The organism is Phreatobacter sp., assembly GCF_030691135.1.
In the GTDB taxonomy this organism is placed as follows: Bacteria; Pseudomonadota; Alphaproteobacteria; order Rhizobiales; family Phreatobacteraceae; genus Phreatobacter.
In genome coordinates, this window is the sequence record NZ_JAUYFA010000051.1 from 1 (window position 1) to 41609 (window position 41609).

The 41609-nt window shown below is 66.2% G+C and carries 36 protein-coding genes, 1 tRNA gene and 3 pseudogenes; 6 read left to right on the forward strand and 34 right to left on the reverse strand.

Translation table 11 applies throughout. From position 1 onward, the window contains the following. Together Q8O26_RS08260 and Q8O26_RS08265 are read right to left on the reverse strand one after the other, a co-directional pair. Positions 1-1420: calcium-binding protein (locus tag Q8O26_RS08260; RefSeq protein ID WP_305575027.1), on the reverse strand; the 1420-nt coding region annotated here is incomplete at its 3' end. Between the two features lie 212 nt (positions 1421-1632). Next, positions 1633-4389 (reverse strand): hypothetical protein, encoded by a 2757-nt coding sequence (locus Q8O26_RS08265; protein ID WP_305575028.1) that lies wholly within the window; start codon positions 4387-4389, stop codon positions 1633-1635. A gap of 611 nt (positions 4390-5000) precedes the next feature. Here Q8O26_RS08265 and Q8O26_RS08270 point away from each other — a divergent pair. Next, on the forward strand, positions 5001-6590 hold the full coding sequence (locus Q8O26_RS08270; protein WP_305575029.1) for a hypothetical protein: 1590 nt from the start codon (positions 5001-5003) through the stop codon (positions 6588-6590). Between the two features lie 763 nt (positions 6591-7353). On the opposite strand, the gene Q8O26_RS08275 is transcribed toward Q8O26_RS08270, so the two are convergent. Continuing rightward, the gene (locus Q8O26_RS08275) at positions 7354-8202 is read right to left on the reverse strand and encodes a DNA adenine methylase (protein ID WP_305575030.1); all 849 of its coding nucleotides are present in this window, start codon (positions 8200-8202) and stop codon (positions 7354-7356) included. A 172-nt stretch (positions 8203-8374) separates the two neighbouring features. Here Q8O26_RS08275 and Q8O26_RS08280 point away from each other — a divergent pair, with 172 nt between their 5' ends. Further along, positions 8375-8800 carry a hypothetical protein gene (locus Q8O26_RS08280; RefSeq protein ID WP_305575031.1) on the forward strand — a complete coding sequence of 142 codons (426 nt, stop codon included), beginning with the start codon at positions 8375-8377 and terminating at the stop codon, positions 8798-8800. A 100-nt stretch (positions 8801-8900) separates the two neighbouring features. Here Q8O26_RS08280 and Q8O26_RS08285 read toward each other — a convergent pair whose 3' ends face one another. The 6 genes from Q8O26_RS08285 to Q8O26_RS08310 all read right to left on the reverse strand — a co-directional run bounded on the left by Q8O26_RS08285 (position 8901) and on the right by Q8O26_RS08310 (position 14288). Then, a complete protein-coding gene (locus Q8O26_RS08285) occupies positions 8901-9479 on the reverse strand; it encodes a hypothetical protein (protein ID WP_305575032.1) in 579 nt (192 codons plus the stop codon). A 2759-nt stretch (positions 9480-12238) separates the two neighbouring features. Beyond that, entirely contained in the window at positions 12239-12544 is a 306-nt protein-coding gene (locus tag Q8O26_RS08290; protein WP_305575033.1) for a hypothetical protein, read from the reverse strand. Positions 12545-12669: 125 nt separating this feature from the next. Further along, the gene (locus Q8O26_RS08295) at positions 12670-12924 is read right to left on the reverse strand and encodes a hypothetical protein (protein ID WP_305575034.1); all 255 of its coding nucleotides are present in this window, start codon (positions 12922-12924) and stop codon (positions 12670-12672) included. Continuing rightward, positions 12924-13784: an N-acetylmuramidase family protein gene (locus Q8O26_RS08300; RefSeq protein WP_305575035.1), complete on the reverse strand. Its 861-nt coding sequence runs from the start codon at positions 13782-13784 to the stop codon at positions 12924-12926. The genes Q8O26_RS08295 and Q8O26_RS08300 overlap by 1 nt, the downstream gene beginning before the upstream one ends. After that, positions 13781-13930 carry a hypothetical protein gene (locus Q8O26_RS08305; RefSeq protein WP_305575036.1) on the reverse strand — a complete coding sequence of 50 codons (150 nt, stop codon included), beginning with the start codon at positions 13928-13930 and terminating at the stop codon, positions 13781-13783. Before Q8O26_RS08305 ends, Q8O26_RS08300 begins: the two co-directional genes overlap by 4 nt. A 4-nt stretch (positions 13931-13934) precedes the next feature. Further along, a complete protein-coding gene (locus Q8O26_RS08310; protein WP_305575037.1) occupies positions 13935-14288 on the reverse strand; it encodes a hypothetical protein in 354 nt (117 codons plus the stop codon). Positions 14289-14363: 75 nt separating this feature from the next. On the opposite strand from Q8O26_RS08310, the gene Q8O26_RS08315 reads away from it, so the two are divergent. After that, entirely contained in the window at positions 14364-15224 is an 861-nt protein-coding gene (locus tag Q8O26_RS08315; protein ID WP_305575038.1) for a hypothetical protein, read from the forward strand. A gap of 72 nt (positions 15225-15296) precedes the next feature. Here the strand turns inward: Q8O26_RS08315 and Q8O26_RS08320 are convergent. The 7 genes from Q8O26_RS08320 to Q8O26_RS08350 form a co-directional block, all read right to left on the reverse strand. Next, positions 15297-15372, reverse strand: a tRNA-Phe gene (locus Q8O26_RS08320). A 214-nt stretch (positions 15373-15586) separates the two neighbouring features. Then, complete coding sequence (locus Q8O26_RS08325; RefSeq protein WP_371134496.1) at positions 15587-16174, reverse strand: L,D-transpeptidase; 588 nt, start codon at positions 16172-16174, stop codon at positions 15587-15589. 34 nt (positions 16175-16208) lie between these two features. Then, the gene (locus tag Q8O26_RS08330) at positions 16209-16562 is read right to left on the reverse strand and encodes a hypothetical protein (RefSeq protein ID WP_305575039.1); all 354 of its coding nucleotides are present in this window, start codon (positions 16560-16562) and stop codon (positions 16209-16211) included. A gap of 230 nt (positions 16563-16792) precedes the next feature. Further along, positions 16793-17515, reverse strand: coding sequence for a response regulator (locus Q8O26_RS08335; RefSeq protein ID WP_305575040.1), 723 nt, complete (start codon positions 17513-17515; stop codon positions 16793-16795). After that, the gene (locus Q8O26_RS08340) at positions 17512-19287 is read right to left on the reverse strand and encodes a DUF3369 domain-containing protein (RefSeq protein ID WP_305575041.1); all 1776 of its coding nucleotides are present in this window, start codon (positions 19285-19287) and stop codon (positions 17512-17514) included. Before Q8O26_RS08340 ends, Q8O26_RS08335 begins: the two co-directional genes overlap by 4 nt. Further along, a complete protein-coding gene (locus tag Q8O26_RS08345; protein ID WP_305575042.1) occupies positions 19287-21326 on the reverse strand; it encodes a sensor histidine kinase in 2040 nt (679 codons plus the stop codon). Before Q8O26_RS08345 ends, Q8O26_RS08340 begins: the two co-directional genes overlap by 1 nt. After that, positions 21326-22327 (reverse strand): TRAP transporter substrate-binding protein, encoded by a 1002-nt coding sequence (locus Q8O26_RS08350; RefSeq protein WP_305575043.1) that lies wholly within the window; start codon positions 22325-22327, stop codon positions 21326-21328. The genes Q8O26_RS08345 and Q8O26_RS08350 overlap by 1 nt, the downstream gene beginning before the upstream one ends. Positions 22328-22615: 288 nt before the next feature. Here Q8O26_RS08350 and Q8O26_RS08355 point away from each other — a divergent pair, with 288 nt between their 5' ends. Continuing rightward, the gene (locus tag Q8O26_RS08355; RefSeq protein ID WP_305575044.1) at positions 22616-22930 is read left to right on the forward strand and encodes a hypothetical protein; all 315 of its coding nucleotides are present in this window, start codon (positions 22616-22618) and stop codon (positions 22928-22930) included. Positions 22931-22960: 30 nt separating this feature from the next. Here Q8O26_RS08355 and Q8O26_RS08360 read toward each other — a convergent pair whose 3' ends face one another. Then, positions 22961-23566 carry a hypothetical protein gene (locus tag Q8O26_RS08360; protein WP_305575045.1) on the reverse strand — a complete coding sequence of 202 codons (606 nt, stop codon included), beginning with the start codon at positions 23564-23566 and terminating at the stop codon, positions 22961-22963. Positions 23567-23736: 170 nt separating this feature from the next. Between Q8O26_RS08360 and Q8O26_RS08365 the strand changes: the two genes are divergently transcribed. Further along, a complete protein-coding gene (locus tag Q8O26_RS08365) occupies positions 23737-23994 on the forward strand; it encodes a GNAT family N-acetyltransferase (protein ID WP_305575046.1) in 258 nt (85 codons plus the stop codon). A gap of 12 nt (positions 23995-24006) precedes the next feature. Here the strand turns inward: Q8O26_RS08365 and Q8O26_RS08370 are convergent, their stop codons facing one another. After that, a complete protein-coding gene (locus Q8O26_RS08370; protein ID WP_305575047.1) occupies positions 24007-25404 on the reverse strand; it encodes an FAD-binding oxidoreductase in 1398 nt (465 codons plus the stop codon). Positions 25405-25767: 363 nt separating this feature from the next. Between Q8O26_RS08370 and Q8O26_RS08375 the strand changes: the two genes are divergently transcribed. Beyond that, on the forward strand, positions 25768-26274 hold the full coding sequence (locus Q8O26_RS08375; protein ID WP_305575048.1) for a thioesterase family protein: 507 nt from the start codon (positions 25768-25770) through the stop codon (positions 26272-26274). Between the two features lie 16 nt (positions 26275-26290). Here the strand turns inward: Q8O26_RS08375 and Q8O26_RS08380 are convergent, their stop codons facing one another. The 16 genes and pseudogenes from Q8O26_RS08380 to Q8O26_RS08450 all read right to left on the reverse strand — a co-directional run. After that, a complete protein-coding gene (locus Q8O26_RS08380) occupies positions 26291-26452 on the reverse strand; it encodes a hypothetical protein (protein ID WP_305575049.1) in 162 nt (53 codons plus the stop codon). 91 nt (positions 26453-26543) lie between these two features. After that, positions 26544-26777 carry a hypothetical protein gene (locus Q8O26_RS08385; RefSeq protein ID WP_305575050.1) on the reverse strand — a complete coding sequence of 78 codons (234 nt, stop codon included), beginning with the start codon at positions 26775-26777 and terminating at the stop codon, positions 26544-26546. A gap of 165 nt (positions 26778-26942) precedes the next feature. After that, positions 26943-27164 (reverse strand): annotated as a pseudogene (locus tag Q8O26_RS08390) (BRCT domain-containing protein); the annotation flags it as partial. Between the two features lie 429 nt (positions 27165-27593). After that, a pseudogene (locus tag Q8O26_RS20740) lies at positions 27594-28052 on the reverse strand (3'-5' exonuclease); the annotation flags it as partial. A gap of 44 nt (positions 28053-28096) precedes the next feature. After that, entirely contained in the window at positions 28097-30577 is a 2481-nt protein-coding gene (gene ligA, locus Q8O26_RS08395) for an NAD-dependent DNA ligase LigA (RefSeq protein ID WP_305575051.1), read from the reverse strand. A 157-nt stretch (positions 30578-30734) separates the two neighbouring features. Further along, positions 30735-31466 (reverse strand): hypothetical protein, encoded by a 732-nt coding sequence (locus tag Q8O26_RS08400; protein WP_305575052.1) that lies wholly within the window; start codon positions 31464-31466, stop codon positions 30735-30737. Between the two features lie 41 nt (positions 31467-31507). Further along, complete coding sequence (gene recN / locus Q8O26_RS08405; protein ID WP_305575053.1) at positions 31508-33163, reverse strand: DNA repair protein RecN; 1656 nt, start codon at positions 33161-33163, stop codon at positions 31508-31510. A gap of 104 nt (positions 33164-33267) precedes the next feature. Then, positions 33268-34185 (reverse strand): outer membrane protein assembly factor BamD, encoded by a 918-nt coding sequence (locus Q8O26_RS08410; RefSeq protein ID WP_371134498.1) that lies wholly within the window; start codon positions 34183-34185, stop codon positions 33268-33270. Between the two features lie 129 nt (positions 34186-34314). Beyond that, entirely contained in the window at positions 34315-35247 is a 933-nt protein-coding gene (gene lpxC / locus Q8O26_RS08415) for a UDP-3-O-acyl-N-acetylglucosamine deacetylase (protein WP_305575062.1), read from the reverse strand. A 360-nt stretch (positions 35248-35607) separates the two neighbouring features. Then, positions 35608-37296, reverse strand: a complete 1689-nt coding sequence (gene ftsZ / locus Q8O26_RS08420; protein ID WP_305575054.1) for a cell division protein FtsZ — start codon at positions 37294-37296, stop codon at positions 35608-35610. Positions 37297-37419: 123 nt separating this feature from the next. Next, entirely contained in the window at positions 37420-38745 is a 1326-nt protein-coding gene (gene ftsA / locus Q8O26_RS08425; protein WP_305575055.1) for a cell division protein FtsA, read from the reverse strand. Further along, positions 38742-39731 carry a cell division protein FtsQ/DivIB gene (locus tag Q8O26_RS08430; protein WP_305575056.1) on the reverse strand — a complete coding sequence of 330 codons (990 nt, stop codon included), beginning with the start codon at positions 39729-39731 and terminating at the stop codon, positions 38742-38744. Before Q8O26_RS08430 ends, ftsA begins: the two co-directional genes overlap by 4 nt. Beyond that, complete coding sequence (locus tag Q8O26_RS08435; RefSeq protein ID WP_305575057.1) at positions 39728-40651, reverse strand: D-alanine--D-alanine ligase; 924 nt, start codon at positions 40649-40651, stop codon at positions 39728-39730. The genes Q8O26_RS08430 and Q8O26_RS08435 overlap by 4 nt, the downstream gene beginning before the upstream one ends. Beyond that, on the reverse strand, positions 40648-40998 hold the full coding sequence (locus tag Q8O26_RS08440; protein ID WP_305575058.1) for a type II toxin-antitoxin system PemK/MazF family toxin: 351 nt from the start codon (positions 40996-40998) through the stop codon (positions 40648-40650). The genes Q8O26_RS08435 and Q8O26_RS08440 overlap by 4 nt, the downstream gene beginning before the upstream one ends. Positions 40999-41020: 22 nt before the next feature. Next, positions 41021-41254, reverse strand: a complete 234-nt coding sequence (locus Q8O26_RS08445; RefSeq protein ID WP_305575059.1) for an AbrB/MazE/SpoVT family DNA-binding domain-containing protein — start codon at positions 41252-41254, stop codon at positions 41021-41023. Between the two features lie 64 nt (positions 41255-41318). Then, positions 41319-41609, reverse strand: a pseudogene (locus tag Q8O26_RS08450) (UDP-N-acetylenolpyruvoylglucosamine reductase); the annotation flags it as partial.

Here is a 41609-nt window from a genome sequence, read left to right on the forward strand (position 1 = left end):
CGGAGACCTGGGTGAAGACCTGGCCGTTCGAGACGAAGGACCGGACGAAGTAGTTCGACCGAGCCCCCTCCCACAGCGCGGTGTCGTAGCCCGCACCGCCATCCATGTTGTCGTTGCCGGCCGCGCCCGACATCGTGTCGCCGCCGATCTCGCCGAACAGCATGTCATGGCCGGCCCCACCCGCCATGGTATCGTTGCCGTCGCCGCCGAACATGACGTCATCGCCGCCGAGGCCGAACATCGTGTCGTTGCCGCCGAAGCCGGAGATCTGGTCGCCGCGGAAATCGTTGCCATAGAGCGTGTTGGCGTTGACGTCGCCCGAGACCACGCCGTCGCGCGGGTCGAGAATGCGCGTGAAGACGCCCGTGCCGGAGCCATCGGCCGCGGCCGTGCCGGCCCAGGTCACTGCGATGCGGCCATCCGGGAGCGTCGACACGTCGACCACGTTAGAGTTCACAACGGAGTCGGCGATGCGGATGCGGACACCCTCCGTGACTCCGAGGCTGTTGAAGGCCTGCGCCACCACGGACCCCGCCGTGGTGCGGTAGACCACGACGAAGCCGCCCTCCTGCGTCGCCGCGACGGCAGCCACATCACCGCTGGTGGCGTCCAGCGCCACCAGGAACTCCGACCCGATCCTGTTGCCCGCGGAGTCGACGATCTGTCCGCGTAGCGCCGCACCGTCCGACCAGATAACGACGTGGTCCTGCGTGGTGAGCAGCGCAACTGGCGAGAACACTTGAAATCCCGTCGTCGTGGTATTGACCGTGACCTCCGCCGTCGGCGAGCCGCCGGTGAGCGAGAAGCGCCGTGCCTGGATGTCGCCACTGTTGGCAGAGCCATCAAACCAGGTCACGAGGATGTTGCTGGCCGTGGCGGAGAGATAAGGCGTGCTTTGGCTCGACCCCGCCAGGTTGTCCACCACGATCTCGCCGCCGACGACCCCCGCGCCCGAGATGACGCGCAGCGCGACGTCACGTTCACCCACGGTCTGCGACGCATAGACCAGGGCATAGGTGTTGTTGGCGAGCCCGATGACGTCGAACGGAACGGAGGTGAAGGCAAAGGCATTGCTGGTGACGACCATCGGCCCCCCATCCAGCGCGCCGTTCGCCTGGAAACGCTGAAGCGAGATCTCCGGGCCCGACGACATCCAGGCAACGGCGTAACGCCCATCGGGCAGGACGGCGATCTGAGGGCTGCCGCTGCTGCCGGTAGCCGTGCCGATGGTCGTCTCGCTACCGACCGGGGTCCCGAAGGCGTCGAAGCGCTGGATGCGGACAACTTCGGGATTGGGGCCGATGTCGGTCCAGGCCACCACCGTTCCGCCATCGGGCAGCACCGCGATGGTGGGCTCGAACTGAGAGCCTGATGTCGTCGTGTTGGCGAGGCGCTCCTGGTTCCAGAAGGTGATCGGCATCGGCGTTCCCTTTCGGTAGCGGCCAGGAGCGGCCGGAGGCGCATGGGCCGTCGCGGTCCAGCATCAGCCTTGGTTCCCTTACGGCAGACTCAGTGGCGAATGTTTCCGGGCGATGTCATGACCGCGTTTGCGCGCATGTCGCCACGCGCTGTCGCCGCGCCAAATGGGCGCCACCATGGCCGTTCATCCAGCGGGAAAATGGCCAGGCGTCCTCACGCCACCGCCAGCCACTGCGTGCCGAGCGCGCCTGAGACCGTGCCCCACCCGCCGAAGGCGCCGGCGTTCATGTCGGCGAAGTAGGTGGTGCCGTTGGACTGGTTCTGGACGATGACGTCGCGCCAGCCGTCATTGTCGACATCCGCCGAGCCGCGCACGTCCCAGCCGGCGAGACCGTTGGCCACCACGCCCCAGCCTGAATTGGAGCCGCCGAGCATGTTGACCCACCAGATGTCGGACGTGCTGGTGTTGCGGAAGACCACGTCGGCAAAGCCATCACCGTTGATATCGGCGGATTCCCGTGCCACCCACGGGGATCCCACGGCGCCGGAGACGAAGCCCCACTGGCTGTTGGCGACATCACGATAGTAGGTGGTGCCGTCGGCGATGTTCTGGACGAGGACATCCGAGGCGCCGTCGCGGTTGAAGTCGCCGAGCCCGACGGTGCGCCAGCCCGTGCCGAGATTGGGCCCGAGCACCCAGCCGCCGAAGGTGCCGCCGGCATTCATGTCGGCGATATAGTTGATGCCGGTGGCGGTATCACGCACCAGCACGTCGGCGGTGCCGTCGCGGGTGACGTCGCCGGAGGCGATCGCCTGGAAGGCGCTGGTGAGCCCCGTGCTGACCACGCCCCAGACCGGAGCGCCGGAGGCGATGTTCACCGTGTAGATCGACCCCGTGTTGGTGTCCTGCACCAGCGTGTCGGCCCGCCCGTCGCCGGTGAAGTCGTCGCTGCCGACGAGCCGCCAGCCGGCGGGCAGCGATCCCAGCACGTTGGCGAAGCCGGATCCGGTGCCAGCGGTCATGTTCTGGAAGATGATCTGGCCGGTGGCGCTGTTCTGGAACAGCACGTCGTCGAAATAGGACCCGTCCATGTTCGACGAAAGGTTTTGCTGAACGCCGGCGAGCCCAAAGGCACCGCCGCCAAAGCCAAGAGCCTCGACACCGGCAAGCGTGTCGATCCCATCGGTTCCCGCGATTGCCGTCACCTGCGTGGAGAATTGGCCATTCGAAAAGACGGTCCGCACGTAGTAGCTCGCTCGATCGAGCGAAAAGAGCGCGGCGTCGCTGCCCGCGCCCCCGTCGATAATGTCGTTGCCGCCCCCCCCCGTGAAGAGGTCGGCATCGTCACCTCCAGTTAGTCTATCGTTTCCAAGGCCGCCGCTGAGCATGTCAGCTCCGGCGCTGCCAGAAATGATGTCGTCGCGCGACCCACCAATAACGTGCATCGACCCGAACTGTCCGGAATTCTGCCCAAGTTGCAGGACCGCAGCAGCTGTAGAGGTCGGCCTCAATATCACGGAGGAACTGGTAGCCGTCACAAACATAGCCGAGGCGGAGAAATCCGCTTCAAGACGCTCGAAGCTAAAGAACGTTGCAAATCCTCGCGACGGGCTGTCCACAAGGAGGCGATCCGTGCCGGCACCGCCAAGGATGGTGGAACCATTGCCGGAAACGGACACGTTCCCGCCACTACCACGAAGGTCGAATACATCATCCCCCGCAGTCAAGCGCAGATCACTAAACGCCTCGAAACCAGACACCGAGGTCAACCCGTTCGCATTGCTCCCAACGAGCTGCTGTCCGGCCGCCACAGTGAAAGTCACCGGCCCTGCCAATGCCGTAAGGTCGAGCGTGAGTACATCTCTCCCTTCGCCACCGATCAGTGTGTCACCGATCCCTCCCGACATGGTGTCATTGCCACCGCCACCGTTGAGCACATCCGCACCGGCGCTACCCGAAATGAAGTCGTCGCTCGACCCGCCGATGACATTCATTGAGCCGATCGTGCCCGAATACTGCCCCAGTTGCAGGACCGCAGCTGCTACGGAGGTCGGCCTTAAGCTCACGGAGGAACTGGTAGCCGTCACAAACAACGCCGAGTTCGAAAAATCTGCTTCAAGACGCTCGAAGTCAAAGAACGTCGCAAAGCCTCGCGACGAGCTGTCCACCATCAGCAGATCCGTGCCTGCACCGCCCGTGATGTTAGAGCTATTGCCGGAGACGGACACGTTCCCACCGCTACCGCGCAAGTCGAATACATCGTTTCCGGCCGTCAAGCGCAGGTCGCTGAAAATTTCGAACCCAGACACTGAGGTCAGGCCGCTTCCGGTGTTCGCTATTAGTTGCTGTGCACCCGCCACGGTGAACGTCACTGGGCCTGCCAGCGTCGTCAGGTCCAGGCTCAGGGTATCCCTACCCTCGCCACCAATCAGCGTATGGCCGATGCGGCCTGTCATGAAGTCGTTGCCGCCGCCTCCATCAGCCGTACCGCCAGATAAAAAGTATAGAACCCCGCCCGAGGACCTTGGCGTCAAATCCACATAGTCTGTTTCGCCTGTTCCCGTATAATAATAGGACATCCCATTGATGTATGATGCCATATTTACAACCGGAGATAGATTTGGAAGCGACCCCGGATTTGACTCCAGAACGTAACTTCCACTATCGCTGAAAACTACATCATCAAAATCCAATGTGAATTCGGGCGATAGACGTATGTACTCGACGGTGTATGCCCAGCTCCAGTTTACTCGATAATCTGTATCGATAATTGCGCCAGATGTATTACGTTCATAAATTTCAGTTACAGTTTGACTTTCTACAAAAGACCCAACCGCCACCGGCGTTCCCGAAGCCAAAAGACCGGCTAGATTAGCCCCATAGCCGTTCCAAATGCTGTTGTTGAACATGCTCCAGTACGTCTGTCCGTCGTTGTTTGCGTCGATGGCGGTGATGCGTAGCTGGGTCATTCATGAGGCTCCGGAGAGTTATACGCAGCGGTATAGCGCGCTTGGTGAAACCAAAAGGGGCGACATTTAGTCGCTCGCTCATGAAGCGCAGCGTTTCATTCAGCGGGACAAATTCCCAGAGATGCCGACGGCGGAGGAGCTGACAGCTCCCTTTACAACCACCGGCAGCGATAGTGTCACGGAGATCTCGAACACCATATGCGGCTCACTAGGGGACTCATAGAAGTCAGTAGTTTCAAAGGGGTAGACTGTCGGCCGCAGTACCAGTTTTCCTGATGTGTTCGCGGCCCTTGTCTACTGACAGGTCGCGACCAGCCCGCGCGCTCGCGTATCTCAGGTGAAAACTTGTTCGCGGTCTCGTTCGATATGGCTCCATCCCACTTGGAAGTTGGAGCCTACGGCAGACCCGGCGCGGTCAACCATGGCCCGGGCGAGATCGAGGATGGCCTTCTCACCCCTGGTAAGGCTGTAGAGATTGCACACGCTGCCGTCGACCGTCTGAACCAGTAAGGAAGAAGACTGATAAGCGCACGTAACCGTTGCGACGACAAGAAATTCGGCGCCAACTCGCTGCTGATGAACGGTCAACGTTCACTTCGGGGAGCGACGCAATGTTCATTCGCAGTCTTTTGGTCGGCCTTCTTGCTACCTTGGCCACGCCGACCTTGGCGCAGACCTCCTATCCCGCGCCTTGCGACAACACCTATTGCGTCGGGGACCTCACCAGACCCGATTCAGTCAGGAACAGCGAAGCGGTCAGCCGAGGCTTCAACGTCTCGCGCGTGACAGGCGCGCCGCTAGACCCGACCAAACTGTATGTCATCTCGGTCACTTCGACGGCCTCCCGAGACGCGACGCCGTTGGTGCGGCAGGGGCTCTTCACGAATCAAACGACATACCTTTCGCTGAACATCTTCTTTGACACGGATGCGCCTGGGGTGGTTGTGCCAGCCAACCCGGCAAGGATCGCGGTCTCCCCCTACACGATGAGCAAAGATGCCAGCGGGGCAACTATCCGCATTGAGGAAATGAGCGCCGTCCGCTTCGTAACCCGAGGCGACCTGCGCCGCCTTCGGGTGGAAGTGGCCTCAGTCGAGGACACCGCACCCAACGACACCACCAAGGCGCTCAAGCTGTTCCTCTCGCTGCTATCGCCCATCAACGCGCTCTTGAACGTCGGCTCCGGAACCTTCTTCGGCAAGCTCGCCGCACAGGGCTCCAGCATCACGTCGGTGGTGAACGATCTCTCCGCCGCCCAATCAGCCAAGGTGACAAGGACGGGATCGACCGCCCTCAATATCCGTCCGCGCGGCGTCACCACCTACACGATTAGTTCCCCGATCTCCCAAACCACGATCTCGATTCAAGCGGTGGCCTCATTGGGCGAGGTCCTGAACAACGACGCTCTCTACCCCCAGATCCGCAGCGTCATGGACCTCCTCGCTGACACCAAAGTCGGGAATGACCTGGCCGCGTGTTCGCGCATCGCAGGGGATCTGGGGCTGGAGTATGCGGGCCTTGCACTGACCGACAAGGCTCTGATCCTCGGCTATGTCGGCACAAGGCGCGCCGGCGACAATGTGTTCGCCAAACTGGATTGTGTCGGCGAGGACCTGGTTCAGCGCAGTGAAGTTCAGACCGCTCTGATTGGCGCGCGCTACAATGCGGGCCTCGTGCGAGCGAGGATCGATCGCGCTGGCATAGACGACTATCTCAGGCAGCGCGAAGTTGGAGATTTTTTCGAAACACTCGCGGCGGACTACATGGCTGCTGCAGGGGCCACTGATGGAGATCGTGCGGCAAGGACCGCGACGGTCCTGCAGCATTTCGATCCGTCCATCGCGCTGTCAGACCCTCCCCGAACTCTGGGCCTCCCCGCAGCCCAAGTGAGCTCTCAAGAGTTAGTCCAGGCGATGATCGGATCCGGAATTTATTGGCTTGGCTGCAGGTCGTCCGTTCCTCTACGGCCGGGATATGCACACTTCATTGCAGGATTGCCGAGAGAACCGCGGCCGGAGGCCAATGGGGCCGCTGGTGCCAACTTCCCTCTTGCAGACGTAAGAGGGATTCAGCTGGCGTTGGCTAAGCGAGACAACCGGCACGTGATCTCCTCGCTCTTCATAACGCGTTCACCTTCTGCGACCGGCAGCTTTCACAGCCAGCGGTGCCACCCAGATGCGAAGGCCATCGGCCCCAGCTGATGGAGGCTAAACGCAGAGAACGTCGCCTCCAGCGGCGGCACCCGCCGGGAGGGACCAGGATTGGGCAGCGGACGTAACGCCCCTTCGGGATAGCGAGCCGGCGTGACAGGCCCCACAATTCACCTGCAGTCGCCGGCAGGGGTAAAAGACCCGTCGCGCCGACGCGGGCCATAAAAGCTATCGATTACCAACCGCCTAGACGGGCCTCGCCGTTACCAATAACCTTTAACAAGCGCTTACTAGGTGAGGGGTTCAGATGCCGGTCACATGCCCACACTGCAAGTCTGAAAAAGTCAAACTGGACAAGAGTGCCAGTGGCCTTGGAATAATGGTGGGAGGATCATTGGGCGTGGGAGCAAGCATGGCAAAAGGTGCTACGGTTGGCATGGTAGCTGGCGGACCTGCTGGAGCATTAATCGGGGGAGCTGTCGGCTGGCTTGCAGGAGCCGTTGCAGGCCAGCAAATAGGAAAATACATAGACGAAGAGCGCAGCATGTACGCTTGCAGTGATTGCGGAAAAAACTTCAAGGAATAGTTAGTCTAAGACACTATCCCCTAGGCCAAGGTCGTCGCCGAGGCGCGGAGGAAGGCACCGCTGCGAATGCCCATACGCGCGCGAATGAATTGGCAGTCGCCGCCTCAAACCTACGCGCTGAGCCTCGGGGCCCACAACCAAAAGTTATGCTAAACGAAATCTCGATCTCGGCTGCTTGGCTGACGGAAACGATCTTCGCGATAGTCGACGCGATGGCGGAAGAGGCAATCAGTCAAACAGCCCCAACGTCGCCGCCTCTCGCGGAAGACCCTTCGACGCCACGATGATCTCCTTCGCCGACGTCCCCTGCCCGCCGGCGATGGTGTACGTCAGGTCCACACCCTCGATATCGAAGGCAGCGAAGGCCTCGCGGGTACCGGGCACGTCGTTGACGGATAGGATGAAGCGGCCGGCGATGCCGGCGAGCTGGGCCGCCAGGCGCGCGAAGTCCTCGCGGCCGAAGACGCCGGCGCCATAGTCGGTCTCGTTGCCCCAATAGGGTGGGTCGAGATAGAAGAGTGTGTCAGGCGTGTCATAGCGCGCGATGAGATCGGCATAGGGCAGCCGCTCGACGATCACGCCGGCGAGGCGCTCGTGCAGCTCGTCGAGGATGGGCGCCAGGCGGCCGACGTCGAAGCGGCCGGGCGTGCCGGGCGAGACGCCGAAGCTGCGGCCGGCGACCTTGCCGCCATAGGCCGTGCGCTGGAGATAGAGGAACCGGGCGGCGCGTTCGAGGTCCGTCAGGGTCGACGGATCGGTGGCCATCAGCCGCTCGAACTCGGCGCGGCCCGTGACGCGCCAGCGCAGCATGTCCATGAACGGCTCATAGTGGCGCTGGAGGATCCTGTAGAAGGTCGCGACGTCGCCGGAGATGTCGTTGATGACCTCGCATTTCGGCGCGCGCTCCCGGCGCAGGAAGACGCCGCCCATGCCGATGAAGGGCTCGGCATAGGTCTCATGTGGCACGGCCGCGATCATGGCGACGAGGCGCCGCGCCAGCTGCTTCTTGCCGCCGATATAGGCCGCGGCGGGGTGGACCGGGCGCACCCGGCGGGTCGAGTCATTCACAGGGATCATTGAGAACATTCCGGGAACGATATAGCGTCCGCCTGCGCACCGGTGCGTACGGCGGGTCGCTTTCACGGAACGTGGTCAGGCGACGCGGGGATGGCTTGCCGGCTTGTCCCGCGGTGGGTGGCGCTCGCGCGCCGCCGCCCCGCCTGCCCGGTCACGATGTCAGGGCAGAGCGATGGGCGGAAAGGTCGACCACCCGTTCAAGGTGGAGGTCTGGGAGGGCGACAAGGTCGCCGAGACGCTGGCGGTGGCCGGCAGCGTCATCGTCGCCGGCGCGGCCTATGAGGCGGCCGTCGGCGAGCGGCCCGGCCGGGTAGTGACCCTGCGCCACGGCGCGCGCGTCATCCGGACGAACGAACCTGCGAAGCCGCCGCCGGCAACGCCGCCCACCATCGGACAGCTGCGGGCCCTCGGCGTTACGGGCGTCCGGCTCTGGTGCGTCGGCTGCGGCCGGCACGCCGTCCTGACCTGGGAGGCCCTGAAGGCGCGTGACGAGGAGCCCTTCCCCACTGCGGGTCACCGCCCGGCCTGCACAGCCTGCGGCGGGCGGCAGGTGCAGCGGATGCCAGATTGGCCGCGACAAGGAAACAACGCGAAATGAAGACCGATCGTCTGACCGTTCGGGTTCCGCTCGTCGGCTTCGTGCCATCGCGGGCGCCTGTCCTCGGCCAGGAAAGTCGCTGCGTCTCCTCCGCTCAGCCCTATTGAAGCCGGCCGGCCAGAGCCAAAAGGTACGTCTGTATTTCAGCGGCCGGCTGAGACCCGACTAGGAAGCCACAGCGCAGCGATTCTGCTCTGTATTCTGCGAGGAAATGATCCGTGAGGACGCCCAGGCCCAAGCGCCGGGCGATCTCCTGCTCTAGTGCCAACAATCGCGGCAGGTAATTTCTCTGAAAATCAGCTGTCTCGCGATCTCTCTTGTGTTTCTCATCGCTCATGTACTGCTGGAGTTGCTCACTATATTTCTCGGGGTTTGTTCCCATTAATGCTGGCAACGGAGACCGTCCAGCATCCCTGCGCAGATCGAACTGGAACACCTCGGTGCAGACTTCGATGATCTTCTCGCGGAGTTCGGAGGGCGATAGGCGAGGAATGGAAGCCACAAAATCGGGAACGTCGGCCAGTCGTTCAGCCAGCTTCTCCCTGATATCCTTGAAGTGGGGCTCGTAGGAATCAAGTCTGCTTTGCAAGGCCGCCAGCGCGAACTGGTTTTCCTCCGACTTTCTTGCAGTGCGAGCACCGATGAACCATGTGATGAGGCACGCGGCAAGAGCACCCATGACAGCGCCTCGCATCGCTCCTGAAGTGACGCCCCTGTCGTACATTGCCCATATGGCCCAGATTGAGCCGAGGGACGCAGTTATCGCCGCCCCAATGGCCGAGACATTGAACCAATGACTGAGTTTCATCGCCAGCACCCCGTGGACGCAAAATCCTGCGACGGTAGCGTGAAAATGAACAGGCCCCGCGCTGCTCTCTCGCGCCTGGCCAACTAGACAAGCAGGAGGGAGGTCCCCGCCCTCCGGCGGATACGCCAAAGCCAGGACGGGCGGAGCAGGCGCAGGATCTATTCGGAGCCTGCGGTGGGGGCGGGTCGGAAAGCCGGCCCAGGGCCTCGGCCAGGAAGGCGGCAAACTGCGCCGCCATGCGCGGCGCGAAGACCCGCTCGATCTCGATGGCATCGGCGGGGATGCTGACGCCGACCACGCCGCCCCCCCCGCGGGCCGTGGCGAGCTGCACCTTGAGCGGCGGGGCTGTCACCGCGTCGGCACCCCGGTCTTGGCCGTGAAGGCGATCTGAAAGCTGATCCAGAGGATGCCCCGAAGCCCGGCCATCACAGCCAGGATGGCAACACCACCAACCTTGGCGGCACCGCCATCGAAGGCCTTGCGCCAGCGTCGGATGAACCCGCACCCGAATATCCCCCGACAGAGCCCTCGCCAAGCCTGCCGGCCTCTCAACCGGCGGACAGTCTGCATCAGCCCTATGGCGAACTGGGAGTTTCTGACGATTCAGTCCGCTAGAAATCTGCCTTCAGCAACGAGGCAGATCGCGAACTTGCACACGACGTCCCAGTGCGTAGATTAGAAGTCGCGACCGGGGCTCCTCAATCCTAAACCCCGGCCTCAAACCCGAGGGATCACCCCGCCTTAAACGAAGTTCGAAAGGCAAAATGATGTTTTCCCGGAGACTGAATGCTAATAAATGGCTGAGAGGGTCTCTGTTATTTATTGTATTCGCTTCTTGTATATCAATTTCACTATTTCCTGCATTTGCACAGAGTACGGATTTCGCACGAAAGACATTGCTAACGCCAATTTCTTCATTTGGGGGAATCAGGACCTACGTTCACTGGAATGAGCAAACGTGTGCGAGATCTATTGATATATATGCATATGTTTACTCCAAGAAAATCGCAGAAACAATAATCTCTGATGAAACCCTGCGAACAGCATTCGCTCCAATCTTTATTTATGGACCACGCGTAGGCCGCGATGGGGCTTTCGGATGTGAGTTTAAGTGGCGTGACTTTGATGAGAGAAGAAATATTTCTTCTTTAAACATGCTAGAAATAAATCTTCATTTATACTACAGTACGACAAGTCTTATCAGAGCGAAATTATCTCGTCGCATGGGCGCCAATAGAAACGTCCTAAGTGTTGTAGATAGCAGCACTGTTCGAGAAGGGCAGCGTCCGTTCCGGTCCCTTTTGAGTGAAAGTCCATTGAAAGATGCGGCGCTTCCAGCTTTGGAGCTGCTTTGGAGCCAAGGATCAATAAACAATGGGAATCGAGAACGTGGCTTGCAAATGATCAGAGACCTTGGGCCTTCCTTCGTGCATTTTCTAACGCAAATTGAAAATCCACTTGTTCACATGGAAGACATAGAGGCCGCACGGCAGTTTCCGTTTCTCCTAAACTTGGCGTATTTAGATTGAAGAAAGATGCTCGGGAGAAAGAAAATGCAAAGGGGCGGCTTTTTTTCAGTCTTTATCATCTGGTCCTTTCTAAGCCTTCACGGGTTGGTGGGTGAAACAAAAGCCCAAACCGGAATCGTGACGTCGCCGTCGAGTCAGGCTGCAAGAGAGCAGTTCGTCGAGAAATTCAGGCCTGAAATTCCATTGGATCGTCAAGGCGAGTTGCTTGCGGACTTACGGAGATGGGCTCGTGCGGGAGATAGTGAATCTCAGTTTATGCTTGGGGTTGTGCTGAAGAAGCACGGGGCGGATGCTCAGAGCCGACAAGAATCAACGAGCTGGCTTGCTCGTGCGGGCGAACAAGAGCATCCTGAGGCTCGCGTCGAGTTGGCCTTGTCGATTATCGCGGGTCTTGTTCAAGCACCCACGAGCTCGTTCGCGCGGTCTCTCCTAGAGAATTCCCGTAGCCATACGGGCCGAGCTCAGCTCGCCCTTGGGATCATGGCATTGGAGCGCGCACGCACAGTAACGGGGTCAGCGCTCCTTCGCGATTCTGCTTACACTTATGCTGTTCGCTTGTTTGACCAGGCTGGGAATGGGTCTGACCAGACACTGAAGCCGATATCAGTGGACTTCATCCGTCGGGCACAACAAGAGAAGGCTGCTGCCGAACGGGCCGATAGGGATATGATGATCGCAATTATTGCGGGCGTCGCCGCTGCGGTGATTTTAGCACCTCGCAGTCGAGGCGCTTCCAGTTCACAATCGGGCTATCGAGGACCGGACCCGTGCGCTCAAGCACGAATGTGGGTTCAAGCTGACCGTAGTTATGCACCTGTGGTAGGCCTTTTTGGCTGTAATCCATACTGGTGATATTGCCCTGCCGCAGCGTTTGGTAGAGGCCACCCAGATGATCCCATTTTCAGATGGCGGCCTTTTGTTTTGCGCTCGTAAATGCAGGACTATCGAAGACATCCCCCGTCCCGGGCCATGTGTTAGACCCGCCCGAGAGGGCCATCACAATCGAGGGAACGAACTCAAGGCAAGATAACAACCTGGACAACGTCTCCAGCCACAAGGGTTAGCGGGCCGCGGCGAACTGCACCTTGTGGGGCCCGGCCTTCACCGCGTCGGCACGCCGGTCTTGGCCGTGACGGCAAGCTGGAAGCCGAGCCACAGGATGCCGAGCGCGCCGGCCACGATGGCGAGGATGATGGCCCCGCCCACCTTCGCCGCCGCGCCCTCGACGGCCCGCCGCCACTTGCGGATGAACATGAAATCCGCCCGCGCCTCGTCGACCAGTTGCGGCTCGTCATTGCGAAGCCCGAGGTCATGGAAAGCCCGCTGCACGGCCTTTTCGCAGGCCTTCTCGATCAGCTTTTCGAGCTCGTCGCAGCACAGGGTGACGACACGATCCTTGCCCGTCATGTCAGCCTCCCTGCGGGGCCTGCCAGCCGCAGGCGGCTTGGCCGGAGCGGTTATGGGCCGTCACCTCGCGGCGGGTCTGCGGCGTGTCCTGGACGCTGGAGGTGATGGGCCGGAAGATCCGGCACTCACCTGTCACCGTCGCGGGTCCAGCCGTCGCGCAGGCACTGAGGCTCATGGCGAGCACAGGCAAGATCATGAGCCTCACGGGCTTTGCGAGCGGCATCGGACGCCTCCTGATTGGTCCGGTTGACATCGGAGAGCACTTCACGCCTGCCCTCATTTTTCACGCCCTCGCGGACCTGCCAGACGGCAAGGCCAGCAAGGAGGACGAGACCGCCGATCCCGGCAGCCTTCCATGGGAAAGGGATCAGGGACCACATCACGCGGCCTCCTCATCCATCCGGCGCTTGCGCCAGAACCAGATGGCCGCGGCGATCGCCACCAGCGCCACCAGCGCCAGCGTGACCGGGTTCATCAGCGCCTCGGCAAGGCCCGTCGCGGTGTCGGAGGCTTCCTTCACCTGCTTGCCGATTTCGGCAGCGGCGGTGACGGAGGCGATGGCCCCGCCGGCCACCGCCGCATTGCCTTCCTTCGAGGTCGCCATGGTCCGCGCCGGCGCCTCGGCCTGCGCCTCGCGGGCGACGGGCGGCGCCGGCCGCGCCTCCCATTTGCGCCAGGCGGCGCGGATCTTGGTGTGGTAGCCGTCGCGGGCGAAGCCGGCGCCATTGTATCGGCGCGCAAAGGTCTCGGCCTCGCCGCGCTTGAGCGCGCCGATCAGGCCCCATTTGCGAATGAGCGCCCCCATCGCGCGCAGCTGCTCGGTCTCCGAGCGCATGGCCGCCTCGACCATGGCCTGCGCCGACCGGTAGCCGGCATCGGCGAAGTTGAAGCCCATGATCTGCCCGCGCCCCCAGGAGGCGGATTCCAGCGCCGCGACCGGGTCGATCTCATAGGCGATGGCGAGGCGCGGATAGCTGTCGGCGGGATATTCGCCGCGCCCGGGCCGGTTCTTCTGCGCCACGCCGCGGCGAACGGCCTCGTCGCGCCTGTTGGCCCGCACGCGCTTGTAGAAATGGTGCGGCTCGAACAGCATGGCCGGCCGGCCCTGGCGGTCATAGGGGCCGCGGGGCGCCTCGATCTCGACCACGCCGCGCAGCCGGGCATAGGGCACACCCAGCTCGGCCGCGATGACGGCGATCGAGGCCTCGGTGGCGCGGATGGCTTCACCCTGGAAGTTCATGCCCGGTCCTTTCCCGTTATGGTTAGGCGGAGGAAATCGACGGCGAACACCGCCAGCCCGGCGCCCATGGCGAGGCCGGCGAAGACGACAAGCGCCATCAGCGGCGGCTCGGTGACGAGCGCCTGGGTGATGTCGAGGGGCGGCATCGGGTCACGCCGGCCAGGCGATCGCCGGCAGCTCGGCGACGAAGGCGGCGACCGTCGGCAGCGGCCGTTCGCCGGCCTGCACCTTGGCCAGCTCGGCATAGGCGTAGGTCCAGACAGCGGTGCGCCAGGCCTTGGCAGCGGCGCCCTCGGCGCCGAAAACCGGGTCGCCGTCATAGCTGGCGGCCGACAGGATGCTGGAATAGCCGCGCCCGGAGACGACGACGACGAGGCGCGGCTTGACGCCTGCCGCCGCTACAATGCCGAGGCGCTGGAATGGCTCTGCGGTGATACCGAGCGCTCGTCGAAGCCCGTCTTCGACGGCACGATCGGCTCGGTAGCGCGCCTGTTCCAGACCCACCCGCAGAGCCCCTACGCAACGAAGCGGCGGGCCACCCAGATCTTCTACGACCGCTACATCCGGAAGCTCGCCTATGTGGCGAAGCGCCGGATCGACAGCATCGACGGCCTGGATGTCCAGCGCTGGTATGAGAAGTGGTCAGAGCCCAAGACGCCTGGCGCGCCAAAGCGCCTGCGCGAGGGAAAGGGCTGCATCCAGACCCTGCGTCGCGTCGTCTCCTTCGCCGTGACCCTCCGGTTGAAGGGGGCCACGGATCTCGCCGCGGTCCTCGCCGAAATGCGCTTTGAGACGCCGCCGGCTCGGACCTCGGCCTTTAGCGCCGAGCACCTCGCGGCGCTTGTGCCTGCCGCCCTTGCCGCTGGCCGGCCCTCGCTGGCCCTTGCCGTCGCGCTGCAGTTCGAGACCATGCTGCGGCAGAAGGACGTGATCGGCGAATGGGTGCCGGCGACGGAAGAGGGTGGCATCACCCGACCAGGTCTTCGCGGCCTCACCTGGCGCTCACAATGGGCATTGGACTGGACCCAGATCGATCGCGAACTGGTCATGCGCAAGCCGACGTCGAAGTCGAACGGCAAGCGCGTCGCCGTCCATGACCTGAAGCTGATGCCGACAACGTTTGCCCTGATCGCCGCCATCCCACGCGAGCAGAGAATTGGGCCGGTCGTGGCCGACGAAGAGACCGGCCAGCCCTACTTAAGAGAGCGCTTCGTCAGGCAGTTCCGCGCGATTGCCGACGCCGCGGGCATTCCGGCGGGCGTCTGGAATATGGACTCCCGCGCCGGCGCCCTCACCGAGGCACGCGAGGCTGGTGTCGTGGTCGATGACCTCATGCCTGCAGCGACGCATAACGAACGACGGACAACGCTGGGCTATGTGCGGAACGACCTCCCGGCGACGCAGCGCGTAGCCAGAGCCCGATTTGGCGACCAGAACTAGGCGTGATCAAGTGTTTCCAACGCTATTTCCAACGCCGTCCAACACACGATGCGCTAAGTGTTTGAAAAAAAATGGTGCCCGGGGACGGAGTCGAACCGCCGACACTGCGATTTTCAGTCGCATGCTCTACCAGCTGAGCTACCCGGGCGACCGCAGCATGTGACCGTCTCACGACGATCAGCAGCAGTGCGGGCCGGCTTATAGAGGCTCCCGCGGGGGCTGTCCACCCTCTCCCTGCCGGGTGATCCACAGGCCCGGCGCGGCGGCAGCGGGAGGCTGTTGCGGGCCGCAAGAAAAAGCCCCGACGGCGAGGCCATCGGGGCGAGGTGGAGGTCATGCGGGATGCACGGCAGGAGAGGAGTTCAGCGCAGGACGACGACCCGCGTGCCGACGCGGACGCGGTCGTAGAGGTCGACGACATCCTCGTTGAGCATGCGGATGCAGCCGGAGGAGACGGCCTGGCCGATCGTGTGCGGCTCGTTGGAGCCGTGGATGCGATAGAGCGAGGAGCCCAGATAGAGGGCGCGGGCGCCGAGCGGGTTGTCCGGACCACCGGCCATGAAGCGCGGAAGGTCGGGGCGACGCTGCAGCATCTGCACGGGCGGGCGCCAGTCCGGCCATTCCTGCTTGCGGGTGATGGTGGGGCTGCCGGCCCATTCGAAACCGGGGCGGCCGACGCCGATGCCGTAGCGCATGGCGCGGCCGTCGGCGAGGACGAGATAGAGGCGGCGCTCGGCGGTGTTGACCACCACGGTACCGGGCGCATAGGCGCCCTGGAAGGCGACGATCTCGCGCGGGATTGCGGGGGCGCGGGCCGTCGCGGCATGGGGCCGGGCGATCAGCGGCTCGCGGGTGTCGGGATCGAACATGATCGTCTGGGCGAAGGGATTGGCGGAGGCGGCCGAGGCGGCGAGCGACAGGGCGGCGGCGAGGACGAGGCGGCGGTTCATGGCGGGCTCCGGACGGGCGGGAGAGTTGAGTGGATCAGCGGCTGGTCTGGTCGAGGGCGACCAGGCGAACGGGGCGCCGGTGCTCGCCCTGCGGCGAGGTCTGGCAGCTCTGCGGGATGTGCGGCCAGGCGAAGCGGGCGCAGTCGCCGTCGAGGGTGGCGGCGCGGCGCGGCGCGGCGTCGAGGCGGTTGCGGAACCGGTCGAAAGCCCTGTGGGCGTGATCGATGTCATCGGCCGTGTGGGACACGGCGAGGGCGGCGCTCGACACCGCGGCGCGGCCGTCGGGAGCGATCACCACGGCCAGGGCGAGGCCGAGAGCCGCCACACCGCCGAGAGCCAGAAACTGCGATATCCGGTTCATCTGCCATCCCCCATCACGGCCCTCCATGGGCCGGTCTCCCCTCTGTGTCGTGGCGGCGGCCGAAAAGGTTCATCGGCTCGGTGCGCCCGGCGTCATCGGGTTGAAGAGAACCTAGGGGCGAGGATTTTCATGGTGGTGTCTCGCGGGGCGGGCCCGCGTTTCAATGTTGCACGGCCTGTTTCAAGCCTTTCCCGCCGGTGTCGGCATCCCGCGGCGATTGTTGCGGGAAGGTGGCCATTGTTTCCGGCGACCGGGATTCAGCCCTTCTCGCCCTCGGGCATGAACATGTAGCCGGCGCCGCGCACGGTGCGGATATAGACGGGGGCGTCGGCGTCGGGCTCGATCTTGCGGCGGATGCGGGTGATGCGCACGTCGATGGCGCGATCGAAGGCCTCGGGGTCGCGGGCGCCGGCGAGATCGAGCAGGCGGTCACGCGACAGGACCCGGCGCGGATTATCGGCGAAGGCCTTCAAAAGGTTGAACTCGGAGCCGGTCAGGGGATGCTCGGCCCCGGCATCGTCGCGCAGCACCTGGGCGCCGAGGTCGAGGATCCTGGTGCCGAAGCGCACGAGATCGCGGGTTCCGCCCGCCCCGGCCGGCCGGGCCGGCGCCACGGCGCGGCGCAGCAGAGAGCGGATCCGCGCCAGCAATTCGCGCAGCTCGCACGGCTTGGCGAGATAGTCGTCGGCGCCGAAGTCGAGGCCGGCGATGCGGTCGTCGGGGCTGGCGGTGGCGGTCAGCATGATCACCGGCACGGGCAGCCGCTGCTTCAGGTCGCGCAGGATGGTGAGCCCGTCCTCCCCGGGCATGTTGAGGTCCAGCACGACGATGGCCGGCCGCTCCGCCTCCAGCGCCCGGCGCAGCGCCGCGCCGCCGTCGCAGAGCGTCACCCGGAAGCCGTGCATCTTGAGATAGTCGCCGACCATGTCGCGGGCGGCGGCCTCGTCGTCGACGACGATGACGAGCTGGCCGGCGATCATGACGGGCCGCGCTGCACGAGGGGCGGCAGCGTGAAGGCGAAGGTCGCGCCGCTGCCGGGACCGTTGTCCGTGGCGGTGATGCGGCCGCCGTGCAGTTCGACGATGCGCCGGCAGATGAACAGGCCGAGGCCGGTCGAGCTCTCGCCCCCGGTCGGCTTGGCGGAGAGGCGCTGGAAGCGCCCGAACAGGCGCTGCTCGTCCTCCAGCGTCAGGCCGGGGCCGGAATCGCTGACCGCGATCCGCAGACCCGCCTCGCTGGCGGCGAGCGATACGCTGATGCGGCCGCCGGGCGGCGAGTATTTCACGGCATTGGAGACGAGGTTGTCGATCGCCTCGCGCAGCCGGTCGGGATCGGCGCGGCCGGGCAGCGCGTCCGGCCCGCTGTAGACGAGCATCTGGCCCTTGCGTTCGGCCAGCGGCGCATTGGCGTCGATCACCGCGCCGACGATGGCGGCGGCGTCGATGTCGGCGAGGCGCAGCACGATGTCCTCGGCGTCGAGCATGGCGTCGTTGATCAGTTCGTCGACCATCGAGGTCATGCGCGCGACGGAGGCGCGGATCTGCTCGATCTGGCTGCGGGCGCGGTCGATGTTCGGCGGATCGAGGCAGAGCCATTCGTTCATCATCTCGGAGCGGCCGAGAATGACGCCGAGCGGGTTCTTCAGGTCATGGGCGACGGTGCCGAGCACATCGGCCTTGTGGTCGTTGGTGCGCTTCAGGCGCTGCCACTGGGCCGTCAGCCGCTCGTTGGCGAGGGTGAGCTGGCGGGTGCGGTCGGCGACGCGCCGCTCGAGGGTGGCGTTGGCGGCCTGCAGCTGCTCGTAGAGGATGACATTGTCGAAGGCGGTGGAGAGGCGGCCGCAGAAGACCGCGACCAGGGTCTGGTCGGTGTCAGAGAGCGGCCGGTCGGAGGTCAGCGCGACGACGACCTCGCGGCCGCTGGAGGTCTTGATGTAGAGGGCGGTCTCGGTCGCCTCGAAGGCATGGCGGCGGCGCTCGAAGGCGCGCTGGACGAGCTGGTCCATCGCGGCGTCGAGGAGGGCGGCGCCACCGGCCGCAACCGGGGCGTAGACGCCCGAGCCGGCCAGCACGGCGAAATGGTCGCGGCCATCCTCGCGCAGCACCAGGATGCCCTCGCAGGAGGCCTGGACCAGCCCGGCGATCTGGGTGAGCACGCCGGCGGCGAGCTTCTTGATGGATTTCAGGTCGAAGAGCTCGGAGGCCGCCTCGACGATCAGTTCGAGGCCGCGCCGGGTCTCCACCAGGCGCATCAGCTGCTGGTAGGAGCGGATGGCGGCGGTGAGCGACGTGAAGAGCTTGTCGCCGGTCAGCTCGGTCTTCGCCTTGTAGTCATTGATGTCGTAGTCGACGATCACCTGCCGCTCGGGCGCCTGGCCAGGCTGGCCGGTGCGCAGGATGATGCGCACCGTGTCGTTCTTCAGCTCCTTGCGGATATACTCGACCAGGTCGAGGCCGGCCCCGTCGCTCTCCATGACGACGTCGAGCAGCACCACCGCCATGTCGGGATGGCGGGCCAGCAGCGTGCGGCCCTCGGCGGCGGAGAAGGCGGAATAGAGGTCGAGCCTGTGGCCGGCCAGCTGGTAGTCGGACAGCGCATATTTGGTGCCGGAATGGATCGCGGCATCGTCGTCGATGATGGCGACCTTCCAGCGGCCTGCTTCGGTTACGGCGTCGCCGGGGCCATCGTCGAGGATCGCGACGAGATCGTCGTCGTCCTCGGGTCGCGGCGCATCCTGGTTCGGGTCGGACATCATGCAGGTTCCTGCCGGTCGCCGGGCTCCTGCGGCGCGGTCAGCGGCAGGACGATGCGGAAGCTGGTGCCGACGCCCGGCGTCGACGCCAGCGAGATACGCCCGCCGAGGCGGCGTGTCACGATGTTGAAGACGATATTGAGACCGAGCCCGGTACCGCCCTGCCCGCGCCGCGTGGTGAAGAAGGGATCATAGGCCTGACGCTGCACCTCGGCGTTCATGCCCATGCCGTCGTCGCGGAAGGTCATGACGACGTGGTCGCCCTCCGGCACCGCCTCGATGACGAAGGTCCCCGGACGGCCGTCCGGGAATGCATGGGTCAGCGCATTGATGAAGAGGTTGGTGACCACCTGCCCGTAGGGGCCGGGATAGCTGTCGAGGACGATGTCGGGCGGGACATGGACCTCCAGCTTGACCGGCGCCCGCCTGAGCGTCGGCCGCAGGCTGGCGACGATCTGGTCGGTGGCCTCGGCCAGGTTGAAATGGCGCCGGTCGGCATGGCTGCGGTCGACAGCCACCTGCTTGAAGGCCTGCACCATCTCGCCGGCGCGCTGGAGATTGAGCGAGAGCTGGCTCGCGGCCTCGCGGCTGCCCCGGACGAATTCGTTGAGGCGCGAGCGGCGCAGCTCGCCGCGCTCCACCTCGCCGGCGAATTCGTCGATGCGGCGCGACAGCGTCGAGGCGACCGTCAGGGAAATGCCGATGGGATTGTTGACCTCGTGGGCGACGCCGGCGACGAGGCCGCCGAGGGCGGCGAGCTTCTCCGCCTCGACCAGGCTCTGCTGCGTCTCGCGCAGGTGATCGAGCGCGGTCTCGGCGCGGTCCTTGGCGGCGACGAGATCCTGCTCGGCCCGCTGCTTCTCGATGGCGTTCTGGCGGAACACCTCCACCGCCCGCGCCATGCGACCGATATCGTCGGTGGTGGTGAGGCCGGAGGGCGGGCGTTCGAGATCGCCGGCGACGATGGCGTTCATGCTGCCGGCGAGGTCGTCCAGCGGCACGCGGATGGACCTGGCGATGAGGGTCCAGACGATCGCCGCGATGACGAGGAAGATGCCGGCGATCCCGGCCGCCTGGACGAAGACGATGCGCAGCGTCTGGTCGAGCCGCTGCTGGGCCGCGTCCTCCTTGGCGCGCACCCGATCGGCCACCTCCTGGATCACGGTGGCCATCACCGCCTGGTTGCCGTCGATCTCGACCTGCAGCAGGCGGTTCTGCATGCCGAGAACCTGGATCATCCGGCCGAACCCGGCCCGCAGCGCATTGGTGCGCTGGGCGAGCGTCGTCAGCGCGGCACGCTGGAAATCGGTCTCCGCGAGATCGACCATGACGGGCGCCGTCTGCCGGATCACCTCGATCGACCGCGAGGCCTCCTGCTGCGCCTGCACCGACTGGGTCAGGTAATAGTCGTTGATGGCGACCAGGAAGACGGAAAAGGCCTCGCGCGACTTGGCGAGCGAGGGCCCGACGAGGGCGGCGCGGTCGGCCATGGCGGTCTCGACCACGGCATAGAGCTGGGACAGTTCGCTCGCCGGCTTGCGGATCTCGTTCTCGTAGATGGAGGAAATGGTCTCTCGCACGCTGCGCAGCTCGTCGAAACCCAGCATGAAGCGCTCGGTGACATTGGTGACCGAGCGCGCCGGGTTCTTCAGCGCGAGGTCGATCTCCTGCTCGATGGCGAGCTTGGCCAGCAGGGCCTTCCGCCGCTGCTCGATCTCGTTCAGCACCGCTTCGTTGGGCAGGGCGAAATAGCGGTGGATGAGGGTCTGCAGGCGGCCCGCATCATTCTCGATCGCGGCGAGCAGCCGGTCGATGCGGCGTGCCTCCTGCAGGTCGCCCCAGGCCGAGCGGATGGCGCCGGCGCCGGAGGCGATCAGCAGCATGAGAAGGGAGATGAAGGCGAGGTTGAGGATCACGACGGTGACGATGCGCCAGCGCACCGGGATGCGCCGCAGCTGCTCGGAGGCCCTGTCGAGCCGGCCGCGGATCGTCCGCAACGTCGGCCGGACCGTCACCCGTCGTGCCGTGGTCGCATCCATCAGCGGGCCTGGCGGATGCGCGCCACCAGCGCGGCGAGAGGAGGATCGGCGGAGAACCGTTCGACGATGGGCCCGACCGCCCGCTCGAAGCCGTCGCGGTCCTCGAGGGTGACGACGGTGACCCCGGCGGCCTCGGCCTGGCGCCGCGAGGTCTGCTCGAGCTTCAGCCATTGCTCGCGCATGGCGCGGGCGGAATCGCGCGCCGCGCCGCGAAAAATCTCCCGGTCGGCGGCGGAGAGTTCGTCCCAGGCCTTGCGCGAGACCACCAGCACCTCGGGGCTCATCGTGTGCTCGGTCAGCGTGATGTGGCGCGCCGCCCGGTAGTGGTCGGTGGTGACATAGGACGGCCAGTTGTTCTCCGCCCCGTGGATGAGCCCGGTCGCGAGACTGACACTGACCTGGCCATAGGGCAGCGCGATGGGGTCGGCGCCGAGCGCGCGCATCATCTCGACCATCATGTCGGACTGCTGCACCCGGATGCGCAGGCCCTTGAGGTCCTCGACCCTGCGGATCGGCCTGACGGAATTGTAGATCGAGCGGGCGCCGGAATCGTAGAAGGCGAGCCCCACCAGGCCATAGCGCGCGAAACCCGCGAGGATGTCCTCGCCGACGGGGCCGTCCAGCACCCGGTGCAGGTGGTCGACCGAGCGGAACAGGAACGGCAGGGCGAGGATGTTGGCCTCGGGGATGAAGCTGGCCAGCGGCGCGACATTGGTGCGGTTGATGTCGATGGCGCCGATGCGCGTCTGCTCGATGGTTTCCTTCTCCTCGCCGAGCTGGCGGGAATGGAAGATGCGCAGCCGGTGACGGCCGCCGGTGCGCTCGGCGATGAGCGCGCCCATGAGCTCAACCGCCTTGACCGTGGGATAGTCGGCAGGCTGGGTGTCGGCGACGCGGAACTCGCGCGCCGCGAGGTCGCCCCCGCACGGCAGCAGCGCCAGAACGAAAGCCAGCGCGAGCGCCGACGCCCTGCCTGAAGCGATGCGAACCAACCCGCTCATGTCGAGCCCTTGCGCGTTCCGGGCGCCGCCGGAGGCTCCCCCCGAAATCATGCCACAGATTGCGCGCCCTTCGCCATCGCCGCTCCGGGCAGGGTGCGCGACCGTGCGTGCATGGTGAAGAGGACCGCTCTGTTTCATTTCCATGTCGTAGCGACCGCAGGTTGTCCGCGCCGGCGGCAGGCGGGCGACATCACGCCGAAACCGCCACGCCCGATCCTGCCGGCGATCGAGGGTGTGGCCGGCGACGGCTGCGCCGGCTCCGCCGTGAGCGGCAGCGGGAGATTGCGCATGAACCCCATTCGGACGATCGCCGTCACCATGGTCCTGGCCGCCGGACTGCTGGGCGGCGCCGGTGTGGCGCTGGCCCAGGAGGATATCGGGATCCCGGAATGCGACCGTTTCATCACCAGCTATGAGATCTGCGTCACCACCAGGGTTCCGGCGACGCACCGCGTCACCTTCGCCCAGCAGGTGGCGCAGCTGCGCACGACCTGGCGGTCGCTCGCGCAGGACCCGCAGACACGCCAGCAGCTGGAACTCATCTGCCGCACCCAGGGCGAGCAGATGCGACGCGGCCTCGAGCCCTTCGGCTGCGCCTTCTAGGAGACCGGCGCGCCGGGCAGGCGGCCCAGCCTAGCGCGAACAGGCCGACAGCATGCGCTGACGGACCTCGGCGATGCCGTCGAGCTGATAGGTGCCCTCGAAGCGCCAGCGTCGCGAACCTTCGAGGCGGATCGCCAGCGTGCCGGTCGTCGGGAGACGGTCGATAAACTCGCGGACATCGCCGGGAAAGAGCGCCTCGTGCAGGTTGCGTGTGCCCTGCCAGATGTCGCTGGGCGCCAGCCGGTCGTTGATGCGCACCGTGGCGAAGATGTTGGCGGTCGCCATGACGGGCCTGTCGCGGCCGACGGACAGGGCGACGCGATCGTTGCTGCAGGTGATCTGCAGGATGATGCTTTCCTCGCCCCATGGCTCCATCGGCCGCTGGTCGGCGACGATGACTCGGCCCGACGGCCCGGTGCTGGTGGTCACCTGCCAGCGTCCGAACGTGACCGTTCCCTGCTCGCCCGGGGCTGTGAGGGAGGAGGCGAGCCGGTCGAAACAGGCGAGCCGTTCCGCCTCGACGGCGATGGAGCCGCATCGCCTGATGGCGTCCGGCAGCGCGGATTCGGTGGCACTGGCGGCGGGAGACAGGACGAGGCCGGCGAGAAGGGCCGTAAGGACCACGATGGCTTTCATGGGCGTGAACGTAGTGTCGCAGGGTCAGGAGACAACCCGCCAGGTGGTCGCAGGGCGACTTTCCGCCGCGGCGCGGCGGTTGCTGCAGGCCAGAATTGCAGGATCGCGGGGGCGGGCGGCCGCGGGCGAACCCATATCGGGGCGCTGACACCGCCAGGGAGACGCAGACGATGGCCGACGCATTCCGTGACGACACCGCAGCCGGGCGGTTCGAACTCGACGTCGACGGCCGCAGGGCCTTCGCCGTCTACCGCCGTGACGGCGGCAACCTCGTCATCGACCATGTTGAGGCCGAACCGGCGCTGCGCGGCACCGGGGCCGCCGGCCGGCTGATGGAGAAGGTCGTCGCCGTCGCGAAGGCCGAGGCTTTGCCCATCGTGCCGCGCTGCGGCTACGCGGCGAGCTGGCTCCGGCGCCACCAGGGCTGAGTCCACCCCGACCTAGCCCGCCATCTTGCCCGGGTTCATGATGCCTTTGGGATCGACGGCGTGTTTCAGCGACACCATCAGCGCCAGGGCGGCGTCGCCATGCTCGGCGGCGAGATAGTGCATCTTGCCCTGGCCGACGCCGTGCTCGCCGGTGCAGGTGCCCTCCATGGCGAGGGCCCTTTCGACGATGCGGCCCATGAAGGCCTTGCAGGCGGCGACGCTGGCCGGATCGCTCTCGTCCATCAGCGGCAGCACATGGAAATTGCCGTCACCGACATGGCCGACGATCGGAGCGAGAAGGCCGGTCTCCTCGATGTCCTTCTTGGTGGCGTCGATACACTCGGCGAGGCGCGAGATCGGCACGCAGACGTCGGAGGACTGGCCCTTCCAGCCCGGGCGCAGCGCCATCGCCGCCCAATAGGCGTCGTGGCGGGCCTGCCACAGCCGCGTGCGGTCCTCGGCCCGCGCCGCCCACTGGAAGTCGCCGGCGCCATAGTCGTCGGCGATGGCGCGGAAGCGTTCGACCTGTTCGGCGACGCCGGCCTCGGTGCCGTGGAACTCCAGCAGCAGCAGCGGCTTTTCCGGCAGGGTCAGCTTCGAATAGGCGTTGACCGCGCGGACCTGCACCTCGTCGAGAAGCTCGATCCGGGCCATGGGAATGCCGGTCTGGATGGCGACGATGGTGGCGTCCGCCGCATCCTTCACCGTCGGGAAGGAGCAGGTGGCCGCCGAGATCGCCTCGGGGATGCCATGAAGTTTCAGCGTGACCTTGGTGATCACCCCGAGCGTGCCCTCGGAGCCGACGAAGAGGCGGGTGAGGTCATAGCCGGCGGAGGTCTTGCGGGCTCGGCGGGCGGTGTCGATCACCTCGCCGCTCGGCAGCACCACTTCGAGGGCGATGACATTGTCCTTCATCGTGCCGTAACGCACCGCATTGGTGCCGGAGGCGCGGGTCGCCGCCATGCCGCCGATGGAGGCGTCGGCGCCGGGGTCAATGGGGAAGAACAGCCCCATGTCGCGCAGATATTCGTTGAGCTGCTTGCGGGTGACGCCGGGCTCGACCACCACGTCGAGGTCCTCGGCATGGACGGCGATGATCCGCTTCATCAGCGAGGTGTCGAGGGAGATGCCGCCGAAGGGCGCGTTGACATGGCCTTCCAGCGAGGACCCGGTGCCGAAGGGGATGACCGGCACGTCGTGCGCGGCGGCGATCTTCATCACCGCGACGCAGTCCTCGGTCGTCTCGGCGAAGACGACCACGTCGGGCGGCTGGTTCTCGATCCAGGTGAGGGTGTGGGCATGCTGCTGGCACACCGCCTGGGAGGTGACGGCCCGGTTGCCGAAACGGGCCTGCAGTTCGGCGACCACGGTGGCGACGACGGCCGGGCTCGGGCGGGTACGGGTGGGCATGGCGCGGATCCTCGGTCGCTCCGGCCGGACGGGCGGCGGAGGGTGGGACGCGGACATTAGGGATTGTGGCGCGGAAGGCCAAGGGCAGGGCGAGGTTCCTGTACGACGGAGCTCCCTCCCCCTCACCCGACGCGCTCTCGCGCGCCGACCTCTCCCCGCCGGGGAGAGGTGAGGCGGCTCGGCCGTCGCACCCTTCTCCCCGAAAATGGAAGAGGCTCCCCTTGACCTCTCCCCGGCGGGGAGAGGTCGGCCGCAGGCCGGGTGAGGGGGCGTGACCGCAAGGCAACGGCGTGATCGGCGGCTTGCCCCCTCCCCCGGCCGGCGGCATTGCCGGGCCGGCGGGCCATAGGCTAATCGGGAGGCATGACCTCATTCGACCTCTGCCCCGATACGGGCCTGCCGATCTCGTCCCGGATGGCGATCCGCCCGGAGATGATCGACTACAATGGCCACGTGAACGTCGCCTTCTACGTCAAGCTCTTCGACGAGGGGCTGGACATGCTGTTCGAGCGTATCGGCCTGTCGGAAAGCTACGTGCGCACGCGCAACATGAGCTTCTTCGCTATGGAACTGCATGTGCGCTACCTGCGCGAGGTGCACCTGACGGACCCGGTACAGGCGCGCATCCGCATCCTCGACGTCGATGCCAAGCGCATCCACTACTGGATGGAACTGATCCATGCCGAGGAACGCTGGCTGTCGGCGACGATGGAATCGATCTCGATCCATATCGACATGGCGACGCGCAAGCCAGCGCCCTTCCCCGACGACATCATGGCGCGGCTCGCGGCCTGGCATCAGGACAGCCAGGGCCGGGAGCGGCCGGAAGGGGTCGGTCAGGTGATCGGCATCCGGCGCAAGGCGACTTGATGCCGGCGCGCGGCGCTCAGCGGGCGAAAGGCAGCGTGTAGGAGCCGCCGAGGGTCGACATGATGCCGGCGCGGCGCAGTTCGTCCGCCGAGACGACGGTCAGGGCCTCACGCGCCATGCGCTCGGCGCGGCGGCGGCGGAGATCGTTCAGGTAGCGGGCGACAGTGGCGAAGAACATGGTGCCCTCCGGGGGGCGTGCGGGGTGACGCCGACGGCCGGTCCTGCGGGGTGCAGGACCGGCCCTGTCATGCGGCGCGTGATGTGAGCTGTCAGATGCTCGACATCATGCTGCGGGTACGGCGGACCATCTGGTCGCGGGTCAGGCCGTGGCGAGCGAGTTCCTCGTCCGACAGATGGGCCAGGTAGCCGTTGACATAGGTGGCGGCGCGCAGTTCCTGGGCCTCGACGATGGCGTCGTAGATGGAACCCCAGAAGCCGCGCTTGCCCGTGGCCTTCTCGGCCGGGGCGGCAGAAGCGATCTTGTCGAGTGCAATGGTAGCCATGGTGGTCTCTCCTCTGAAAGAGCGGACGACCTCGAGGCTTCCTCCCTTTACACTCCCCTATTTTGTTGCAGTGCAGCGATTTTACAAGATTGTGCGATGCACAATCGTCTTGCATTCCGCGCATGGCTTGTGGAAACGATCTGTTAACGATCTGGATTCGCAAGATTATTTCACGAGCTCGAACCATTCGTCCTCGGTCATGACAGCGACCCCGAACTCGCGCGCCTTGTCGAGCTTGGACCCCGCCCCGGGGCCGGCGACGACATAGTCCGTCTTCTTCGAGACCGAGCCCGCGACCTTCGCCCCGAGCCTTTCGGCCATGGCCTTGGCCTCGTCGCGGGTCATCTTCTCCAGGGCGCCGGTGAAGACAACGGTCTTGCCGGCGATGCCCGGCTCGGTAGGTCGCGGGTTCGCCGGCACCGCTGGCGAGGGCCTGCGAGAGGACACGGTACGGCGCACATGGGCCTGAAACCCGCCGAACTCCAGAACCCAGTTTCCTAGCATCGTGAGGTCAGCGGCGTTCGGATCGACAACGTGCTCCGTCTCCCCGTTACCGAGATCTGTCCGATGCCAGCAGTCTTGGCCATTGCGTCCTCCTTTGCAGGAACATTGGGCCTTGAGGCCATCGACTGCCTGAGTGACAACGATGTCATAGATGCCAGTGTTGCCCTGGACCTTGAAACGCAAGGACAGTGCCTTCCGAGGCGTCTGCCTGGGGGCAGAAGCAAGCGAGCGACCCACAGAACGCACCCAGCTTCGCAAGGCGTTGGCTGGAACGACCGCTGAGGCGGCTATGACGATCCGACCACATGCGACTGCATCCTCGCGAGCGTGGTGATGAGTGAAGGTGTGGCCTACGTGCCGTGCCAAAGCGGAGAGGCCATGGGACGGCAGGTCGGGCCAGACTGCCCGCGCAACCTGAAGGGTGCACAGCGCCTCCATCGCAGGGGGCGCAATCCCATAAAGACGACAGGTCTCCGCTAGCACGGATAAATCAAAAGCAGCGTTGTGAGCTGCGATCACAGTTTGGCGAATGTCATCCGCAAATTCGGCTATCACGTCGGGAAACTCAGGCGCCTCGGCGACATCGCGGGCCGTTAGCCCGTGGACACGGCTGTTCCAAGGCGCGAACCGAAGTTCACGCGGCCGGATCAGGCGATATTCGGAGCGGACGATTTCTCCATCCTTAACCCAGGCGAACCCGACTGCGCAGGGACTACTTCTTGCCTCGTTCGCTGTCTCGAAATCGATTGCCAGAAACAAAGCGCAGACCATGCCTCTCTGATTGCATCAGACGATGATGCACTCAAAGATCGCAGTCATGCAAGCCCGGCCAAGGTGAGCCACTCCTCCTCGGAAACAACCTTCACGCCCAGCGCCTCGGCGTCCTTGAGCTTAGAACCGGCGCCGGGCCCGGATACGACAAGGTCGGTCTTCTTCGAAACAGAGCCGGACACCTTGGCGCCAAGAGCATGGGCTTTTTCCTTGGCTTCGTCTCGGGTCATGCGCTCGAGGGTTCCAGTGAAGACGATGGTTTTGCCCGCGAAGGGGGCGTCTTCGGCCGCGACCTTCGGGAGTGGCGTCGGCTGCACCTCCCCAAGGAGGTTGGCAAAGGCGGTGCGGTGTCGCTCGTCCCCGAAAAACAAAATCAACGACCCAACTGTCACATCGCCAATGAGATTTATCTTTTGTATTTTTTCGTAGTACTCCCCAGGAACGCCCCGCGAGGCTGCGGAAACTGTCTCGACAAAATCAAATCCGTTAGCAAAAAAATCTTTGACCTCCTTCTTTTGATCATCCCTCATGACAGCCATGAGGTAGGCAGGAAAATCTTTCTGCCGATCGAACTGAGCCGTCCCATGAAGCTGATAGGCTGTCACAAGCTTCCGAGCCGCAGCGGGGCCAATCTCCTTCACTTGACAAAGCCGCTTCCACCCGGGCCCCGGGGCATCCGTGGCCGCCAAGTCAATAGCCTTCAGCAGCTCCGCTGGCTCGCGGAACTCCCGCGCCAGATTCTTCGCCTGGACCTCGCCGATATGCCGGATGCCGAGCGCGAAAATGAATCTGTCGAAGGGGATGGTACGACGGCTCTCGATGGATGCGAAAAGCGATCTGATGAGCTTGTCCTCCGAATGGGCCTTTTTGGTCGCTTTCGCAGGTTCCTTACCCTCCGCCTCCCTCCTGAGAGCAGCCACTTCCCGCCGCCGCTGCTCGATAACCCGCCTCACGTCCTCGAACGACATCCTGAAGATGTCGGCCGGCTCCTTGAGTATGCCGGCCTCGGCAAGAGCCTCGATGTAGACGTCACCGAAGCCTTCGATATTGAACGCGTGGCGAGAGACGAAATGCCGGAGGCCTTCCACCAATTGGGCCGAACAGGCGAAGCCGCCGGTGCAGCGCCGGACAGCCTCGCCCTCCTCGCGGATGGCTGGACTGCCGCAAGCCGGACAGATGGTCGGGAAGGCGTAGGGCTTCGCATCCCCGGGTCGCTTCTCCGCCACCACGTCCAGTACCTGCGGGATGACGTCGCCGGCGCGCTGGACAATCACCGTGTCGCCGACACAGATGTCGTGCTCACGGAAGCGCGCGCCGTCCGTATCGACGCCCTTGATATAATCCTCGTTGTGCAGTGTGGCGTTCGAAACAACTACGCCGCCGACGTTGACCGGGCGGAGCTTCGCGACCGGCGTTAGGGCGCCGGTACGGCCGACCTGAATCTCGATGGCGTCGAGGACGGTGGTTGCTTGCTGCGCGGGAAACTTGTGCGCAATGGCCCACCGAGGAGAGCGGGAGGCCTGCCCCAGCTTCTCCTGCAAGACGAGACTGTTCACCTTGTAGACAACACCATCAATGTCATAGCCAAGCGTGGCGCGCTTCTCGCCAATTAGGCGGTAGTGATTGAGCAATTCCTCGGAGCTATCGCAGACCACAGTCAGCGGGTTAGTCGGAAGTCCGAGCTCGCGGAACCACTCGATCCGGCCGAACTGAGTGGCCGGGAGCGTTGGTGGCGGTTCTCTTGAAAAAAGATCCCAAGGATCATCCGTGGAACGCGGGACCGAGCCGGAAATCTCCCCCCAGGCATAGGCGAAGAAGCGCAGCGGCCGCTGGCGTGTGATCTCGGGGTCGAGCTGACGCAGGGACCCGGCGGCGGCATTGCGCGGATTGGCGAAGGGCGGCAGCCCCCGCTCCTCCTGGCGGGCATTGATGGCGCGGAAGTCCGCGTGGCTGAGATAGACCTCACCGCGAACCTCCAGCACCTCCGGCGCCCCTTCCAGCACCTGCGGAATCTCGCCGATGGTGCGGATATTGGCGGTGACGTCCTCGCCGACGGCACCGTCGCCGCGCGTCGCCGCCACGGCGAGCCTGCCCGCGACATAGCGCAGCGAGCAGGACAGGCCGTCGATCTTCGGCTCGGCGGTCATGGCCACCGGCGCATCGGCCTCCAGGCCAAGGAAACGCCGCACCCGGCCGACGAAGTCCGTCACCTCCTCGTCGGCGAAGGCGTTGGACAGCGACAGCATGGGAACGGCATGGGTGACCTTGCCGAATTTGCCGGCCGGCGCGGCGCCGACCTTCTCGGACAGGCTGTCAGCGGTCCTGAGCGCCGGAAAGGCCTGTTCGAGCGCCTCGTAGCGACGGCGCAGGGCGTCGTAATCGGCATCGGTGAGGGTTGGCGCGTCGTCCTGGTAATAGTTCCGGTCGGCCTCGGCGATGGCCTCGGCGAGCCGCTCGTGTTCGCGGCGGGCCTCGTCGGCAGTCATGGCATCGACGGGAGCTTGGGGAACGGGGGCTTTCGACATCGACTCACTCGACCGGTTGCGGCACGCGGCACCGCTCCTCATGCCGGATGCGGGGCCCGACATCCACGGCCTTGTGCGACGACGCGCGCGGGAGAGACGATAGAGCCCTTCGGCCAAGGGACAAGGGCTCCTGCTGCCAGGTGGCGGCCGCAGCGTCCTATTCGACGATGCCGAGCACCATGCGCCTCGACGCCGCTTCCCGGATGATGGCCTCGTGCGAGGGCCACCACATGGAGACGATGCCGGTCATGCCGTGGCGGCGCAGGGCGGCCGGCGTCGCGGTCCATTCCTCGGCCAGGGAGCGCACGCCGGAGCGCGGATCGCGCCGGTAGGGCGGGTCGTAGCTGATCGAGCCATCGACGCCGATCTCGCGGAAGAAGGCACGGGTCTGGGCCAGGAGCTCGCGCTCCTCGCCATGGCCGAAGAGCCCGCCGAAGGCGCCCGGCGCGATGCCGCCGTGGAAGATGAGCAGGCTCTCCGGCGCCACCGCCTTGGTGCGGGCGGCGGGGAAGAGGAAATTGGCGCAGGAGGAGATGCAGTGCCCCTTCACCACCAGCAACAGGCCGCGCGAACGGACTGCGCGGGCGAGGCGCAGCGCCGCCCTGACCTCGCCGCCGTCTGAGGTCACGACCATGGCGGTGAGGCCGCGATCGGCCAGGAGGGTTTCGGCGCGGCCGGCGGTGGCGGCGTCGATATCGCCGGTGAAGCAGAGCGTGGAGCCGGCGACACGGATGTCGGGGACGGCAGCGCAGGCGGCGAGGGCCTCGGTCATGGCGGCGGGCTGGGACCCGGCGGGGCTGGCCCCGAGGAAGGCCAGCAGCGCCAGCCCGAACGCAGGGATCAGGGAGAGCGGCAAGGCAAGCGCGCGGGCAGCAGCGAAACTGGTCATGCGGCGACCTCACGCGCCAAAGCCGGCAATCCGATGACGGCTCATCCGACCGTGAGCAGCTTCTCGGCGGCGGCGCGCGCCTCGTCGGTGATCGTCTCGCCGGCCAGCATGCGGGCGAGTTCCTCGCGGCGCAGCTCGAAGCCGAGCGGCTTGACGCGGGTGGCGACACGCTGGCCCGTCGTCTCCTTGGCGATGAGATAGTGCCGGGTCGCCCTGGCCGCGACCTGCGGCGCGTGGGTGACCGAGAGCACCTGGACCTTGCCGCCGAGGCGGGCGAGGCGCTGGCCGATGGCATCCGCCACCGCGCCGCCGACACCGGTGTCGATTTCGTCGAAGACGAGTGTCGGCGCCGAGCCCTGATCGGCCAGCACCACCTTGAGCGCCAGCATGAAACGGGAGAGTTCGCCGCCCGAGGCGACCTTCATCATCGGGCCGGGCCGTGTACCGGGATTGGTCTGGACCCAGAATTCCAGCCGGTCGATGCCCTCGGCGCCGGATCCGTCGGCGGCATGTTCGGTCATGAAGCGGGCGCGGTCGAGCTTCAGCGGCCCGAGTTCGGCATTGACGGCGGCATCGAGTTTCTTCGCCGCCGCCTTGCGCCTGACCGACAGGCCGGCCGCGGCCTTGCCATAAGCGGCCTCGGCGGCGCCGGCGGCCTTCTCCAGCGCCACCAGCCGGTCCTCGCCGGCATCGAGCGCCGAGACGTCGGCGAGGTAGCGGGCGGCGAGGTCGGCGAGACCTTCCACCGGCACGGCGAATTTCCGCGAGGCGGCGCGCAGCGTGAACAGTCGCTCCTCGATGCGTTCGAGCTCGCGCGGGTCGAACTCGGCCGAACGCTGGGCGGCCTCGACCGCGGCCCTGGCGTCCTCGATCCGGTCGAGGGCCTCGCCGAAGGCCCGGACGATCGGCTCGACGAGGTCGGGCGCCTGGCCGGCGCGGCGCTCCAGCCGGCGCCAGGCGGCGGCGAGCGAGGGGACGGCGGAAGCCGGTCCCGCCAGCACGTCCATCGCCTCGGCGAGGTCGCTGGCGATCTTCTCGGAGGCCATCATCGCCTGCCGGCGGGCCGCGAGATCGGCCTCCTCGCCGGGCTCGGGCTTCAGTTTCGTCAGTTCCTCCACCGCATGGCGCAGGAAGTCGCCGTCGGCGCGGGCCTTGGCGAGGCGGGTCTGCGCCTCCTCGACCGCCTTGCGGGCCTCGCGCCAGCCTTTCCAGACGGCGCGGACCGCCTCCACCTCGCCGGTGAGGCCGCCGAAGGCGTCGACGACGCCGCGATGGCTCTCGGCATCGATCAGCGCCCGGTCGGCATGCTGGCCGTGGATCTCGACCAGCGAGCCGCCGATGGCGCGCAGCACCTGCACGCTCACCGCCTGGTCGTTGACGAAGGCGCGGGTGCGGCCGTCGGCGAGCTGGACGCGCCGCAAGATCATGTCGCCTTCGGTGTCGATATCGGCCTCGGCGGCGATGCGGCGGGCGGGATGGGCGAGCGGCACGTCGAAGACCGCCGTCACCTGGCCCTGGTCCTGGCCGTGGCGGACGAGGGCGGCGTCACCGCGGGCACCGAGGGCGAGGGAGGTGGCGTCGAGGAGAATGGACTTGCCGGCGCCGGTCTCGCCGGTGAGCACGGAGAGACCCTCGGCGAAGGTCAGATCGAGCCGGTCGATCAGGACGATGTCGCGGATCGAAAGCTGGACGAGCATGGGCGGTTCGCGAGTTCCCGGCAGCGACGTGGCGCGGGGGCCGAGAGATTCGGCCGGGCCCGCGCCCTCAAGGGCTTATCGCGAACGGAGACGGAACGGAAGGGTCAGCCGGTGATGCGGCGAAAGGCGCGGCTGATCCACGAGCCGGTATCCTCGCGCGGAGTCAGGCCCTGGCCCTGGATCAGCGCGTAGCTGTCACGGTACCACTGGCTGTCCGGGAAGTTGTGCCCGAGAACGGCGGCCGCTGTCTGCGCCTCGTTGACGATGCCGAGCGCCATGTAGCACTCGACGAGGCGGGCGAGGGCCTCCTCGACGTGGCGGGTCGTCTGGAACTGCGAGATGACCGTGCGGTAGCGGTTGATGGCGCCGGCGAACTGGCGGCGGTCGAGATAGTATTTGGCGACCGACATCTCGCGTCCGGCGAGCTGGTCACGGGCGACCTCGACCTTGCGGCGGGCGGCGATGGCATATTCCGACTGCGGCCATTTGCGCGTGACCTCCTCGAGGACGACGAGGGCGCGCTCGGTGCGGCCCTGGTCGCGCTGGACGTCGGGGATCTGGTCATACTGGGCGGCGCCCATCAGGTACTGGGCATAGGCGGCGTCGTTCGAACCGGGATGCAGCTGGAGATAGCGGCGCGCCTGGTTGATCGTCTCCTCGTAGTCCTGCGCCTCGTAATAGGAATAGGCGGCCATGACGAGCGCCCGCTTGGCCCATTCCGTGTAGGGATGGGTGCGGTCGATCTCCATGAACTTGAGCGCAGCGCGCCGCCAGTCGCGGCGGTTCTGCAGGGCGATGCCCTCGTTGTAGAGCTTCTCGGCCGGCTCGTCGGGCAGATTGGCCGAATCGGTGTTGCCACCGAACAGATTGCCGAGGGAAGGCGCGTTGGCGCAGGCACCGAGCGGGAGGGACACCGCCAGAACCGCTGCCAGAATCACCGCACGCGACGAGGCGCTGCGGGCCGGACGCTCCGAAAGGGGCTGAGAAGGCTGCCCATCCACGGGATGCTTCTGCACGGTCACGACCTTCCCACTCGACGTTATGACACGGGCCCCGAGGCCCGGGACGGCTCATAACCGAATTTGCACGGTGGGGCTATCACCCCGTCGCCACGTTCTGAAGCGGAGTTGAGGCCCAATTGGGGCAAAGCGTCAGTTGGCGTCCGGCCCGTAAGCGGCGACGGCGACGCCGAGATCGGCATGGCCACGCTCGCGCCGGGGCGCCTGATCGACGATCGCATAGGCGCTCGGGTCGGCGAAGAGCGCTTCCAGCAGCTTCACATTCATGCGATGGCCGCCGCGATAGGAGCGGAAGCGGCCGATCAGCGGCGCACCGGCGAGCGACAGGTCGCCCACCGCATCGAGCAGCTTGTGCCGGACGAACTCGTCGCGGAAGCGCAGGCCCTCGGGGTTCAGGATGCGGTCGTCGCCGACGACCACGGTGTTCTCGAGCGAGGCGCCGAGCGCCTTGTTGACGGCCCAGAGCTTGCTGACGTCCTGCATGAAGCCGAAGGTGCGGGCGCGGGCGACGTCGCGGCGGAAGGCGCCGGGTTCGAGGTCCATGCCGAAGACCTGGCGGCCGATCATGGCATTGTCGAAATCGATCTCGACCTCGAGGCGCAGGCCGCGGTCGTGGGGATGGAGCTCGACGACGCCACGCTCGGTCTCGAGCACGACGGATTTCAGGACTTTCACCATGCGGCGGGGCGCATCGAGCGCCGCGATGCCGACCTGGTCGATGGCGGCGACGAAGGGAGCGGCCGAACCGTCGAGGATCGGCATTTCGGGGCCGTCCACCTCGACGAGGCAATTGTCGATGCCGAGACCGGCAAGAGCGGCCATCAGATGCTCGACGGTGGCGACGCCGCCGCGCTCGGGCTTGCCGATGACGGTCGACAGGTCGGCCGAGGAGACATTGCGGAAGACTGCGGGAATTTCAGCGTGGTCCTGGTCGGACCGGAGGAAGGAGATGCCAGCGCCGGCCTCGGCGGGATGCAGCGTCACGGATACGGCGGCGCCGGAATGGACGCCGATCCCATCGAGCTGGACCGCGTCGCGTATCGTCGTCTGCCTGGCAGTCTTCATCATCGACCGTCTCTGCCACCCGGCAACGAGGTCCGGAGACCTCATCGGAGCGGGATGGCTCCATTCGTGACCTGACGAAGCGGTGCCGGATCCTGGGGGCGATCCGGAATTTTGTTGCGGTGAAGCAGATCGCCGCACCGATTCATCCAACCTCGTCGTGCCGGGACCATAGACACCGCCCAGCAGAGGGCCAAGTCACGGTTTGTGTCCGACTGTTACCGGAATTCCGACGCATTCTCGCAACGGTGTTAACACCATAAAAATTCCGCGTTAACAAAAACTTACCCGGGTGGTTCACACCCGGGTAAATTGAACCGCTGCAAGATTTGGTAACAATTCCGCCCGAAAGCGGAACCGGCCTCAGTTGGCCTGCCGGCGCAGGAAGGCCGGAATGTCCAGATGGTCGTCGTCGACGCGCTGCTGCGGCGCTGCGGGACGGCCGTGGATGTCGAGGCCGGTGGGCTCGCGCCGCATCTGCGGAGCGGGCGCGGCCGGCATGCGCGGCGCCTGGGCGAGCGGCCGGGCGGGCTGCAGCGGCGGGGCGGCGCGCGGCGCCGGGGCGGGAACCTCGGCGACCTCGGGCTTGCGGGTGAAGCCGATCGACTGCAGCTTCTCCATCAACGAGGTGCGCTTGCGCTCCACCGGATTGTCCTCGGCCCGCGGGGCAACGGCCGGTTCGGCGCGCATCTGCTGGCGGACGATCGGCGGCAGTTCGTCCTGGGTCGGCATGCGGACGGGGCGCATCGGCTTCTCGGCGGCCGGCGGGATGAAGTCGCGCGACGGGATCGGCTCGTCGCGCGGCGGCATCAGCGGCTGGTCGAGTTCCACCGGGGCCTCGCGGAAGAGGGCCGGCTTGGTGGCCAAGGGCTGCAGGACCACTTCGCTCTCGGTGAAGACGGTGGCCGGGGCCGGCATGTCGGCGGGCGGCAGGTCGTAGATCTGCGGCTCGGCCTCGACCGGCGTCTGGGCGACCGGCTGCGGTGCGGCGGCCGGGGCGGGCTGCTGGAGCTGTGCCATGCGCTGGGCGCTCTGACGCAGCCTGGCGGTCATCTCGGCGATGGTCTGGGTATTGGCGGCCTGGGCCGACAGGTCGATGCCGGTGGCGACGACCGAGACGCGGATCGTGCCGTCGAGCGCCGAATCGAAGGTGGCGCCGAGGATGATGTTGGCTTCCGGATCCACCTCCTCGCGGATGCGGGTCGCCGCCTCGTCCACCTCGAAGAGGGTGAGGTCGTTGCCGCCGGTGATCGAGATGAGGAGGCCGCGGGCGCCCTTCATCGAGGTCTCGTCGAGCAGCGGATTGGCGATGGCGGCCTCGGCGGCGGTGATGGCGCGGCGCTCGCCGGTGGCCTCGCCGGTGCCCATCATGGCCTTGCCCATGTCGCGCATGACGGCGCGCACGTCGGCAAAGTCGAGGTTGATCAGGCCTTCCTTGACCATCAGGTCGGTGATGCAGGCGACGCCCGAATAGAGCACCTGGTCGGCCATGGCGAAGGCGTCGGTGAAGGTCGTCTTCTCGTTCGCCACCCGGAACAGGTTCTGGTTGGGGATGACGATCAGCGTGTCGACCGACTTCTGCAGTTCGATGATGCCGGCATCGGCCGTCTTCATGCGCCGCACGCCCTCGAAGTGGAAGGGCTTGGTGACGACGCCGACGGTGAGGATGCCGAGCTCGCGGGCGATGCGGGCGATGACCGGGGCAGCGCCGGTGCCGGTGCCACCGCCCATGCCGGCGGTGATGAAGGCCATGTGCGAGCCGGAGAGCTGGTCACGGATCTCGTCGATCACCTCCTCGGCCGCCGCGGCGCCCACTTCCGGGTGCGATCCGGCACCGAGGCCGGAGGTCACGGCCAGACCCATCTGGATGATTCGCTCGGCCTTGGCGGAGGACAGCGCCTGGGCGTCGGTGTTGGCGACGACGAAGTCGCAGCCCTGAAGGCCGCCCTCGATCATGTTGTTGACGGCATTGCCGCCCGCGCCGCCGACGCCGAATACGGTGATCCGGGGCTTCAGTTCCCGAATGTCGGGCATCTTAAGGTTGATGGTCATCATGAGCCTCGTTCGAATCACTCACGCGACTGCCACGTCGCTGTTCTACTGTCGGTGCTTCGCCGGCGGCAACCGGCTTTGCGTTGTGGTGCCCGGGCCGCATTGCCGCGGCCGGGTATGGGTCTAGAAACTGTCCCTGATCCAGCGGCCGACCCGGGTGAAATAGCCGTCCGTCCCGGTGGCGCCGAGATGGCGACGCTGCGGTTCGAAATGCTCGGCACCCGCGATCTGCGGATAGACGGTGAGCCCGACCGCGGCGGCGAAGGGCGGACCCTTGGCGCTGTCGGGCAATCCGGTGATGCCGACAGGCCGGGCGACCCGGACCTGGCGACCGAAGACCTGGGCGGCGAGATCGGCGAGGCCGGGCAGCTGGGCCCCGCCGCCGGTGAGCACGAGGCGACGGCCGACTTCGGCGGCGGACCCCGCAGCGACCAGCCGGTCGCGGACCATTTCGAGGATCTCGTCGATGCGCGGGCGGATGATACGGATGATCTGCGCCCGCGAGACCGAATGCGGGATGTCGCGCTCGTCCTCGGAGATCGAGGGCACGTTGACGATGTCGCGCTCGTCGGACTTGGCGGCGAAGCAGGCACCGTTGAGCACCTTGATGCGCTCGGCGTCGGACAGCCGCGTCGAGAGGCCGCGGGCGATGTCCATGGTGACGTGGTGGGAGCCGACGGCCACGGCATCGGCATGGACGAAATGACCGCCGGCGAAGACCGACAGCGTCGTCGTGCCGGCGCCCATGTCGAGGCAGACCGTGCCGAGTTCGGCCTCGTCGTCGGTCAGCACCGCCAACCCGGACGCGAAGGGCGCGGCGACCAGCGCCTCCACCGTCAGGTGGCAGCGCTCGATGCAGAGCATGAGGTTGCGGGCGGTGGCGGCATCGCAGGTGACGACGTGCATGTCGACGCCGAGCGAGGAGCCGAGCATGCCGCGCGGATCCCTGATGCCGCGGGTGTCGTCGAGGCGGAAGCCGATCGGCATGGAATGCAGCACCGCCCTGCCCTGCCGCACCGAATGATCGGACGCGGCCTGCAGCACGCGGTGCAGGTCCTGTTCCTCGACGCGCGGCGAGGGGCAGGTGACGCGGGCCTCGTATTGCTCGGAGCCGAGGCGGCCGGCGGAGACCGAGACGATGACGCGGTCGACCTGGACCTCGGCCATGCGCTCGGCGGCATCCACCGCCTGGCGGATCGCGGCCTCGGCCTTGGCCATGTCGGCGATGGCGCCGGCCTTCATGCCGCGGGCGCGGGTGTGGCCGATGCCGAGGATCTCGGCCTTGTGGGTGCGGTTCGGCAGGATGTCGGTGCCCTCGCGCGGCCGCAGCCGCACGATCATGCAGACGATCTTCGAGGTGCCGATGTCGAGGACGCACATGATCGCCGAGCGCCGCGGCGAAATCGGACGCATCTTCGGTGTCAGGCCGTGGCGGAATGAAGTGGTCATATGCGCTGGCCCTGCAGGGCGCGACGGCGGGCGCGCTCGCGGTCGCGCTCCTTGATGGCCGCCTCGTGGGCCTTCATCGCGTCCTCCGACAGGCGGGCGGTGACGCGGCCGGGCACGCGCATGTCGATCATGGTCAGGTCGCGCGTCATCAGCCGGCGGTCGCCGTCGAGGCGGGCGAGGTCGATCATGGCGCGGTCGAGGTCGGTGTCGGGCAGGCGCACGTCGATTCCGTTCTTCAGGACGAGGGTCCAGCGGCGCTCGGCGACGAGCACGGCGGCGCGCACGGACCGGGCGACGTCGGCGTGATCGCCGAGCAGGCCGACGATCTCGCGGGCACGGGTCTCGGCGCCCTTGCCGACGATCAGCGGCAGGTGCTGGAAGCGGGCGTCGAGGTGGTCGACGATGACGCGGCCGTCGGCGGCGATGACCTGGATGCGGCCGTCGCGCTGCCACAGCGCGAAGGGTTCGCGCTCGACCACGGAGATCATGATCTGGTCGGGATAGAGCTTCTGGACCGTGGCGTCGGCGATCCAGGAATTGGCCTTGAGGCGGTCGCGGGCCTCGTCGGCGTCGAAGAACAGCACCGAGGTCTCGGGATGGACGCCGGCGACCTCCAGGACCTGGGCGTGGCTCATCTGGCTGTTGCCGGTGAGGCGGACGCCGCGGACCTGCAGGCCGGCCGCATTGGCGGCGCGGTCACCGACCGAGAGCAGCGCCTGGTTGACGACCGGCCAGTGACCGCCGCGCTGAACTCCATAGAGCCCGGTGACGGCGAAGAGGGCGAGCGTGGCGACGAGGCCTGCGCGGCGCGGCAGGCGGAGGCTGACGACGCGGCTCCACAGCCGGCGCAGGCGAATCCCGGCGGCGCTCGGCCGGGAATACCCATCGAACGCGGCTTCCCGGCGCGACGGGGCGGCGGAGGACCGCAGCCTGTCGCTGGCCTGGGCGAGCGCGTCCGCCCCGGCTCCGGCGAGCCTGGCGGTCAACGATCGAGAGACGCGTCCAATACCATCCATTCGACCAGCTCGGCGAACGAGACACCTTCGTGAGCGGCCATGTCGGGGACGAGCGAAGTCCCGGTCATCCCGGGCTGCGTGTTGACTTCGAGGCAGACGAGCTGCCCGGTTCCGCCGGGCGTATCGTCAAATCTGAAGTCCGCACGGCTGACCCCTTTACAGCCGAGCGCATGATGCGCTGCGAGGGACAGTCTTTGGACCTCAGAGTAAATATTTGGTTTAAGCGGCGCAGGAATCAGGTGCTGTGATCCACCCGGCGCATATTTCGCCTCGTAGTCATAGAAGGTTCCCGCAAAGGTGATCTCGATGACGCCGAGGACGCGGTCGCCCATGACGGCGCAGGTCAGTTCCTTGCCGGCGATGAAGGGTTCGACCAGAACCGTGTCGCCCAGCGTCCAATCCGACGCGTGCAGTTCCTGCGGCGGGTGTTCGTGGTCCCTGGTGACGATGAAGACGCCGAGCGACGACCCGTCGGTATTCGGCTTGATCACATAGGGGCGCGGCAGGAGATGTTCGCGCGCCGCCTCGCGGCGGGAGACGACGAGGCCGCCGGGGACCGGCACACCCGCCGCCGCCATCACCTTCTTGGCCATGGCCTTGTCCATGCAGAGCGCCGAGGCCATGACGCCGGAATGGCTGTAGGGGATCTGCATGACCTCGAGGATGCCGGCGAGCGTGCCGTCCTCGCCCGGCCGCCCGTGGGTGACGTTGAGCGCCACGTCCGGCTTCAACTCGGCGAGCCGGAGCGCGATATCGCGGCCGACATCGACCCGCGTCACCCGGTAGCCGCGGCTTTCCAGGGCATCGGCGCAGGCGGTGCCGGAGGCGAGGGAGACCTCGCGCTCGGCGGACCAGCCGCCATAGAGGACGGCGACGTGGGGTTTGGTCATGGTCGGGAACTCCGGGCGGTGCTGGCGCTGGCGCGGCCGATAAAAGTGTGCAGACGATCGATGACGGCCGCCATATCTCCCGGCGGCAGTGCGCCGACGACCCGCAGAATACGCGCCGGCTCGATGCAGGCGATCTTCGACGGCCGCACGAAGGAACGGTGGGACAGGCCGGTTCCATCCAGTTCCGAGATGGGAACGATGGCGTCGGGATCGCCGCGGCCGATGCTGGTAATCATGGCGACCCAGAGATAACCGAGAGCCGTCAGCCGGTCGCTGGAGACCACGACGGCAGGGCGACGCCTCTCGGCGAGGCGATCAGTGAAGGGAAACGGCACGACGACGACCATGCCGGCCTCCACTTGCGATGGTTCAGAGGTCGGCATAGGCCGCGTCATCCTCCGGGCTCGCCCATTCGGTGAAGGTGATGAAGGGATCGTCGACGAAATCGTCATCCTTCTCGATGACGACGGCCTTGTCGGTGATCACGTAGCGCACCTTGTCGCCCGGACCGAGCTTCAGTCGCTCGCGGACGGCCCGCGGCAGCACGGTCTGGCTTTTCGAGGACAGCTTGGAGACATGCACCTTCGCAGCAGCCTTCGACATGGTGTCCTCCTCTTCGGCGGGCTCGCATGAGACATAGGGACGGATCGACCTACAGTAAAGCGTCTTACGTCTTACCGCCGCTGACCCCCACCCGTTTGATCTCCCAGTGCAGGTCGATGCCGCTGGTCTCCTTCACCCGCCGCCGCACCTCCTCGCCCAGCGCCTCGATGTCGGCAGCGGTGGCGGTGCCGGTGTTGATGAGGAAGTTGCAGTGCATCTCGGAGACCTGGGCGCCGCCGAGCCTGAGGCCGCGGCAGCCGGCGGCGTCGACCAGCTTCCAGGCGGAATGTCCCGGCGGGTTCTTGAAGGTGGAACCGCCGGTCTTCTCGCGGATCGGCTGCACCGTCTCGCGGTG

Coding starts and splice junctions, on each gene's coding strand:
- Q8O26_RS08265 (WP_305575028.1), bottom strand. CDS start 4,389: ATGACCCAGCTACGCATCACCGCCATCGACGCAAACAACGACGGACAG.
- Q8O26_RS08270 (WP_305575029.1), top strand. CDS start 5,001: ATGTTCATTCGCAGTCTTTTGGTCGGCCTTCTTGCTACCTTGGCCACG.
- Q8O26_RS08275 (WP_305575030.1), bottom strand. CDS start 8,202: ATGATCCCTGTGAATGACTCGACCCGCCGGGTGCGCCCGGTCCACCCC.
- Q8O26_RS08280 (WP_305575031.1), top strand. CDS start 8,375: ATGGGCGGAAAGGTCGACCACCCGTTCAAGGTGGAGGTCTGGGAGGGC.
- Q8O26_RS08285 (WP_305575032.1), bottom strand. CDS start 9,479: ATGGGTGCTCTTGCCGCGTGCCTCATCACATGGTTCATCGGTGCTCGC.
- Q8O26_RS08290 (WP_305575033.1), bottom strand. CDS start 12,544: ATGACGGGCAAGGATCGTGTCGTCACCCTGTGCTGCGACGAGCTCGAA.
- Q8O26_RS08295 (WP_305575034.1), bottom strand. CDS start 12,924: ATGTGGTCCCTGATCCCTTTCCCATGGAAGGCTGCCGGGATCGGCGGT.
- Q8O26_RS08300 (WP_305575035.1), bottom strand. CDS start 13,784: ATGAACTTCCAGGGTGAAGCCATCCGCGCCACCGAGGCCTCGATCGCC.
- Q8O26_RS08305 (WP_305575036.1), bottom strand. CDS start 13,930: ATGCCGCCCCTCGACATCACCCAGGCGCTCGTCACCGAGCCGCCGCTG.
- Q8O26_RS08325 (WP_371134496.1), bottom strand. CDS start 16,174: ATGAACCGCCGCCTCGTCCTCGCCGCCGCCCTGTCGCTCGCCGCCTCG.
- Q8O26_RS08330 (WP_305575039.1), bottom strand. CDS start 16,562: ATGGAGGGCCGTGATGGGGGATGGCAGATGAACCGGATATCGCAGTTT.
- Q8O26_RS08335 (WP_305575040.1), bottom strand. CDS start 17,515: ATGATCGCCGGCCAGCTCGTCATCGTCGTCGACGACGAGGCCGCCGCC.
- Q8O26_RS08340 (WP_305575041.1), bottom strand. CDS start 19,287: ATGTCCGACCCGAACCAGGATGCGCCGCGACCCGAGGACGACGACGAT.
- Q8O26_RS08345 (WP_305575042.1), bottom strand. CDS start 21,326: ATGGATGCGACCACGGCACGACGGGTGACGGTCCGGCCGACGTTGCGG.
- Q8O26_RS08350 (WP_305575043.1), bottom strand. CDS start 22,327: ATGAGCGGGTTGGTTCGCATCGCTTCAGGCAGGGCGTCGGCGCTCGCG.
- Q8O26_RS08355 (WP_305575044.1), top strand. CDS start 22,616: ATGAACCCCATTCGGACGATCGCCGTCACCATGGTCCTGGCCGCCGGA.
- Q8O26_RS08360 (WP_305575045.1), bottom strand. CDS start 23,566: ATGAAAGCCATCGTGGTCCTTACGGCCCTTCTCGCCGGCCTCGTCCTG.
- Q8O26_RS08365 (WP_305575046.1), top strand. CDS start 23,737: ATGGCCGACGCATTCCGTGACGACACCGCAGCCGGGCGGTTCGAACTC.
- Q8O26_RS08370 (WP_305575047.1), bottom strand. CDS start 25,404: ATGCCCACCCGTACCCGCCCGAGCCCGGCCGTCGTCGCCACCGTGGTC.
- Q8O26_RS08375 (WP_305575048.1), top strand. CDS start 25,768: ATGACCTCATTCGACCTCTGCCCCGATACGGGCCTGCCGATCTCGTCC.
- Q8O26_RS08380 (WP_305575049.1), bottom strand. CDS start 26,452: ATGTTCTTCGCCACTGTCGCCCGCTACCTGAACGATCTCCGCCGCCGC.
- Q8O26_RS08385 (WP_305575050.1), bottom strand. CDS start 26,777: ATGGCTACCATTGCACTCGACAAGATCGCTTCTGCCGCCCCGGCCGAG.
- ligA (WP_305575051.1), bottom strand. CDS start 30,577: ATGTCGAAAGCCCCCGTTCCCCAAGCTCCCGTCGATGCCATGACTGCC.
- Q8O26_RS08400 (WP_305575052.1), bottom strand. CDS start 31,466: ATGACCAGTTTCGCTGCTGCCCGCGCGCTTGCCTTGCCGCTCTCCCTG.
- recN (WP_305575053.1), bottom strand. CDS start 33,163: ATGCTCGTCCAGCTTTCGATCCGCGACATCGTCCTGATCGACCGGCTC.
- lpxC (WP_305575062.1), bottom strand. CDS start 35,247: ATGAAGACTGCCAGGCAGACGACGATACGCGACGCGGTCCAGCTCGAT.
- ftsZ (WP_305575054.1), bottom strand. CDS start 37,296: ATGACCATCAACCTTAAGATGCCCGACATTCGGGAACTGAAGCCCCGG.
- ftsA (WP_305575055.1), bottom strand. CDS start 38,745: ATGACCACTTCATTCCGCCACGGCCTGACACCGAAGATGCGTCCGATT.
- Q8O26_RS08435 (WP_305575057.1), bottom strand. CDS start 40,651: ATGACCAAACCCCACGTCGCCGTCCTCTATGGCGGCTGGTCCGCCGAG.
- Q8O26_RS08440 (WP_305575058.1), bottom strand. CDS start 40,998: ATGGTCGTCGTCGTGCCGTTTCCCTTCACTGATCGCCTCGCCGAGAGG.
- Q8O26_RS08445 (WP_305575059.1), bottom strand. CDS start 41,254: ATGTCGAAGGCTGCTGCGAAGGTGCATGTCTCCAAGCTGTCCTCGAAA.